This is a genomic window from Pelotomaculum propionicicum (assembly GCF_004369225.1).
Taxonomy (GTDB): Bacteria; Bacillota; Desulfotomaculia; order Desulfotomaculales; family Pelotomaculaceae; genus Pelotomaculum_B; species Pelotomaculum_B propionicicum.
Genome location: NZ_QFFZ01000027.1, coordinates 1 through 48,202, shown reverse-complemented (window position 1 = coordinate 48,202; position 48,202 = coordinate 1). Strand labels below are relative to the sequence as shown.

Below are 48,202 nucleotides of genomic sequence, written 5' to 3'. Positions count from 1 at the left end.
GGTTGATCGCCTCCTATAAGTGACCGCCTTCTTGGTTGCCCAGTTATTACCAGTTGAGTATCTGGGATCAGTTTTTTATTGCCTTTTTTGCTTTCCCAGGACAAAATATTTTCCAGTTTTCTCGAAAATGGTGCTTGACATTTTACCGCTGGGCTTTTATCCTGTCCCACACAATTAATAACCGGTCCTGAAGCTATCTGACCAGGCCCTTTACTGAACAAGCTATCCGGCCGGCTTCGAGCTCATCGAGTTTTTGATAATCGGCCTTCATGGCTTCTGCAATTTTGCGGGCCAGACCCAGCTTGATATAATCCCTCTCGGTATCGATGACCAGGCTTTTGATGCCTTCCGCCGCGATTTTCCGGGCTGCGCGCAGGGCGTCATCAACAGGGTCGCCCCCGGTTAGCGGCACATTGGCCCTACCGTCCGACACCACCACAATAAACGGTATAGCATCGGGGTCCTTAAGCATGACCGCCTTGATCAGCTCATACCCGAGACAAAGGCCGGCCGCAAGAGGCGTCTTGCCTCCCGTTGGCAGGTCCCTCAGCTTTTTCTGCGCCAGGTCAACGCTTCTGGTCACTCCCAGGAGCAATTCCGCCGTATTCTTTCTAAAAGCCAGCATGCCGACCTTGTCTCTTTTCTGATAGACATCATTCAGCAGCGACAGAACAGCCCCCTTCACCGCTTTCATACGTTGGTTGGCGCCCATTGATCCACTGGCGTCGACAATAAAAAGAATGGTGCTGCCGGTTCGACGTTCCCTGACCTTTTCCCGAACATCGGAATTACGGATGGCCAAGGCCAAACCGTTTTTTCCCCTTTCCCTCTGAAATAACGCAGCCGCCCTGATTGTAGCGTCAAAAGCGATATCCCGCAATTTCCCTCTTGGAAAAGTATATCTGACATATCTCCCGTGTTCCGGGCCGGTAATTGTTTTGCTTCTTTTCCCGCTGCCCCTGCGCTTCCTCCTGTCTACCGGTTTGATCTCCAGGGGCTTTATAATAAAAATCTCTCCGGGTTCCTGGATATCATCATCGTTTTCACCTGCAGCCGCGGATTCTTCGTGGTTGTTTTCACCACTGTCCGGTTCACTGTTCCGGGTAGAGGAATCACCCCCACGATCCATATCCCGTCCCTGATTATGATTTTCTTGCTGCTCACTATTTGGTTGGTCCCGGCCTTCTTCCGGACTTTCAGTATCCTTTTCACGTTGACCGGCGTCAGTGCCGTCATCCTGGGGATCTTGCTCCGGCAAACATACACTTGCTGAAGATTTTTGCCTGACCCGGTGGGGCAGCGCAAACCCGGCCGCCTCTTCGATATCTTTGACGGTGAGATAAGTCCGGCCGCAAAGCGCGGCAATAGCCTTGGCTGTTTCCAGGACGGCAAGCTCCGCCCTGTGGCCTGCGCAGTTCTCTTTTTCGGCAATCCGGGCAGCCAGTCTCACTGCGTTTTCACTGACCTGGACCAGATCAACCTTGTCCCGGGCCAGGGCAATTTGTTCCTTGATCTCCACGGCTTTTTCCAGCCACTGCCCAACATATGCCGCCGGGTCTCTTTCATACTTGAGCCGTCTTTTAATGACATCAACCCGCAGGTTTAAATCCTCCAATCCCTTGACCTCTACATAAAGCCCGAACCGGTCAATAAACTGCGGCCGCAGCATCCCCTCCTCGGGATTCATGGTTCCGATGAGTATGAAGCGCGCGGGATGGCTGAAGGATATCCCTTCTCTCTCCACCTTGTTGACCCCGGAAGCCGATACTTCCAGAAGGCAGTTTACGATGTTGTCACTCAACAGATTGACCTCGTCCACATACAGAATGTTGCCGTGGGCCTTCTGCAAAATTCCCGGCTCAAAGACTTTCTTCCCTTCTTTGATCGCCTTTTCCAAGTCCAGGGTCCCCACCAGCCGGTCCTCGGTTACATTGAGCGGGAGTTCCACCACTTTCATCCCCGGCAGTAAAGCCGCCATTCCTCTGACAAGAGTAGATTTCGCGGTCCCCTTCTCGCCGGAAATCAGTACACCGCCAATTAACGGATTAACAGTATTCCACAACAGCGCTTTTTTAACAGGATCTTGTCCTTCCACGGCGGGAAACGGGAAAACAAAGTTACGCCCCATATGATTCCATCCTTGCCATCTTATTGTTGAGCAAACAAAGCCTCGACTTCTTCATAATCGAAAGCTCCTTCTTCGAACGGCTTACGCCGCATACGGTGCGGCAAGGCCAGCATGGCGGCCCTTTTCACATCATCCAGGGAAGCCTTTTCACGACCGTTCAGCGCAGCCAGAGTCAGCGCTGCCTTGATGGTTGTAATATCCGCCCGGTGGCCGTCAACATCCAGCTTGATGGCCACCTGCGCCACCAGCGCCAACAAATCATCACCGATGGCAACTTGCGGCAGCAGCTGCCGCGCCAGCATAATGCGCTGTCCCAACTCTTCCTGCTCTTTCTGGTATTGTTTGACAAAATTCTCGGGATCCTGTTCGTAAGCCAGCCGCCGTTTGATGACTTCCATTCTTTGTTCAGTCTGATGTTCACCGGCCACCATTACTGATAATCCGAAGCGGTCCAGCAGCTGAGGCCGAATGTCACCTTCTTCCGGATTCATGGTGCCCACCAGCACGAATTGCGCCGGATGAGAATACGACACGCCTTCCCGCTCCACAGTATTAAATCCCATGGCGGCCGCATCCAACAGCACATCCACTATGTGGTCATCCAGTAAATTGATTTCGTCGACATATAGAATGTTCCGGTTGGCCTGGGCTAAAATGCCGGGTTCAAATTTTTTTTCACCATGCTTGATAGCATGCTCAATGTCCAGCGTACCGACCACCCGGTCTTCCGTTGCGCTGACCGGAAGCTCGACAACCCTCATTTTTACAATATGCGAAGTCAGCATTTGCCGCTCTTCAACTTTGGCCAGGCAGCCTTCGCACATGTCACTTTTATCCTGCGGATCACACCGGAAAGGACAGCCTCTCACAGCTTCCATAGCCGGCAGCAAATCAGCCAAAGCCCGGACCGCGGTTGATTTGGCCGTGCCTTTTTCACCCTTGATCAGTGCGCCGCCTAGCACAGGATTAATGACATTCAGCATCAGCGCCAGCTTCATATTCTCTTGGCCGACAATTGCTGTAAACGGATAAACAGTTGTTTTTTTCAACCCGCATTATCTCCTTGGCTTAATAAATTAACTTTTATAATATTGATAAATAACCTCGTCCATGCTTTAATGTACTCTTCAAGCTCAGCGCCTTCAATCATCGTCAACGGAACGCCAAACTTACCGGCAGCCAGAGCCAACAATTCGTCGCCGGCTTGCCTGGCTTCCCCTCCGGACAGCAGCCCCCAAAGAAGTTGATCCAGCAAATGAACATATAAAGAGGTGTAGGTCACCAGTTGCTGCTCCCGGTCTGCCTGATGCAAATACTCCAAAAACTGATGTTTCACAATTGGCCGGCCTTTACCCGCCGCATAATCCTGCCACAGCGTCTCTTCGTTTACGCCGAAGCGCTTCAGGCGCCGCAGGACACTGTGCTGCATTAGCGGCGATAAACCTGTCTGCCTTAACAGCGCTTCTTTAACAGCCCGCTTCACCGTAAAGCCGATCAACTCGCCCAGCTTGGAGTGCTTGCCCGCGCTCTCCAAATACAGCTCCGAAGCTGGATTGGCAATGACAATGGTCTGGTCTGTCCCCGAACCTGTCGCCAGTCCGTTGGAATAATTGCTACCGGCCATCAGCTCTTGCAGCGCCGCCGTTTTTGCCTCCGTGCAGGTCACCAGCGCTCTGGCCAGGATGCCGGGAGGCATATCGGCGTCAATCACCAGCATAATGTTGATGGTTCCCGGCTTATGCAGTTTACTTTTATCAACAGGCTGAAAATATTCAGCCGGATCCCCCGCACGCCCGCCGTTGACTTCCACCCCGCCGGTCACGATCGCCGTTACTGTCAGGCTTTCATACTTGCTCATATTGATAGCCGCGTTTTCCATCTGCGCGGCTGTTCCCATACCGGTGACCGTTTCCGGATTAAGCCCGATCTCCTGCGCAACCAACCACATATGTTCTTCATAAGTTGGAGCGCGCAGCATACAATCCGTACCGGTTTCGTCATTGCAGTCATGATTAAAGACAGCTGTCAAATCTTCCCGGTAACCCCCGTTTAACACCGATGTGCTGAGAACTTTGCGCGGCTGTTCAAACTTCACAACAATCCTTTTATCATACCGGTTGACGGCATCGCCGGTTGATAATGTACAGATCAACATCTTACGCCATCTCTCCTCCGCTTTGTTTGAAATATCATTTAAACCGCAATCACCGTAAACTGCGTCGACATAGTGGATTTCCTGTCGTTATCCCAGTCGAAAAGCAGCACAGCCTGTTGTAAACCGCTATAGCTGAACAGAGTCTTCCCGCCGGCGACCACCACACTCTGCGCCTGGCTGAGGTCCAGCTTTTCCTGATTGCCTGTCTGATTACAGACCCAGACAGGCAGGCCGGTGGCCTGGGAACACCTTTCCCAGCAATCGCCCGGACCGTGCTCACCCGGAGGCCAGGCCGCCGATACCACAAGGACTTCGGCTCCCTTATCCTTTAAAGCCCGGGCTTTGTCGACGAACCAGGAATCAGCGCAGACCATAATCCCGGCTTTCATCCCCGGGCAGGAAACCGGTTCCAGTTTATCTCCCTCTGTCACCCAGGCCTCAGGCCCCATCTTATGTGACCGCGTTTTCCGGTGGCGGCCCAGAACACTTCCTTCCGGACCAATAACCAGACAGCTGTTATAATATTTACCTGTCCCGGCATCTTGCTCCGCACACCCAAGAAAGAGCGTCAGCCGGCGCCTGGCAATCAGCCGGCTAACAGGCGCCAGTGACTGTTCCGGTTGTACGGCAATGTTCAGTGTTTCGGTTTTTTCAGCAAAGAAATAGCCTTGCAGCGCCATTTCGGGTGTAATAATCCAGTTCGCCCCCTCTTCCGCGGCCAAAACGACGGCCTGCTGCAAAAGGGCCAAATTGGCCTCCTGCGGTCCACTGCTCAAATTAAAATGCAACAATGCCAGTCTCATTTCATTTTTCCTCCTGTTTCCGATGTTCCTGATACCACTGAATACACACCTGTTTCAGCGCGCATTCCGCTTCATAGGCCTTGCCGGCGCAGCCGGAACCGTACCAGCGGGCAAAACAGCCTCCGCCGCACAGGGGAAAAGCAGGGCATTCCCGGCAAAAGATCATGCTGTTCCGGATCAACGCCGCAACGGCCTGCCGTCTGCCTTCATCAATACCATGCGCTGCATCTCCCAGCCGGAAATCCTCGTCTCCAACCAACGAGGAACAGGCATAAATTCCCCCCTTTGCATCCACAAAGGCCGCCTCTGCGTTCATCGCATGGCAGTGCCCAAAACCCCGCGCCGTTCCCCGTGACAGGGTTTCCACCCGCTCCAGCTGTGAAATCAACATAGTTCTTCCGGTCTGCCCGGCCAGTCTCTCCGCCGTTTGGAGGGCTTCCAGCAGGCCCTGCGCCACCGCCTGGGCCGGGGGCGGCGTCAGCATTCTCCCCCGCCCCTGGCCGCGCAGCAGATCGAACCCGATGCGCCGGACATTCCCCAGATAATAGGCCATCTCCACGACGCCCGCCAGCTGGTTGACATTCTCATTGGCAACGACGCAGGTTATGCCGGTTTCCATCCCCTGGGCGGCCAGATGTCCGGCGCCGCGCAATATCTGAGCGCTGGTTCCCCTTCCGTCCGGAAAGCGGCGCAAACAGTCATTGGCCCCCGGCCTGCCGTCAAGACTGATGCCGACACCCACCCGCGCCTCCCGCAGATACAAAACCATTTCCCTGTCCAGGAGCGAGGCATTGGTCTGCAGCTGCATCACTGCCGGAATCTGCCGCCGGCGCACATAGCGGACGACCTCCCGCAGCAGGTCAAAGGCCAGCAATGGTTCACCGCCGCTAAATTGCAGCACAAAAGGCTCGCCGCCCCCGGCCGCCAGGTTGACCGCCCGCATGGCGGTATCCAGGCTCATCATGTCTTGCGGATGCGCCTGGGCATAACAATACCGGCAGGCAAAGTTGCACCGCCCCGTCAGACTGAGCGACAGCATTCTCAATGGTCTTTTTTTATCTGTCATCACCGGTCACTGCGCTCTTCCAGCTCCCCTTCGATGGAAAGATAAAGTTTTTGCAGTTCTTGCCTGGTCTGCTCATCTGCCTGCCACAAACCGCGCTGGGAAGCTTCCAGCAAGGTTTCCGCAATCCTCTGCAGCGCCCAGGGGTTCACTTCTTTCATCCATTCCTGCATGTCCTTATCAAGGGCATATTTTTCCGCGTACTTTTGGTACATCCAATCTTCCATTACATCACTGGTGGCGTCCCATTGATAACTATGCGCCACGTAATTGGCCAAATCAGCCGCCCCCTTGTACCCGTGCCGCTTCATTCCTTCGATAAACTTGGGATTAACGGCTTCGCCGCGGAATAAGCGTTTGACTTCCTCCTGCACGCTGCGCATCATTACTTTTTTCCGGTCTGAACTGTCGCCGCAATACGAACGCGGCGCCTGTCCCTTCAGACTGCGAACCGCGGCAATCATGCCGCCATGATAAGCATTGTAGTCATCCGAGTTCAACATGCTGATTTCACGGTTGTCTTGATTTTGAATGGTCACGTCGAGACTGCCCATGCGCAGGCTGAAGAGTTCCGGCAAGAAAGTCCCCCTGGCTTTGGCGCCATAGGCATGGCCGCCCCAACGCACATATACCTTGGCCAGATCATCAATGTTCTCCCAGTTTTTTGCTTCCAATACATCGCCTATTCCCGCGCCATAGGTCCCGGGCGGGTCGCCGAAAATGCGGTAGCTCGCCTGTTCCCAGGCTTGATCGCTCTCCATCCCTTCCTGCTCCATCTTCTGTGCGTCTTGCAGCACATGCTTACGCACATAATTAATTTCCGGACCTTCGTCCAAATTGGCCACAAGTTCGACTGCCTTGTCCATCCAGTTAACAGCCATAGGCATGCTGTCACGGAATAGTCCGCTGATACGGGCCGTTACATCAATACGGGGCCGTTTCAGCTCAACTATGGGTATAACCTCCAGGCCCACCACCCGCAGGCTGCCCCGCTGCCATACGGGACGCACGCCCAGGAGATATAAGAATTGGGCTATGCACTGGCCGTGGCTGCGCTCGTTGCTGGTAGCCCAGACCACAATGCCGACGCTTTCAGGATAACGTCCTTCTTCGGCAATATATCGTTCAATAACATCGGCGCCCATCGTCTTGCCGATTTCCCAGGCCGGAGGCGTCGGCAAGGTACGGGGATCGATGCCGTAAAAATTCCGCCCCGTCGGCAAGACATCCGCCATACCGCTGGTGGGAGCGCCTGCCGGCCCCGGTTCCACGTAGTATCCTTCCAGAGCCGCCAGCAAGTTGGTGACTTCTTGTTTTGTTTTTTCCAGGTTTGGCGCTAACGTCCGGCAAATATAGCGGGCCACGCTCAGCAGTTGCTCACGCAAGACCTGGTCTAAATTGCCGGCCCACGGTAAATCCAGCACGGCTTCCGCCTGTTCCGCAGAAAAGTTGCGCCCGGCCAGCAAGAGAATGATTTGGCGGCTGCGCTCACGGATTTCGTCGATCAGAGCTCCACAGGTCTTGCTGCCGTCAGGCAGCATTTTACCGCTCTGCTCCAGCAGTTCATAATAGTCAAATCCGTACATAGCGGCCAGTGTCTGGGTCAACGAAGGCGTTTCCCCGTTGTCCATGCGGGTCAGCGCCAAAAGGTACTCCACCAGATTCTCATCCCGGGGCGGACAGCCCAGCACATGGAGCCCCACCCGGATCTGCATATTCTTAATATCGGTTATATAAGCATGCAGGCGCTGGACATAGTCATCAAAGGGCTGCTCCGGGCACTCGGGAATATCATCCTGCAAATCGGCCTCCCGCGCTTTTTCCCGGATAAGATTAACCATCACCTCCGCATTGTCGGGCTGGTTCTGTTTGAAATGAGCATATTCGTCCAGCAATTTTTCCAGTTCGGCCAGTTCATCATAGGCGCCGGCATTGCTCATCGGCGGGGTCAGATAGCTGATCAGACAGGCGGCGCCGCGCCGTTTAGCCTGGATGCCTTCGCCAATAACGGTGATCCAATAGGGGTATATATTCGGCAAGTCCCCGATGGCTAAATCGGGGTAACATTGGCGCGACAGCCCGGCGCCTTTGCCAGGCAGCCATTCCAGGGAACCATGCGTGCCGACATGGATGACGGCATCCGCCTGCCAAATATCCCGCAACCAGTGATAATAGGCAAGATAATGGTGGGTCGGCGCGCAATCCGGCGAATGATAAATCTTTGCCGGATCTTCGCCAAAACCGCGCGGCGGCTGAACTGTGATAAAGATATTGCCGCTTTGCATGCCGGGCACTAAAAGGTTCCCGTCGTATTGAAACACATCACCCGGGGGCGTACCCCAGTCACGCGCCAGTTGAGCCTGGGTTTCCTCCTCCAAATTGTCAAAGAACCGCCGGTATTGCTGTCCGCTCAGTTTTTCAGCCTGCCCAATCTGCTCTTCTGTGATGTAACGCCGGTCATTGGTGGCGTGCGCCACCAGTTCATTCATAAACGACTGACTATCATCAGGAATGTGGTCGACCCGGTAGCCGCGTTCCACCATTTCAGCCAGCAAAAGGCGGATGCTGTCCGGTGAATCCAACCCGGCCGCGCTGCCGATATTCGAATTGGTGGGAGGATAATTATGAAAGATGATTCCGATCTTTTTCTCACTGTTTGCTTTATGACGCAATTTAGCCCACTTTCCGGCTTTGCGCGCCACCATGTTGATGCGTTCCGGAATCGGCAAGTATACTGCGTCGCCGTCGGGCATATATTCCCTGCCGGCCACAGGCGCAGAATGGATAATGCCGTCAAACTCCGGCATGGTTACGCTGACAGCGATCTCCATCGACATCATGCCTTCAATGGAGTTTTTCCACTGCTCCCGCGGACGCAGCAGTGTATATGCCTGCAGTACCGGCGCCTTTAACCGCTCCAGGGATTTTAGGTCAATCGCCCGCGTCGCCGTAAGGGAGAATTTTATCGTGTTAATCAACACATCAATCACCGGCATGTCCTGTTCATAAAAGAACGTCTGCATTGCTTCAGCCAAACCCGGCACATTCAATTCCGGATCCGCCACACCCTGGCTGAACACCGCCACCGCATTCATACCCTGCTTTTCGATTTCCTCCACCAGGGCGGCCTGATACGCCGTATCCCCCCACACCCACTCGTCACGATAAAACAGAACCCCTGCCGTAGGCCGGTCCGGCCGGCAAAACAAACGGCGGTATTCCGCGCTGTCCGTAAATGCTTTATCCGCTCTGGGGTGGAAGATACCGTTCCATATCAACGGTTGGGGCGGCTGATAATCACATACATCCCGGCAATAGACGCTGCTCAGCCAAAACCAGAGATTCCGGTAGTTTTCAATGCCGCCGTACAACAGGTATTTTTGCAGCGTCTTCCTGTCTTCCGGCGTAATTCCATAACATAATTCCCCGGCGCCGGGATCGGGAATCAGCATGATATATGTAATTTTATTGCTCTGTAAAAAATCGGCCGCTTTTTTGAGAAAATCCGTATTCAGGCCGCTGCCCATCCATGTGAAAACAATAACATCACTTGCCGCAAAAGTCTCTTGCCATTCATCCCCCCAGATAACGGCATCGGTCAAAAACACCGTCCGCCCTTCAGACTGCAAACTCTTCTCCTGGAGTAAATTATCCCGCGCCCGTTCCAGCATTACATACTGGCGTTCCATATTGGTCAGGAATACAATACGTCCCATTTTCTCCCTCTCTTCCTGATTCATTATTGTTTTGCTGTCTCCATAAACAGGATGCCGGGCCCCGCATGTTATTTATCGGCCCCTTGCATTCAGCTTTTCCACCATTGCAACTATGGTGGGAAAATACTTCAGCCTTGCGTCATCGGCTCCGTATAACCTCCGGGCTTCCTGTTTGCTGCGCAGGCAATAGATAATTTTATCACGGGCCAGGAGCTGCTTTATGATCTCTACGTTGCGCCTGTTCAAAGAGCCTATCGGGCACCCGGCATCAATAACGCAATCTGCCTGCTGGCCTAAAATAACTGCCTTATTCAAAGAGGCGGCGCTGATTTCTTCAAAGGGTTTCTCACTGATGACAGTGGCGCCTAAAGCTTTGCCTACGTGATAGTCGATGTCGTTCTCATGAATTACGCCGGTTATAACACTAAAATTAAATTTATTAAGCAGCCGGTAAACAGGCGCGCCGCTGCCGGCGCCGGCCAGGACATAGACCCTCGTACCCCCGCTATTCCTCAGTTCAATGCCGCCCAGGTAATTGCTGAAATTTGCCGACTCTATATCGTAAAGCTCTGCCACCATTTCTTCGCTCAGGATCTCTTCCGGCGCCCCATAAGTAAGTATTCTCCCGTTTTTAACAAGAAGCGCCGTTTCGCAGCTCTTTAAGGCTAAATCAATTTCGTGCAGGGAAAGAATCACGGTAATACCTTTTTCCTTGGTTAGCTGCCGCAAAATTTTCATTACTTCCAGACGGTGTTTTACATCAAGGTGAGAAGTTGGTTCATCCAGGATGATTACTTCAGGCTCCTGTACCAGCGCCCTGGCAAGCAGCACTTTTTGTTTCTCTCCGTCGCTCAATTCATCAAAGTATCTTTCCGCTAAATCATGCGCGTTAACAAGACACAGCGCCTCCCAGGTTTTCTGTATGTCTTCCCCGGACAGACGCCCGAAAAAGTCTGTATAAGGGTATCTGCCCATCGCGGCAACATCGAATACTGTAATCAGGCCCGGGGAAAGACGTTCTGTTAAAACCACCGCCATCGTCCTGGACAATTCTTTTGGTTCCATGCGGTAAAGCAAATTACCCTTAAGAAACACCGAACCTTGCAACGGGGCCAGCAGCCCCGCCAGACAGCGCAAGATGGTCGATTTGCCGGAGCCGTTGGGACCTAAAAGACAAATGAATTGGCCTTTTAACGCTTCCAGGTTAATCCCGCCGACCACCGTCCTGCTGTCATAACCCACCGCCAATTCCTTCGCTTGCAGCACATTCATAAGCTAGTCCTCCTTTTCATAAGTAAAACAATAACGATCGGTGCGCCTATTAAAGAGGAAACGGCACTGATCGGCAGCTCTACAGGAGAAAAGGTAATCCTGGCCAGGAAGTCACATAAAGTAGTAATCAATGCCCCCAATATAATCGTTGCTGGAATGAGAATCTTGTTGTCTGAAGTGCCCAGCGTCAACCGTGCAAGATGAGGGGCGGCGAGACCGATGAAGGCCACGGGCCCTGCGAAAGCCGTTACCAAAGCTGCGAGCGCGCTGGAAATCAGAACAATAAAAATCCGCAGTATCCTAATATTCACTCCCATACTCCGGGCGTAATTCTCTCCCAGCAGCAAAGCATTAAGTGACTTGCAAAAAAGATAAGCAATAACCATGAGGACCCCGCCTGCTATCGCCTGAATTATCACCTCGTCCCAGCCAAAGCCGGAAAAACTGCCCAAAGTCCAAAGGACAAAATTATGTAGATTTTCCTTTTCCGCAAAGGCCACTAAAATACTGCTTACCGCACTGCATATATAACCAATCATTAAACCAATCACTAACAAAGTTACGACTTGTTTTACCTTGCATGATATAGCCACAATCAGGAGCACCACAGCCAGGGCGCCGACAAGGGCGCCTGCGCTCAGCAAATATGACGGGATTGTCCCTATTCCCAGAGTAAACCCTGTCAGCATCAGAACAGCCACAATCAGAGTGGCGCCGGAAGAGACTCCCAGTACATAGGAATCAACAATGGGGTTGCGAAAGAATATCTGCAACAGCAGGCCGCTGACAGCCAGCGCCGCGCCACCCAGTACGGAAGCCAGGGCACGGGGGAAGCGGATATCCCAAACCACCTTATTGTAAACAATGTTCTCCCCATGGCGCAGCAAAACATTAACCAGGTCCTGCAACGGGATCTGAACCGAGCCATATACGATACTTAATATCACAAACAAGATCAGCAACAATCCAAACAGGACAAACAGCAACAATATTTTACCAGTTCTACCGATATGGAATTTAATCAAAAACACCTCCTCGGGGAACCAATCAGGTCCTTTGGCAGTATCATCTGTTTTTCTTGATATTAAGCCGGCGGTAACTTAGTGAACTGTTTTAATTGATAACCCGTAAAAAGATCCGGATGGAAGATAGCAGCCAGGTCTTCGATCACTTCGTCGGTTTTATCCAGTGATTGCCAATACCATGGTTGAAAACCCCATACTTTGCCTTTCATAACTGCCGGCAGATCCGCCAAAACATCCGACTGGCCGGTGATATTGGCAATCGTATTGTGACCGAGATTGATCATTGTGTCATCCATATAAATATCTGCCTCTTTACTCTTGGTGTAATACTCTTCGACAGTAATTGCGCTGCTGCCCGTTCCTTTAATATCTTTAAAGAGATAGTCCCCCCCGGCCATGGCAATCATTTTGGCCACATAAGAATCTATTCCAGCCACATAGGCCTTACCCTGATAAATCAAACCCCACGTAACCTTCGGCCTGGCTTCTTCCTTGGCCACTATCGATGTAATACTTTCGATATTTTTTTCGGAATTATCAAAATAATCAGATGCCTGTTGCTCCTTATTGTAAAAAGAGGCAAAAAACTTGATCCACTCCAGTCTCCCCAAGGGATCATTTTCCAGCCAGCAATTATCTACGGACACCGGAATCTTTAGTTCTTCCAATTTCTGTAGTGTCTGGGCATCAGTAGTACCCCCTGTGCTAATAAAGACAAGGTCCGGCTTTAAGGCTACGATCTTATCATAATCCAAAGGCCCCATCCCGCTGCCGACCAACTGGATTATACCGTTACCCATCCCTGCTTTGATCTGATCCATATACCAACCCTCTATTTCTGTTTTTACTCCAATAATGCTTCCCAATTCGTCCAAGGGCCTCAAGAGGGATGCCTGGGTTGTTGAAGTTAATACTACGCGTTTAATCGGAGTATTTATAACGGGCAGGTTTTCATAGCCGGCCGGCGCTTTTTCCCCCTGGGGGACCAAAAGCAAGGCCCTCTTTTCACCGTCGGTAATTTTCTTGCAGTCACCGGCTAAATTCTCGATCTTAAACCCTGTAGCATATTTAAGCGAAACAGCGCCTGTTTCTGATACTGTTTTCCCCTTATTGCAGCCTGCCAGCAGAACCAGAGATAAAAATAAGGTAAAGATTAAAAAGATCTTTTTCAGTGACTCGAACACGAACCTAAAACCTCCTTTTGCAAGTCGTTCCTGCTTAAAAAAACTCACAATCTACCTATAAAAATTTTTCCACTCTCCACATCAATCTGTTTACCGCAAAATGCATCTGTTGCCTTGCCACCCCGGCATTCCAAAGAAAATATAAAAAAATCAAAAACCCCGTCTACCAAGACGGGATAGCATTTTAGCGGAAAAACTAAAACCCCCTTCCTATCCGCGTAGGCAGTTCTGGTTAAAGGAAATAGCGCAGGTCTCCTGGCTTGGGTTCATTTCTACCTTGCGCCTTCCCAGGTTTCCCCAGTGGCATTTTGCAAAGCAAATCCCCATCACAGTGGCGGGACCGCGCCGGATTCGCACCGGTCTTCCCCTGGTTGTCTCCCGATAAAAATTAACGGGAAACAAAATACTATTTCCATATTTTATTAAAATTTGTTCAACAACTTTAAGCTAAGAAACCTATCCTTCTTAACTTCATAAAAACCATTAATAATCCCCTGGAATCACTTCATGTCCTTCACCTCTACCGCTGACAAAAGTCAATATATTGATTCCAAAGCCGTTCGGTCATGTGGCACGCGCCGCGCAATCCCATGAACGGCCGGTCACTGAGGATCACTTCATCACATACCGGCAGGGCGATATTCTGACAAACTGCAACCGGCGCCGCCTGCTGCCGCAATATGGCTTTCTCGTTGCAGCTGGCCAGCAACAACCCCCCCGCCAATCCTGTCAATTGACGCTCTACCGCCTGACTGTCGCTCTGCCCGTCCAGTATCATATCAATGTAATCCAGCGGCTGATGAGGCAGCCTGCCGTCATGTAAAACTACTGTCAACGGCCCGGTGTCCGCCCACTCCGAGCGCACAGCCCGCGCCATTCCCAACGCCACGGAAGAAGGCGCGGCAACCAGAGTACGGGGAAAACACAATTCTCCCCAAATCTGCTGCATTTCCAAGACAGCCGTCCGCATTTGCCGCTCCAGATCACCCGCTTCCCGTTGTACAGCCTGCAAACTCCGGTCATCCATCCGCACCATTTGTCCCAGTGCTTTCAGCCAATCCAAGGAACCTTCAATGCCGTAAGGCGGCGGCAGCGACAGATAAGGCATGCCGTATTCCTGCTGCAGGTATTGCGCAATTTCCAGGCCCAATTCCTCATGGACGACAATGTTTAGTTCCGCCCGCGTCATTGTTGTGATTTCTTCAATGCCGCTCCCCGCCCCCGGACAGGCCAGGATTTGATACCCGGCCAGCGCCAGTATCCGTTTTAACTCCCGTATATCGTTTGCAGCGTTGTAATAGCCGATGGTACATCCCAACAGGTTCACCGTACGCGGCTGTACTTCACTGCGCCGCTGCGGCGGCATCACGTCCAAATAAGCCCTGGCAGCCGCCCGGTATCCCTCCCAAAAACCTCCCGTCAAGCCCCCGCTGTCGATGCATACTACCGGACAGGGCATATCGGCCCGGCCGGCAATCCCGGCTATATCATCGCCAATCAAACCAATAGCGCAGCTATTTTCTATCAGCAGCACCGGTGGCCGGGAGTTTCGCCGGATGGATTGCAGAATACCCGATAAGCACTCTTCAGTGCCATAAACAACTGCGTTATTGTCCGGCTGGGAGCAATAAAAACGCGCGCCAACCTTGGGGCACGGCTTTTCCAGATATCTCAAGGCGTAAAAATAGCACCAGAGCGGCCCATTCGCCACAATAACGGCATCCGGAATACCTGCAAAAAAAGCTGCCGCGCCGGTTAACGCGCAAGTATCGACCTGTGCGCACACATTGCCCCACTGACTTTCACCACCCATATATGATTCCTCCCCGCCGAGCAGGCCGCTCCGCAAGCCGCGCTAATTTTTGCATCACCAGGACCAGACCGCCTACTCCCACCGGTGACAGCACCGGTAAAAACAACTGCCGCTTTGTATCTTCGGCTAATTCGTGGGTGGTGACGACGAGATCCGCTGTTTCCAGGACAGCGGCGCCCTCTCTTTGATCGAAAACCGGCGCTTCCGTGTTATTCTGCAACTCCCGCCGCATGGCGTCCCGCTGCTGTCCGGTTAGTCCGCGAAGCAAAATGATACCATCCAGCGACACGCCTGTATAAGCAAGCAGTTCAAACACCCAGTCCGGCTGAAAATGCAATAGTGGACGGCCGATACACAGGACAACCCGCGCCGCCCGTATCTTTGCGCGAGACTTCACAACCTGCTGCCGCAAGCGTTGTTCCTGTTCTTTTTCCGCCAGTAAAACCTGGCTTTTCCGCCCTAACAACTTGCCCATGTTTTTAAGCCATGTCTTGGTGCCCTGCCAACCCACCGGACAATCATGATCCAGGAAAGGAACGCCAAACATCTCTTCTAAATCGGATGCAAGCCTGCGCATCCAGGAAAATGCCTCTGCCCTTCCCCCCAACGGCACACAAAGCGCCGAAGCCGGCACCCGTTGAATCTCCTCCAGCGAAGCATATCCTGGAAAATGGCAGTGCGCCTTTAAGCCGAAGTATTGCAAAAGACCCTTCATTTCCTGAACATCCGGCCCGCCCGGACCGCCACGGTCGCCCAGCAAGGTTACCGTGTTTTCCATTGCCGGCCGGGGAAACATAAACCGGTCCGCCAACGCTCTGCCGGTATGATAAAAACCCGCGTAGTATTCACCGTCCAAAAAACCGGAACACGGCACGGACATAACCGGTATCTTCCATTCTTGCCCGGCTTCATAAGCTACCGCCTGAACGTCGTCACCGATCACGCCGGCCACGCAGGAATTGGCGATAACAATGTACGCCGGCTTATATCTCGTAACCACATATCCGATGCATTGCCGCAATTGTTCGGCGCCGCCGAAAATGGAGTGCTCTTCCTTAAGACCGCTTACAACTAACGGCGCCATGTATTGCCTGGGAACGAATTCCCGGCGCGCCACCGAGCGGTAATAGCCCCCTAAATTCATTTCACGGGTTACATGTCCGCATGCTTTCGGACTATGGTAAATAACCACGGCGCCCTCATTGTGCGCCACGGCGCGCCAAACACCGGGCATGCTGCAGCTGCAGCCGCCTTTAATTGTCACCACAGGCCGTTTACTAATCACCATAGGTAAGCGACAACTCCTCCAGTTCCGCCAAGGACATAGGCGTAGGCACAGTCAACGCGGTATTTTCAACAATATAATCCGCCAGTCGCCGGTACACATCAGCTTGCCGTGAATGCGGCGCCAGCTCAATTACTGTTTTACGGCGTATTTCCGCCTGCTGCACCGACCGGTCATGCGGAATGAAAGCAACCAAACGGGTATTCAGTTTTTCCGCAAATTCACACAACAGTTCCCGCTCATTAGCGATGTTTCGGCTGTTGCCGATAATTCCACCGAGACGCGCCCTGCCCCGCCCGGAAAAACGCGCCACCCCTTTGGCGATGTTATTGGCGGCATACAACGACATCAATTCCCCGGAAGAAACAATATAGATGTCGGTTGCATAGCCTTCCCGGATAGGCACGGCAAAACCGCCGCAAACCACATCTCCCAGTACGTCATACAACACAAAGTGTTCGTCCGTAATGGCCTGCAACAACTTTAATTTTTCCAGGGCTACAATGATCCCGCGGCCGGCGCACCCCACTCCCGGTTCCGGTCCGCCGGCTTCCACGCATTTCACCCCGGCAAAACCGGTATGAACTACTTGTTCAGTTGTTACCTCATCCCCGTTTTGCCTGACCATATCCAGCACCGTCTGCGCACATGCCTTGCCTAACAGCAGCCGTGTGGAATCATTTTTCGGATCACAGCCAATCTGACAAACCAAATGTCCTTTTTCCGCCAACGCGGCGGATACATTGGCAGCTGTCGTTGATTTTCCGATGCCGCCTTTCCCGTAAAAAGCAACTTTTTTCATATCCCGTATAGTCCACCATCAAATCTTTTAACCGTTTAACGTTCGATTCCGTCCCTGGCAGGCACACCTTTTTCATAATAATGCTTTATTTCCACCATCTCTGTTACCAGATCCGCCGCGTTTATGACTTCCTTCGGAGCGTACCTGCCGGTGAATATTACTTCCACCCCGTCCGGCTTGGACCTGATCACCTCCAGCATTTCTTCAGTGGTGATGAGGTTGAAGAAATGGGCTGTGTTGATTTCATCAAAAACAACGATATCGTATTCACCGGAAAGCATCGCTTTTTTGGCCCTGGCCAGGCCTTCCCGCGCCATCTGCACGTCCTCCGCCTCCGGCGGGTTTTTCACGTGAATAAATGTGTCTTTGCCGTATTGCTCGATGGTGATGTAGGGTTGGCACATCTCCGCTGATTTCAGCTCGGAGTATTTCTGCCCTTTCATGAACTGGCCCACGTAAGTCTTCATACCCCGCCCCATGGCCCGGAAAGCAAGGCCCAGGGAAGCCGTGGTCTTGCCCTTGCAGTTGCCGGTATAGACCTGGACCCACCCCTTTTTTACATGCTCCTTGTTCATTTAACTGCCTCCTTTTACAGGTTTTTGCCTCTTTTATATTGAAATTTCTTTTAATAAGCCCGGCCTTTTTGGGACAAATACCTCCGGGTACAAAGCAGAACTCCGGCAAACATAACAGCGGCAGCGCCGGCCGGCCACAGCAGTGCGCCATTAGATTTGCTTTCTGCTTTCAATTTTAACAGCAATACTTCGCTGCCGGCACTCTTTTCAATTCCTTTTTTCCCCGCCACGACATAGGCGCCGTCCCGGTTTTGGGCAACAGCGTAACCGCTGTTGGAGCCGGCGCCCTCTATTGTTTTCTCCCAAACAGGGTCACCGTTTTTATTTGTTTTAACCACATAAAGTCCGTAACCGCCCCCGGCGGACTCTTTTTTACCCGTAAGGATATAACCGCCACCTGTCACCTGACCGGCGTCATAAAACGAACTGCCGCGCGTGTCCCCATATGTGTTTTGCCAAAGCTCATTTCCTTCAGGGCCGACTTTTATCAGATAAGCCGCGAATACTCCGCCCAGGTTGACGGTGATTTCCTTCTCCCCGGCGATTAAATATCCGCCGTCGCCGGCTTTCACCAAAGACCAGCCGTAGTCCGAACCTTCGCCGCCGTATGTTTTCTGCCAGGCTATATTCCCGTCGCTGTCCGTCTTCAGGAGATACACATCAAGATTGCCCGCGCCGAAGGACTCCGTGTTCCCCGCGATGAGGTATCCCCCGTCGTTAAGCTGCAGCACGGCGTAGCCGCAGTCGGAAGCTGTCCCGCCGTATGTTTTTTCCCAGATCGTGTTGCCGGCGGCATCTAATTTGACCAGGTAAACGTCGTATATCCCCGCGCCGAAAGACTCCGTCCCCCCGGCAAGTATGAAGCCGCCGTCTCCCGTCTGCCGGACTGACCAGGCATAATCACAGCGCGCCCCGCCGAACACTTTTTCCCATAAAGGCACGCCCTTGCCGTCCGTCCGCACCACGTACACGTCATGGTCGTACGCGTCCCTGGACTTCGTTTCACCCACAACGATGAAACCGCCGCCGCTGACCTCCCTGACGCAGTGGCCGTCACTGTAACCGTTGCCCCGGTAAGTACGGAGCCACAATCTGCTGCCGGCACGGTCATACCTGGCGAGGAAGACGTCGGAGCCTGCCCCGCCTGAATCAACCCAGCCGGTCATAACCAGGCCCCCGTCCCCTGTCTGCTCGACAAAATGGCCCTCTCCCCGTGCAAAGGTGTAAGACCACTCCACCGGAGGGGCGTCAGTCCCGGCGGCCCCCGCCTGCTCAGCGGCAGACACACCCGCCATGGGGCAGAGGAACAATGAGGCCAGCAAGAACAGCAGCATTTTTATTATCTTCAAGTAATTCTTGCCCCCTTATATATTTTCCAGGTACCGGACGTCCATTTTTTTATGAAAGTACCGCAGTATTTTAATACTCTGGCTGCCCAGCGCGGCGCAAAAGAGCAGGTTGCCCGCGGCGCGCAGGGAATCAAAACTGAAACCGGCCACCCAGAGAAGAAAATATGACTTGAAGCACAGCGGGCCGGTAAAAACGCTCCACTGCCAGACGTCCATGACGGCGCCGTAAAGGTAGCCCCAGATAAAACAAAGCACTGTGATAGTTTTATATCCCGCATGGGGAAACAAACGCCTGACCGCCGCCCCGGACATGCCCACCAGACCCCAGCAGATCATCTGCCAGGGCGTCCATGGCCCCTGGCCCATAAAAAAATTGGAAATCAACGGCGTCATCGCGCCTACAAAAAAGCCGGCCCGCGCGCCGAACACGAACCCGGTTATCTCCACCAAAAACATGGTGGGCTGCAGAAAGAGCAGGGCCACGCCGGTCACCGCTCTGCCCGCGGCGCAAAACGCGGCCAGCATGGCGATGAGCGACACCTGCCGCGCGTTCAGGCCGGCTTTTTTCTCCATCCCCAGCATGAGCAAAGCGACAGAGAAAATGCCGGCCATAGTTATGTAAAGGCCCCAGTTGGTTCCCATCACATCTTCACCCCCGGTTTTTCATCCGCGACCGCGCCGCCTGTGACAAGGGGATAGATCCTGTCCCGCGCCTCGCTGAAAGTGAGCACACCGTCACAGATGCCCCGGCACATTTTAGCCAACTGGGGAGAATAAAAGACTGATTTGCCCAGCACCTCGTGCTTCCCGCCGTCGCTGACCACCCTGCCGGAGAACATCATCACCGCCCGGGCGGCGTATTCGGCGGCAAACTCCACATCGTGGGTCACTACGATCACCGTACGGCCTTTTTCCGCCTCCTGCTGCAAAAACCTGCCCATTTCCGCCTTCAGGCGGAAATCAACTCCCCTGGTCGGCTCGTCCAGGATGATCAGACCGGGAGCCGTGACCAGCACCGACGCCAGGGCGACCCTCTGCCTCTCGCCGCTGCTCAGGTCCCGCGGGTTTACCCGGCGGTACCGCGTCAGGTGGAATCTTTCCAGCATTTCATCAACAGCGGATTTATCTTTAAGTCCGAAATTTTTTAAGGTAAAGAGCAGCTCGTCCTCCACCGTGTCCTGGAAGAGGTAGTCGTTGGGGTTCTGGGAGAGGTAGGCGGTGTGCCTTCTGATCTCTTTGAACCCGTTCCTGCCGACGTCTCTCCCCAGGACCTCGACTGTGCCCCGGTCCGGCCTGAGCATGCCGGTTAACTGCCTGAGCATCGTTGACTTGCCCGCGCCGTTTTCACCCAGGATGGCAACAAATTCACCCTCTTTGATATCAATACTTACGTCTTTCAGAACCTCCTGCCCGCCCGGATAAGTGAACCACAGGTTTTTGAGTCTGACCGCGCTTTTTCGTTCAGGCGCGTGCGCGCTGAGGCCGCCTCCATGGCGCAGGACATCTTGTCTCTCCTCACCGGGATTTATATTTCTGATAAAGGAACGCAGCATTTTCCTGCCCTCCTTGACCGTCAGCGGCACGGACGGCACTTCCAGGCCGGCAAAAAACCTGGCCACCGGCGGCACAAAGGGCATGCCTCTCTTTATAGCGCTGCGGGCTACCTTCCGGGCGCTCCCGTCACAGGCAATTCTTCCTTTTTCCATCAATAAAACCCGGTCCGCCAGGTGGTAACACCGCTCCAGCCGCTGCTCGATCATGATCACCGTGAAGCCCATTTCCTCGTTCAGCCGCTTAACCAGGTTCAGAATGTCTTCCGCCGAAACAGGGTCCAACTGGGAAGTTGGCTCGTCCAGGACCAGCACGTGCGGCTGCATGGCCAGGACGGAAGCCAGCGCCAGCTTCTGCTTCTGGCCGCCGGAAAGATTGGCCGTGCAGGCCCCCCTGATCTGCTCCAGGTTCATGAAGCAGACCACCTCGGCCACCCGGCGCTGCATCTCTTTGTTTTCCAGCCCCAGGTTCTCCAGGCCGAAGGCGATTTCCGCCTCGACATGGGTCTGCACAATCTGCTTTTCCGGGTCCTGGAAGACCATGCCCACTTCCCTGGCCAGCTTCCTGCGGTCCATTGCCCTGATGTCCCGCCCCTGAAAATAAACCTTCCCGCCAATCCGTCCCCCGTAAGAATCCGGGATCAAGCCCGCCAGCGCTCTGGCCAGCGAGGACTTGCCAGATCCGGAGCAGCCCGACACCAGGATGAATTCCCCCTCCCCGATCTCCAGGCTGATATCACTCAGCGCGGCTTTTTCAGCTTCGGGATAAAAATAGGTCAGATTTTCGACTTTATAAAGCGGCAATACTTCCACCCCTCGCTCAATATAAGCGGTACAGACAGGTAAAAAAGCACAACAACCAGGGCGGCCGGCGTCGAGCTGTCACTGATCAGGACGTCCGCCACCGGGTAAAAGGAGTAGCGCCCGCACCCGTTCAGCAGCCCCCAGGTCGCGGCAGACAGAGCCAGCAGGCTGCCTCCGATGCTGAGGTAATCCCTGGGCCGCAGCAGGTTCCGGCTGTAAACCGAGCGCCTGCCGCTGCCGTAAGCCCTGGCTTGCATGGATTCGGCTATCTCCATGGAATCCTCCAGGGAGGAAAGCAGCATGACATTGTAAAGTCCGGAGTATTTTTTCACTCTCTCCCACAGGCCGCCCTCGTCGAAATCAACGCCGCGAAACTGCAGCACTTCCTTTATCCGCTTCAGGTCCCTGACCATGGTGGGAAACATCCGCGTGGCCAGGGCCACCAACAGCACCGATTTGCCGGCCGCCCCGGAAAAGAGGTTCAGCATATTGTCCGGGTTGACCATCAGGTTGTAAAGGCAAAATATGCTCATGATCACCAGCAGCCTGAGGCCGGACACGGCTCCAAAATACACGGCCTCCATTGATATGTCCAGCCTGCCCAGAAAAGGCAAAACCGGGCCGTGCCAGATGATCGTTGCGCCGGCCCTGATCACCAGCGGGTTGACGATCATAACGACGAGCATCAAAAAAACTCCCGCCTTAAAAAACCCCTCCCAGGCCTCCATGCCGTCCACTCCCTTGATTAAAAGGACCAGCAGGAGCAGCAGGGACAATAGGTAGATGGGGTTGTCGTAAAGCAGGCTCAGCAAAAGGAGCACAAAAAGGTACGCCAGGACAGCGGCAGGGTGAAAACTCTGCAAGAAAAGCCCTTTGTCCTGGTAAAACAGCTTGTCGAACATAATCCGCCGCCCCTTTACTGTATATTAAATCAGATCATCCCATTGCGGCTGGGGCTGTTCCATGCTGTCGCTGTACCACCAGATCACCTTGTCCCCGGCCTTCACCGGGTGCTTGTCGGCCATATGCATGGGGACGTCGCCGTTCACCGAATACATCCAGCCCGACACGCCGCTGTTGGCCTGCCCGCTGACGGAGGAAACAAAATCAGGCCAGGTCGGCATAGTGGTGTAGGAGAGGCCGGTTGCGTCAAGGGCGCCCAGGGCGGTAATCCCCCATTTATTGTCCTTTTTCACAACAACCTGTCCGGCCTGAAAAAGCTGCCCGCCGTTTTTCCCTACTACGGCAATCCATACCGTGCAGCCGCTCTCAGGCGATACTGCAGGCGACGTAACTGTCGCGGCATCACCCGAAGGGGCAGACGCCGTAACTGCTACGGTATCACCCGAAGGGGCAGACGCAGTACTTTCCCGGGAAGCGACGCTTGACGCGGCGGCCTGTTGCTGTGGCGCCGGATCGCCTTGCTTTGCTTCAGTATCAGGCAGGCCTTTATCCGATTCGGGAGAAATTTGCCCCGCTCCGGCGGCGGGCTGATTCTGGTTTGCCGCGCCGCCCTGTTCTTTGGCATTAATGCCGGTGTTTTCCGCCTGCTTATACTGCTGGTTGGAGCTAAATACTTTGTGCATATAAAGCGCCGGCCCGACCGACACGGCCAGAATGATCAGCAAAGCAATAAAATAAATGAGTTTTCGCTTCATCAAACCACCTCATAAAAATAATGATTCAAAATAAACCGATAGGCAACACAAAGCATTTCTCATACTCTGATCCAACTGCCATGAACTTTTGTATACAAGCTGTTTTTGATAACACCAGGCGGGAGCGGGATGATACCCGCTCCCACGTAAAAACAGGATCTTAATAGCTCAAAATATGTTTATTTTCCTAACTGAGGTAATTTTTGCAGCACCCGGTAAAGCACTACCGCGGCTTCCGCCCGGGTAGTATTGCCCTTCGGCACGAACTGGCCGCTTTCTCGGCCGGCCATTAACCGCTCCCTGGTCATCAGGGCCACGGATGTGCGCGCCCAGGGGAAGACATCGGCGGCATCGCTAAAGCCGGCCAGTAATTGAACCGCATCAGCGTCACTGATGGTCAAGTCCAGGCCGTTCTTTACCATATACCGGGCTATCATGGCCGCCATCTGCTCGCGGGTGATCGGATCGTCCGGCGCAAAGCTGTTTTCAGACGTCCCGTAGACCAGGCCGGCACTGACTACAGCGCCTACCGCGCCCCGGTACCAGGCGCCAGCAGGCACGTCGCTAAAGAGGTCCGTCCCGCCAGGGTTGGCCGTCAGGCCGGCCATACGAGCCAGGATGGCCGCGAATTCGGCCCGGGTGACTGTGGCCTCGACTGCGAATTTATTGTCGCCTATACCGGCCATGTATCCTTTCGCAGCCATGAACTCAATTTCCTTTTGCGCCCAGTGCCCGGTGATATCCTTGAAAGTAATCTTCTCCTCGAAATTATTCTTCTCCTCTGGCGGGGAAACAGTCTCCAGCAAGGCATATTTGCTGAAATGTTCGGTTTTAAAGCTGATAATGCCGCTAGTTGTGTCGTATGTGCCGACCACTTTTTCCCACACCTTGCTGTTTTCATTGTACCGGTAAGCCATGACCTCGCCGGCTGCTGCCGCTTCCCGTAACGACTCAGGCACCGGCAACAGCACCTTGCAGTCAGGAAATTGTTCAATACTTATCTGCTTACCTTTTTTATTTACCACCAGCACGTTTAACTCGTAAACATCGCCTGCCAGTTTAAATTTGTCGGCAAAGGGCTCAACCAGATTTTGAGCATCGCCGCTGCTTACTTTCTGGACTGTCAGCTGCAGTTGGGCTGTACTTGCAGCCATTATCTCCGGAACTTTGAGGCTGTCTGGAGATAGAATAAACTGCACTCCCTGAACGGTAACAGCCAGTGGCTTGCCTGTATTCAATATTTTAGTCAGTTGTTCGTTTGACAGAGCCAGTAAGTTTTGTGCTTTATCAGCCATTAAGGCAACCAGGCCGGTGGATCTGGCTTTTTGAATGGCAGTATTTAAGGCAGTATCGCTCACCGGGTCAGGAAGTTGGACAACGATGATATTCCCGGACACCAGGTCGTTCCAATTGGGAGGCTCCTGGTCCATGCTTGTAGAATAATACCAGATGATCTTGTCGCGATCATTAATACTACAATTTTCAGGACTTGTACTGGCGATTTGCCCGTTAACGGCATACATCCACCCGGCCATCCCGCTGTTAGCCTGTCCACCGATTGAATCCACCAAAATACCCCAAGCCCAGGTGGAGGTATGGTAATCAATACCAGAGGCATCCAGTGCACCCAAAACAGTAAAACCCCATCTATTTGTTTCGGCCACCCTTACATGATTAGAAGGGCCATATAAAAGTTCGCCGTTCATACCCACCACGGCCAGACCCACAGTCTTTGCCGTTCCGCCTACGCCAGAATTTACGGTCACACTGGCTGAAGCCGTGAGCCCGCCATAAACAGCATAGACTTCCGTCTGACCTGCTCTTAGAGCGGTGACCAGGCCGCTACTGTCAACTGAAACAATGCTGCTGTCGGCCGCGGACCACTGCGCATCCAGCGATACGTCAGCAGTCCCGTCCGCATTCTGCCAGAACGCCGATAACTGCACTGTACCGCCTACATTTAAGGTCGTACTGGATGGGTCAAGGTAAAGGCGCCATACAGTATGCTCATCCAGTGAATTATAGGCGCAGAGTGCCCAGGTAGCGCACATAGCGTTTCCTGACGTGCCAAAGCTCCCGTCGTCATTAAGAGCATTGTTCATCAAATAGTCAACAGCACTCTTCCCGCCGCTGCTCTTCCAGGCGGCAGGATCCATACCGCAGGTCTTTAAAGTTACAATCACTTCCGAGGTGTCGATGGTAGGATCGTCCATACCGGCCAAAAAGCTGCCGTCGGCTTGTTGTTGGTCTTTCATCCAGTTTAGACCGTTATTGATCGCATCTTGTATTAAAACATCACTTTTATTGGGATCCAGATAATTAAGAGCCCGCACTGCAGCGGCAGTAGCCATGAAATCAGCGTAATAATTGTTCTCCCATGTGCACCCCCAGCTTCCATAAGCAGGGTCACCAATTGTTTGGTTTTGTGTCCCTAAAATGTAGTCCTTTGCGTAGACTGTATTTATAACACTGATCGAGTCCGCCCTGCCTAAAAGATCATAGGCCGCTAAATTGCTGAAAATGCTGTAGTCTCCCGTATCAAATCCTGTACTGCTCTGTCTGTGTTGCAATATCTGTTCTATCTGGACGGCTAGATCACTTTGACCCAGTGCCTTCATAGCTGCCAGGTCCTGGCCGAGAAGCTTAGCGGAAACTATGGACGGGTCTGAAGCGTTTGATATATCATCATTTGCCGCGTTTATCACCGCATCTTTAAGACAAACCCCGGTATACATCCATGTACTTACATCAACACCTGCTTGGGTTAAAACATAAAGGGCGTAGGAACCCACCCCGGCATCGGAATTATTTATCCCTTTATCGGCATAATCGTTATAGAGAAACTGCACGGCGCTATCTGCCGGTGAACTTGCCGCCTCTGCCGTATTGATATTAACTAGTGATATAAATGATGTTACAATCATTATACCAACAAGCAGCAAGCCCATTTTTTTAATAGTTCTTTTACTATTGCTATACAACTCTCATTCCTCCCCAATTTTAATCTTTTATAAAACTGATCTGCCAGTTCGCATAATCATGATGCCGCATCTGTCCTGAGCACTGGTTTTCCGTCTGAAAGGTCCAGGGGATGTCCGCTGGCAATCCCCTTCAACGCAACTATACCATGGCCTTACCGTCAATCAGTTGTGGCGCGATACCGGATTCAACTAACCTTCCATTTACATTCAACTTAATAAGGTTATCAGCAAAAACCAACGCTACAAAACTTGACCAAAAAGCTTTTTTCAAAGAGCTACCTGACCTTTAGCGCCGCCGCCACACCTGCCGCAAAGAAAATTATGGAGTAAACAACCAGCACCATCAGAGAGAGCGGCATCATACCCTGACCGGAGGCAAGTGCCCGCAGTAAACAACTGGCGTGGGTCAGGGGCAAAACATCAACAATATAGCCGATAACTACCGGCAAGCGATCCGTTGAAAAGAATGTGCCGCACAAAAAAGACATGGGTAAAATTACAAATGTAGAGAAATTGGCCATATCTTCGTGGGAATTGACTACCATGGCGGCCACCGCCCCCAGCGCGGAGAAAAGAAAACAGGTAAGCAGCACCACCAGGAAGAACCAGCCGTTCACGGCCAGGTGCGCTCCGAACAAGAAGGCCAGCGCCAGGATAATCAGGGAAGCGATCAGCCCGCGCACGGTTCCGGCAAGCACCTTGCCCAGCATAAAGGCGCCGGGGCTGATCGGGGCAATCAGGTATTCATCCAGGGTCTTGTGGTAGAGCCGGCTCATGTTAAGGTTAATTCCTACAGCGTTAAAACTGGTATTCATGGCACTCAGGGCAATAATCCCAGGCACGATGAATTCCAGGTAATTGCCTCCGTTCATCTGGATGCTCCGCCCCAGTCCCCAGCCGAAGGCCACCAGGTAAAGCAGGGGGCTGACCAAGCGGGAAGCGAAGAACTTGCTGAAGGTGCGTCTTAAAACTATCATTTCCCGCCAGAATACAGTGTAGAAATCAATCTTCAATCACCTACCTTACGCCCGGTCAATTCGACAAAAACGTCTTCCAAATTAGCTTCCCGGATTACCACGTTCTCCGTCAGACTCCCGGCATATTGCGCGGCCTGCTCCCTACCGGCGAAAAACCGGTATTTTGTGTTGCCGTGATTTAGCACCTCAACGACTATCTCCCCAACCTTTTTTTTAAACTTTGCAGGTGTATCCAGGGCAATCAACCGGCCGTGATCCATTATCCCGACCCGGTGGCAGAGTACTTCCGCCTCTTCAATATAATGGGTAGTCAGCAGGACGGTCATACCTTCACTGTTCATTCTCCTGATTAAATTCCAAATTTTGCGCCGTGCCTGGGGGTCAAGCCCGGCCGTCGGCTCGTCCAGGAATAATACGCCTGGATGGTGCATTAAAGCCCTGGCAATCATCAGCCGTCGTTTCATCCCACCTGAATATTTTCCCGCCAGGTCATTGGACCGCTCAGTCAGTTCCACGTAAGCAAGGAGTTCTTGAATTCTCTGCTGCCGCTGAGCACGGGGCATTTTATGTAACCGCCCGTGCAATTCCAAGTTTTCCCGGGCAGTAAGTTCCAGGTCCAGGTTCATGTGTTGAGGAACCACGCCGATCTCCTTTTTAACCTTTCTCAAATCACGGTTTACCTCATAGCCGTTGATTGACGCACTACCCCCGGAGGGCCTGGTGAGCATGGTCAGCACTCTGACAATCGTTGTTTTACCAGCACCGTTTGGCCCCAGCAAGCCGAAAATCTCTCCCCGTCTAATTTTTAAATCAAGGTCAACTACGGCTTGAATGTTGCCGTACTGTTTGGACAATTGCCTTAGTTCGATCATCTTTACGACGCCTCCCAAACCTGCTGAAAATCTACAATATCAATAATGATGCGGTGGTCGTTATGCTAGAAAACCGTCTTCAGAATCTCAGTAATCTCGTTATATGTCCTTACTATGTTGCCTTCACCGACCTTATCCCGTTTAATAACTACGACAGGAATGTTCAGCGAAAGGGCTGCTGATATTTTGGTATCAGTTCCCCCCGCTCTCCCGCTGTCTTTGGTCACTATTACCTTGGCATTATAGCTCTTAAAAATAATCCTGTTCATTTCTTTAGAAAACGGACCCTGCATGGCTACGATGTCCTTGGGGGCGAGGCCCAAATCCTGGCATTTCCTGACTACTTTATGTTCCGGTAAAATCCTGACCACTATCCTCAGGTCCAGGCCTTTAACATTATCCAGAAATACCTCCAAGTTATTGCTGCCTGTTGTCAGAAAAATAGTCTTACCAAGGCCTGCTGCCTTCTTTGCAGCCTCTTCCCATGAAAAAACAGGGTATATAAGTGAGTTGTCAGGGAGGTTCGTTTCATCCCGCAAGTAGCGAATGCGCAGGATCCCCCTTTGGTTGCACAGCTCCTCCATCAGATTTGAGATCCTGCCGGGAAAAGGGTGGGTAGAATCCACGACAGCCTTAACTGCTTTTTGTTCCAGCAGGCGGAGCAACTCTTTTCGACCCAACTCACCGGTGAAGGCCTCCTGACTGCCGTCATCCATTGCCTGTTTGCAGCCGTATTCAGATGAAGTCAGGGTGATAACCCGGTAACCTTTTTGGGAGAGTCTGGTCACGATCTCTCTTCCTTCATGGGTGCCTGACAACAAAAGAATCATTGCTAAAGAATAACCTCCCAGCCCGTTAAAATAAAAATGCCCTAGCCGGTCAATTAACTAGGGAGACAGCAGTATCACGACCATTCTAACACCTCCCCGAATTGCTTCAGATGCGGTAGTTGGAATAGGCATGATACCGGATCGGGCTCATCATAAACTAAAGTTCAACTCATTTTAGTTTATTCACCATAACAGTATTCAGCTCGGGTATTACCGAGTCAGTATTAAGCTCAGTCTCTCAAGACCAAGCACCTATTCAAAAATATTTACTTTTAATAAAAAACCTCCACACGGTAAATGCGGAGGTTGTTGATACCCTATCAGGCCAAAATAATTGGCTGTTATTCCCTCCCCATCACTCGTGGGTACTGGCGGATAACAAAAATAAGCAGATATCCTGGCTCAAGATCATTGCTCTCTCTGCGCCTTCCCAGTTTTTCCGGTGGCATAATACAGAAGAACTCCCTTATACAGTGGCGGGACCGCGCCGGCTTTTTATCCGGCTTCCCTGCTTATCCTTTTCATATTAGGTTTTTTTAACTTTACTATAAAAAGATAATGAATGTCAATAAGCACCATTTAAAAATATTGAATCAGGTCTATTCATGCAGACTAAGCTGCGGCAGTACAGATTTAAGAAGATCCATTGACGGGCTGGCGGTATTGGTCAAAGAAGCCTTTCATGAAAGAAAACACCCCTTCTTTCTCTTGATGTAAAGGTGTGCTTGTTTTTACTCTTACCCGGTAAGCGCATTTTTTATTTCTTTTACTGCAAGATCTTCATTAACCTTGCTTACATAGCTTATAGGTATTCCTCTTTTTCTTACTTCACTAATAATCCGGTAGTACAGCTTGTGTCCTATGTGCCTTGCAAAGATAAACACATGATCAATACCGTCCAGCAGTCTGACATCGAAATTTTCCGAGGCGATAAACACAAAGTTCGGATATCGCTCTTTGATCTTTTTTTGCCAGCGCTCGAAACCGCCTGCAACCGCCACGTTTACCCTGCTCAAGTCAGGTCCCTGACTCATGCCGGACTCGGGCTGGATATTCTCATTACTCAGGGAAAACATCAGGTTGCGCAGTTCCACAAGCTCTTTCTCTTTTTCCTTTTCTAGAACCAGGCGCCTTTCTAATTCCTTAATCCTTTTCTCCATATCAGCGATCTTCCTGGTGTGCAATTCTTCCAAGTTATCTTTTAGTTCGGCAACCTGTCCGGCCAACTTCTTGGCCTGAGCTTTGTGGTAGTCCCGTTCGCCGGCAACTGCCGCGATAGCCTTTTTGTATGACTCCGTGTCTACCGGCACTAAATCTTTATTCCTCTCGAAGTAATATTCTTTGGCGTCTTTATATGCTTTTATCAGCCCTTTCAGCATAAACCCTGAAACCAAATATTTAGCTGCCTCGGAGGTGTCCTTGCCATCAAATTCTGTTATGTATGCCCCAAGAATCTCTTCGACATCCCGGTTCGATATTTCCAGGTTCTCAAAAATGCGGTTGATGCTCATCTCTTCAGTGTCATTCAGCTTTTCAAAAAAATATATGTGCTTTGTTAATTCCTTGTCCCCGACCTTAAAAACTGAGTTAAGGTTGTTTATATCTCCGTACTTGTCGCGTATTCTCGATTTCAACTCACGGATATTTTTCAATAACGGCCTTTCCATATTCCGCCGGCAAAATACTTTAGTATTATTCTTATTCCTTAACATTAAACGTTCAACCAGCACATAACCGACAGCATTAAACAGGTGATCCCTCTTTATTTCCTTCCCAAGCACATTGGCCATCCAAAGAAGAATGATTGTTTCCGTGTTCACCCTGCCGCTGCTTTTCAGATAGTCCATTCTACCTGCGAAATATTCCTCAATATGAATACACTCATTATTCTCCAGATAGATAAGAATATTGGGCCAAACTTTTTTGATTATACCAAAAAGACGGGTCCATATTTCATTGTCGTTTGTTTTTTCCAGATATAATAAAATACCAAGTGTTTTTTTAGCATACTCCTCCTGCTGCGTGGTCCCTTCTCTTACTATTGGGTGGTGGTAGTACTCCGACGCCTCGGCCAACTTATAGAGCCCGGCACCCATCTCTTTATAAATTTTATCCAGATCATGGTATGTTTTCTTTTCCTGCCCAAAAGCCTCCAACAAAAAGGGCATGAAGTCAATAGTTACCTTGCTTATGAGGACCACCCCCCGGAATTGGATATGAAGCTCAACTTTTAAAACAGCCTCCCTGGAGGCGTCATATAGACGCCTCCAAGAAGAAGCTAACAGTTACAAGAACCGTAAAGCTCTTTTATTATGCGTGAATGCCTGTCTTGGAACCCAAACCGCTGCCATGAGAAACGTGCTCCTCTTTCGTTAATATAGGAAAGTTCTCTACTATGAAGCAGTAAAGCAGGACAAGCGCGCTCCACATACCGATGGTGATTAAGAATTCCCAGATGGTGGGGAAATAATGACCGCCGGCGCTCTTGGCCATACCGGTAAAAACCACGTTCATCCGGTTGAAGACAACACCCGCCACCACCAGGATGGAGGCGGTCAGAACCCCCCACTGCTTGTTGCGGATGCCTGGAACAGCGTACATAAAAATCGGCAGCAGCACAAACACAATCATCTCGGTCAGGAACATGTTGCTCTCATAGGACCCGTCAAAAGCATTGGAGAAAACCCCCCGGTAGTTCAAGTCAACTATTTTCACAATGAAGTAAATAATCATCATCCACAGGGTGACCTTGGTCAGACTGGAGAAAACCGGCTGTTCAGGCTCCCGTCCGTAGGTTCTCGCCGCCAGGGTCCCTTCGATGGTGACCATGGCCGGACCCAGGAAAAAGGCGGACCAGACAAAAAAGAAGGGGATGATCATGGACCACCACAGAGGGTTCAGCCTGTTGACCGCGACAATGTAGAGCGATCCCAGTGACGACTGGTGCAGGGTAGGCAATACAATCCCGATGATCAGCCAGAAAGGCATAGTAGCACTAAGAATTCTCTTTAAAGAAGGACAGTGCACCTTTTCGAAAAAGATATCCCCGAACTCAAGTACCTGTACCGTGGTGTAAAGTGCAATACACCAGAAAACCTCAAACAGCACCGAGTGATAGCCCCAGTAGAAAAATGGCCGCCAGAAATTGTACCACCTCCCGATATCCAGGAAAAGGCCGACCAGTGCAATGATATAACCCAGCAAGGAAGTCAGCAAAGCAGCGCGGGCAACCGGCAGGTATTTATCCTTGTGCAGGACGTGCACAATAAGGGCTGTGCTGAAGCCGCCGCCGGCCAGGGCGATGCCGCAGAGCAGGTCGAAGCCGATCCACAGCCCCCAGGGCCACTGGTCACTCATGTTGGTCACAGAGCCCAGGCCGTAAATAAAACGGTAAAGGCTGGCTATGGCCGCGATAATTACAAATAAAATTAATAATTTCCTAAAACCTGTCACTCTAAAACTCCAGTTCTTATTTTCCATTAAATCTTCGCCTCCAGTCAACTCTTAAGTATTATTTTTTATCAACAGGAGCGTATAGTTCTTCCTCGTTATGGACCGTGGCCCGCCGTTTATTATACCAGTACATGCCGGTCAGCAAGGCGCCCCAGCCAATAAATATACCGGGGGTCCATTTCAGCACCTGCCAGGTGTATTCCGGGATGGGTTTTTCCGGAACGTTGGTCTTAAAGCCAAGCTGCTCAAACGGCACATCCGATATATAGAGCCAGGACGTGCCGCCCGCTTCTTTGGCGCCATATACCTGATTGATGTACAAACCGGGCTTGGCGGCTATACGTTTATTTGCTTCTTGGACGATTTGCTCCCGCTCACCGAAAACAATGGCGCGGGTGGGACAGACACTGGCGCAGGCCGGCATCTGATTGTCTGCCACCCTGGACAGGCACATCTGGCACTTGAGCACCCTGGGAAACGGCTTATCCCACTCAAACCTCAGGATGCCGAATGGGCAGGCAATCATGCAGTAACGGCAGCCCACGCATAACTTTTCATTATAGACTACCGGACCTTCAGGGGTCTTCTGGATAGCCCTGGCAAAGCAGGCGCTGGCACAGGCCGGCTCAACACAGTGAAAACACTGCTGTTTCACAAACCGCCTGACCGTCTTGCCGTCCTTCTGGACGTGGTTGTCCCGCACCACCGTCCACCTGTTCGGAGCAAGTTCATTCTTTCCGGTCTGGCGCGGTTTGGCTCCTCCTTTTGTGTCTGCATCCAGACCATTGTATAAACGGCAGGCGACAACACAGCTTTCACAATCAATGCACCTGGTAATATCGACTAGCACTCCCTTGGCGCTGGCCACTTCACATCATCCTTTCCTTAAAGGCATAAATAAATTGCTTCTGCACAACTTGTCTGTCTGCTTATACCGGTCCTACCCAACCAGGGCAAACAGGCGTTTTAGTTTTTCAGCGCGGGAATGGTATTCCGTATGCAGGAGTTCTTCTGACAGTTCGCTCATCGGGTGTTGCAGGAAATCTTTATAAAGCGCCGCGACTTCCGCATTATCGTGACTCATCCGCTTGGGCCGTGAGGCATCGGCTTTGTAAATCGCGGCAATCCTCTGTTCTCGTACCGCGTCAGTGGGCGGAACGGCTGTACGGGGCTGGCCGCCGCCGGCGATACAGCCGCCCGGACAGGCCATAAATTCAATAAAATGCCAGGGCGCGTTGCCCGCCCGGACTATATCCAGGACCTTACGGCCGTTGGCCAAACCGTGGCAAACGGCTACCCGCAGCGTCCCGACACCAGGTATTTCCGCCGCCGCTTCTTTTACTCCGGTGAGGCCGCGTACAGGTGTCAGGTTTAAGAACAGCGGTGGAGGCTGATTCCCGGTAATAAGGAAGTAGGCGCTGCGCGCGGCAGCTTCCATAACACCGCCGGTGGCGCCGAATATTATCGCCGCGCCGGTCTCTTCGCCCATTAGACTGTCATACTTTTCCTCGGGCAGGGCGGCAAAGTCTATCTTCTTTTGTTTAATCATCCGGGCCAGTTCCCGGGTGGTAAGCACCACGTCCACATCGCGCAAACCTTCGCGTTTCCAGTACTCTGCACTGTCGTTCATTTCCGGCCGCTGTGCTTCAAATTTTTTTGCTGTGCAGGGCATTACAGAGACAGAAACGATACTGGCGGGATCAATTCCCTTTACTTTCGCGTAATAGGTTTTGGCCAAAGCGCCGAACATCTGCTGGGGCGACTTGCAGGAGGACATGTTGGGCAGGAGTTCCGGGTAGAAGTATTCACAAAACTTAATCCACCCCGGCGAGCACGAAGTGAACTGGGGCAGTGGCTTTTTCACCTCGCCTTTGATCCTCTTGATCAATTCTGTGCCTTCTTCCATAATAGTCAGGTCGGCGGTAAAGTTGGTATCCAGGACGGCGTCAAAGCCGAGCTTCTTCAGCGCCGCCACCTGCCGGCCCTCGACCCATGTCCCGGGCGGCAGGCCGAACTCCTCGCCCAGAGCCACCCTGGTGGCAGGCGCTGTCTGGACCAGAACGTACTTGCTTTTATCAGCCAGGGCGTCAAAGACTTTTTGCGTGTCGTCACGTTCGCTGATCGCCCCGGAGGGACAGGCCATGGAACACTGGCCGCAGTGTACGCAGATGGTTTCATCTATTACCGGCAGATCGTAATAACCGTGAACACTTTGGATGTTTTGGCAGGTCTCCAGACACTGGCCGCATAATATGCATTTCTGGTCGTCCCGTACAATGGACGGATTGTCCGCGTCGATGGGAATGCGGCCGCGCACCTGCGCCGGCAAGTTCCCCGCCACATTATACTGGTAAGGCAGCCAGCCCTCCCCGCCGGCATGTTCCCCGCCCTGTCCGGCGCAGCCGCTCAGGGCGCCGGCCAAGCCAACCAGCAATCCTGATCCGGCTGCCATTTTTAAGAAGGTGCGGCGTGTCATCTCCTTCTTATCTGTGCCACAAAGACTATCTTTCATGATCTCTCCCCCAACTAAAAATGATTTTTTACATGGTATAATATGGTATATTGACTATAATATGAAGGCCGCTAGTTATTGCTTATCACCTCCTATCAAAAAAATTGACCTTGCCCATTGGAAAAAGGACAAAGCCCTGCCTTTTCAGCAAAACTTTTCTTCTCCTTTCCGCAATGGGAGGCATGGCAGTTTCCCGTCACACCCTAACGGCCGGAAAACCATACCCTGGCGGCTAAGGTTTAGCCCGGCTCGGAGAACTTTTTGTTTCAAAAAACTATCAAGTATTCCCGTAAAATAAAAAGACCACGTGGCGCCTGTTTCTACAAGCAATTAACCTCCGTGGTCCTGCAAACAATATTCATACCTGATGTAAGCATGCTTTTTATAAATTGTTAGTAAATAGTAAACCTCAGCATATCATTTTTATCGATCAAGCTCAGACCTTCTTAGTCAGTAACTTGATATAACATGAACCAATTCTTAACCAGTAATATTGTAATTCCGATAAGCGTGCATCCATTACATCGCTTCTTGAAACTATTTTATCCACTATTCTTCCAAAGGTCAATTGCTTTGTTAGTATATTTATGACAAATCAGATCTATGTCTCAAAAGGTAAAGCTAAGTTAACTGACCAGGGGGTGCTTTGCATCCGACTGAAAACTAATTGACGGGGTTGTCAAAATATGATATATTTTATCAGTAATGTAAGCCAAGAAGGCTTACGCTGTGTTAAGTTTTCTCTTGTAAAGCGGACCCATGGAGGGACTGAGGTATTTATGATCCCTTCGTGGGTTATTTGTTTCTCTTAGGTAGCTAGCGTGCCGGCATACAAAAGACAAATACATAATCTACTCCAAGTTTAATATTTAGTTGAGGAGATGATATTTGTGCATATGGCAGATGCCCTGATTTCACCCGTTGTGGGTGGAACAATGTGGGTGGCTTCAGCGGGGGTTGCCGCTTATTCCATCAAGAAAATTCAAAGCGACTTAGACCAGAAAAAAATACCGTTAATGGGGGTTATGGGCGCTTTTATTTTTGCCGCCCAAATGATCAACTTCACCATACCCGCCACCGGTTCCAGCGGACATTTGGGAGGAGGGATGCTGCTTTCTGTTTTACTTGGGCCTTACGCGGGGTTCCTCACTATGGCTTCAATCCTGGCGATACAGGCACTGTTTTTTGCCGACGGCGGCCTGCTGGCCTATGGCTGCAATGTTTTCAACCTTGGCTTTTTCACCTGCTTTATCGCTTACCCGCTTATCTACAAACAGATTATGCGCCGGGGTTATACTCCTGCCCGCATGTTCAGCGCAGCCATGCTTTCCGCTGTTATCGGACTGCAGCTTGGCGCGTTCGGGGTGGTCCTGGAAACCTTGTTTTCCGGTAAAACGGAATTGCCCTTCAACACATTTGTGCTGCTGATGCAGCCCATTCACCTGGCCATTGGAGTGGTAGAAGGACTTGTTACGGCCGCTGTTATAGGATTTGTCTGGAAAGCGCGGCCTGAAATTATAGAAAACGCCTCTATAGGTAAAGCTTTGGGTAGTATTTCAATTAAGAAAGTTATGACAGGTCTTGTTGTTGTCGCCTTGTTTACCGGGGGCATTTTATCGTGGTTCGCTTCCTCTCACCCGGACGGCCTGGAATGGTCCATGTTCAAAACTGCCGGGGTTGAAGAGCTTGAGTCTTCAGATGGAATCCACCAGACAGCCGGAGAAATTCAAGAGAAGACCGCTTTTTTGCCGGATTACAACTTCAAAGCCGCAGAAAGCGAAGCGGAACCAAGCGACTCAGAGAGCGAGGAAGCCTGGCCGGCTGTCAGTGCCGGTACAAGTGTCTCAGGGGTAGTCGGAGGCACGCTTACACTGGCGCTTGCCTGTCTTATCGGCCTTGGCATCAGCATTGTCAAAAGACGGGGTAAAGCAAGCGCCGCTTGAATATAAAGCGGGTGGGCTACCCACCCGTTATTATTTTGTACAGGACTTGGTTAAAAATATGGCAGGCATTATACAGTCATTGTATGAAATTCGCTTTCTGGATGAGCTTGCGGAAAAGCGGACAGTTATTCACAACATCCATCCGCTGGCCAAGCTTCTTACCACGCTGATTTACATAGTGGCGGTGGTTTCTTTTGAAAAATATGAAGTAAGCGGGCTCCTGCCGCTCATTTTTTACCCCGTAATTATCATTGGGCTGGCAGAAATCCCGCTGCTGCCCATCTTAAAAAGATTACTGCTGGTTGTTCCTTTTGCTTTAGGCATAGGCGCTCTCAATCCTGTTTTCGATCACAGGATCGTTTTTACGGCCGGCTGGTTTACACTCACAGGAGGCTGGGTTTCCTTTTTTTCTATAGTCATTAAAAGCATTCTGACCGTCCTGGCCGCCCTGACCGTCATCGCCACCACCGGTATGAACAGGATATCGTTTGCGCTGCGCCTGCTCTTTGTGCCACGTGTGCTGGTACTTCAGCTACTGCTCACTTACCGCTATATTTCCGTATTAATGGAGGAAGTCGCCAGGGTTTTACGGGCTTATCACATGCGCGCGCCTTTGCACAAAGGCGTGCGTTATAATGCCTGGGGGTCACTGGCCGGCAACCTTCTGATCAGAACTTTTGAAAGGGCGCAAAACGTGTATCAGGCTATGGTCTTAAGAGGATTCACAGGAGAATACAAGACCGGCGGCGCCCCCCAAATAACTATTACAGACTTGCTGTATTTGACAGTCTGGACGCTGTTTTTTGCAGCGGCGCGCCTTTTTGACATCCCGGCGCTGATTGGTTCGCTGGTTACGGGAGTGGTCAAATGAGTCATCATATTACGGAAGTAAAAGAACTGCACTATGTTTATCCTGACGGGCTGGAAGCTTTAAGCGGCGTTTCATTTCGCATCTACCACGGGGAAAGCGTAGGTCTGGTCGGCGCAAACGGCGCCGGCAAGTCCACCCTGCTGATGCTGCTTGTAGGCGTGCTTTTTCCCTCTAAGGGGGAAGTCATGGTGGGGGAAATGCCGGTGAACAAGAAAACCCTGCCGCTGATCAGGCAAAGGGTTGGGATGGTATTCCAGAATCCGGACGACCAGCTTTTTATGAATACAGTATATGATGATGTGGCTTTCGGCCCGCGCAACTATAACCTCGGTGAGCCGGAGGTGGAAAAACGGGTCATCCAGTCAATTGAAAAGGTGGGCATTGCCCATCTGAAAGACCGTGCTCCGTATAAACTGTCGGGGGGAGAAAAGCGCTCCGCGGCCATCGCCACCATTCTTTCCATGATTCCCGATATACTGGCCATGGACGAGCCGTCGTCAGGCCTTGACCCTAAATCCAGAAGGCGGCTGATCAATCTGCTGAAAGGGTTTTCACACACAAAGATCATTGCTTCACATGATCTGGACATGGTGCTGGAACTTTGTGAAAGAACAATGGTGTTAAAGAATGGCAAGCTAGTGGCAGACGGTCCTACAGCAGAAATTTTAAACGATGCGGTATTATTGGAAAACTGCGGGCTGGAGATCCCACTTGGTTTACAGAACTGCCCTGTCTGCGGGTCAACAAAGTAAAACATTCAATTCCAAATTGAAAGACAGCAAAAATTAAAGTCTCTTTGTATATAATACAAAGAGACTTATCACTCAATAACTACTGCCTTTCAGAGTCCCAGTCACCCTTTGTAATGTAGAACTCTTCCCTGGTCTCGGTGATATCCTTCTTGATCTGCAGCAGCTTTTTGATGTGGTTGTATTCTTCATCCATCAGTTCTTCTATCGCAAATTGTTCCTCCGGCGGGACTGCCTTTTTGAACAGGCCGAAAAATACGATAGAATCTTTTTCAAAGCCCAAAGCTAGATCAATAGCCTCGAGAGGAGTATTGATTTTGCCGGCCAGTTCAGCCGCGTCAATATCACTGGCAAACACATTGCAAACATTTCTAGCCTTTCTTGTTTCTCGACCTTTTGGGACCTTTGTCCCTGCTTGGAGAGGACAGCAGGCGATACTTCTGAATTTTACGCACCACTGTCGACTGGTTGATAGCCAGCGCTTCAGCTACCTTGTAGGTGTTTTTCAGCCGGTTGTAAGCAATGGTAACCAACTGTTTCTCCAGCTCTTCCACAGCTTCTTTCAGAGGACAGATGTCCAGCACATAAACCCGGTTGGGAAACCGGCTTTTGCCATCAAAGATGTATTCAGGGAGGTGTCCGACCGCTATCTGCGCGCCTTCTTTGGTAACCAGCAGCCTTTCCACCAGGTTTTCCAGTTCCCTGACATTGCCCGGCCAGTTGTAGCTCTTTAAAATATCTACGGCCTCACTGGTAAAGCTCTTGTTTTTATCATATTTCGCGTTCAGTTTATCCAAAAAATATTCTATCAGGACAGGAATATCCTCCTGCCTGTAACGCAGGGGCGGTATAATTATGGGAATCACATTCAGCCTGTAATACAGGTCTTCCCTGAAAAAGCCGTCCGCAACCATTCGCTGGATATCCCTGTTCGTGGCGGCGACAAAGCGGATGTCCACATCAACACACTTGTTTCCGCCAACGCGGATCAGTTTTTTATCTTGAATTACCTTTAACAGTTTCACCTGCAGGCTTAAAGGAAGTTCGGTTATTTCATCGAGGAAAACCGTCCCGCCGCTGGCCAGTTCCAGAAATCCCTTTTTCCCTTCTTTAGCTGCCCCGGCAATAGCCCCGCCCTCGTAACCGAACAATTCCGATTCAATTAAATGATCAGGTATTGCTCCGCAATTAACGGTTATATACGGTCCTTCGGACCGTTTGCTCAACTTGTGCAGCCGTAGTGAAACCACACCTTTACCCACGCCGGACTCGCCCATGATCAGCACAGTGGAATCCACCTGGGCCACCTTATCCACCATTTCCAGCACGCGTTTCATCTGCGGGCTCTGGGCTATTAATTCAGCGCTCCTGCTTTTTTCCTCGCTTAATTTTAAGAGCTGACGCCGGTAGCTTTCAACCAGTTGTTCAGTATCCTCCAGCTGTTTCTGGAGATTCAGCAGTTCGGTAATATCCCTGGAGTTGACAACTATCCTGATGATTTCGCCATCATCATTGAAAATAGGGTTGCCGGTGGCAATCAAGTGCTTGCCGCATATAGTTTTCTGTTTAATAGTAACCCGTTTCTTTTCCTCGAACACCAGCCTTGACACAGAGGGGTTGTAGTACCCTTCTCTTTCCAAATCATTGATATTTTTCCCGAGCAGAGTCTCAACCGGAACTCCGTAGTTGGTTTCTCCAGCGGTATTTATTCGTTTGGTGACACCTTTTCCGTCAATCACATATATTTCATCATAGGAAGAATTAAATGTGTCTTCGAGTTCTTTAATCAACTCTTTTTGCTCATTCAACTCATCCCAGTAAAAATCCCAGCCGGTAATGTCAATTAGAAATACAACCGATTTGGCGGGTTTGGCTGCGGCATCCAGGCGCTCCACAACATAAGTTTTTTCACCGGCAGCAATTTTCACCGCATTAGTGGACTTTTTAACTTTGTCCGCTATTGAATTGTCGCTGTCAATGATTTGTCTGGCCAATTTGTTTATGTCTATGATCTGGTCATTGTGATCATAGACAATGATGCCGACTGGCAGTGATTGAAATACTTGGTGCAACAGCAAACAGCCCAACTCCTCCAAATCAAGGATGTCCACAGCTTCTAATATATGTCATACAATTACCTTAATATTAGACAAAATGAGACCTCACACCTTTTTTTGCAAGGTCTCATTTTAATATTTTTTGTTTTTTATTTATTTAATCATCGGCTTGCCCATGGGAAACTTCATACCGGCGCCCTCAAGGATGCCTCCGGCTGCCATGACTATGCCAAACAGACCTGCCACAAAGAATCCCCAGCCGCTGATGGCCGCCAGATTTATTCCCCAGTAGAGCAGGGCCAGGCAGATGATGCCCACGTCGGCGCCTATTACCGAAACCGCGGCGGTCCACGGCGCATACTTCATGAAGATAGGCGTGGTCAGGATCAGGACTATGCCCAGGATCAGCCACTCAAAACCAAGGATACGGGGATCCAGAGCCCATTTGTTGATTGCCGCGAAATAGCCAATGGCATAGTTTAAAGCTGAGGCAAAAGCGAAAAACGAACCGAAATACAGCCAGGTAACACCGCCGGCCAGGTTGCCCAGCTTAAGCTGAGTGACAGCCGCTCCCAGGTAAGGTATGGTGCAGGCCAAAGAAATGGCAGCCATATAAATAAGAGCTTTATCATTGACATACCCGCATAAGAGCGCCCAGGCCATCCAGGTGGCTATAGAATAGGCAATCCAGCCTGCCGCCCCGGCGTCCGCTATTTTAACATTGTTATCAGACATAAGTTGACCTCCTTCTAGTTAGTTGTTTAAAAGGGTAGTTGTTACATATTAGGCCATAACGGCTTTACGTCCCCTCTTGCTTTAGTAAAAAGGGCCTCTATGAAACCGGTATTAAGGTCTCCTTTGGCGAATCTTTCACTGCCTAGAATCAACAGGTTCACAGGAATCGTAGTCTTTATGCCCTCGATTTTAAAATCTGTTAAACCCCTTTTCAGTTGGTCGATAGCCTTAAGACGTGTTGGCCCCCAGGCTATGACTTTAGCCAGCAGGGGATCGTAATAGGGCGGCACCGTACCGCCTTCCTCTAAGGCGTGATCAATACGCAGAGCGCCTTCATCCATTTCGGGGAAATCCAGTTTCTTAATAGTTCCCGGTGAAGGGCAGAATGTAACGGGATCTTCTGCATAAACCCTGGCTTCTATGGCATGGCCCTTCATTTCCACATCTTCCTGCCCGATCTCCAGTCCCTGGCCGGAAGCAATGGTCAGCTGCCTTTGCACTATATCGATCCCTGTCAAAAACTCTGTTACCGGGTGTTCCACCTGCAGCCTGGCGTTTACTTCCATAAAGTAGAAATTGCCGTCCTCCGACCTGAGGTACTCCATCGTGCCCGCTCCCTGATAACCCATCGCCAGCGCCAACTTGCGGGTGTACTCAAATAGTTTTTTCCGCTCCTCCCCGGTTACTACCGGCGAGGGTGATTCTTCTATGATTTTTTGATAACGTCTCTGGATCGAGCACTCTCTCTCACCCAGGCATACGCAGCCGCCCAAACCGTCGGCGAGAAACTGGATTTCAATATGCCTGGGGTTGATAATTTCTTTTTCAATGTAGCATTCAGGGTGGCCAAAAGCTAACATGCCGATTCTGGAAATTCTTTCGAAAGCTTCCTTGACCTGCCCTTCCTCCTTGACCAGCTCGATCCCCTTCCCGCCACCTCCTTTGTCCAGTTTTAGGACGATGGGATACCCGTGTTCGGCGGTAAACCTGTAAATATCATCAACGCCTTCAATTGTGTTGATGGTGCCTGGCACGACCGGCACTCCAGCCTCCGTGGCGATCGAACGGCAGAAGCACTTGGAATCGATGGAATTCAGCACGCTGGTAGGCGGGCCCACCCAGGTCGCGCCGCAGCCGTAAACCGCTTCAGCGAATGAAGCGTTTTCCGACAAAAATCCATATCCCGGGTGGACGGCGTCAGCCCCCGATTCTTTTACCGCGTTGATGATTGACCCGATATTGAGGTAACTCTTAACAGGGTTGGCAGGGCCGATGTTGTATGCCTCATCGGCCTGCTTCAGATAAAACATATTCTTGTCGGCGTCGGAATAAACGACAACCGTTTTGATACCAAGGTCCCTACAGGCTCTCATAACTCTGGTAACTATTTCGCCTCTGTTGGCGATAAGCAGTTTCTTAATCACTATTTCATCTTCCCTCGTATTCTTTATGCCTCCAGAATAATCATGGGGCTGCCTATTTCCATTTCATCCCATTCCTTGACAAGTATGCTTTTTACTACTCCGTCACTTTCAGCAAAAACCTGAATCTCGGTTTTCATACAGTTAATAACCGCGACCTCCTGCCCGGCGGTTACTTTGTCCCCTTCATTGACAACCACACGCGCGACCAGACCCGGCATGTGCGCTTTTACTGTAATTTCCATTTATTTTCCTCCTTTTTTGCTAAGACTGCTAGGAATTGACAAGACTTTTTAGCGGAATCCCCAGCCGCTCGTATTCTTCTTTAATTTTCCTGACTACTTCGGCGGCGTTTGGCGAATCGCCGTGACAGCATACTGTGTCCGCTTCGGCGTCAATCAACTTGCCGCTGATGGTGTTGATTTTTTTATCTACTGCAACCATTACGGCTCTCTGGGCGACTTCCTCCGGCGAGCGGGCTTTCTTGGTGCGCTCCAGTACCCAGTTGCCGTTGTCGTCATAGCTGAGGTCAACTAATATCTCAGCAGACATCTTTAAACCCATTTTCAGACCCATCTGCCAGATCAGCGTACCTCTGGGAATCATCACAAACAATGCGGGGTCAAACATCTTGATGGCGTCAAGGTAAGCCTCAGCGTATTTTTCTTCATCCGACACCATCCGGTAAAGTATGCCGTGCGGCTTTACATGCTGCATTTTCATGCCGTTGATCTTTAAAAAAGCGTCCAGCGCTCCCAACTGGTAAAGTGTATCGCTTTTCAGCTCTTCCGGGGTGATATCCATGCGTCTTCTGCCAAAACCCCTCTTGTCTTCCAAACCAGTGTGCGCCCCAACGGCAACCCCGTATTTTTTGGCCAGTAGGACCGTCTCAAACATCACCAGAGAGTCGCTGGCATGAAAGCCGCAGGCGACGTTAGCCGAGGTAATATATTTCATAACCTCTTCATCATTGCCCAGTTTGTACCTGCCAAAGCTTTCACCCATATCAACGTTAAGGTCCATTTACTTATCACCCCTTTCTCACCATACCGGCATTATTAGGCTAAAGATTTTTCGCTCAGCCATTCCCTTTGCTGTTTGCGGGCTTCCACAGCTTCTTCCTGCGTGCAGAAGACAAATTTAATGAAGTCCCTGCCGGGTGTCCCCTGGCCTATTTTCCACAAGTCAGCGTTAATCACGTGCAGGGCGCTCATATAACCGCCCAGGGTCGGCCCGTCGGCGATAAGAAGGATCGGTGTGTTGCCGCAGATGTTTAGCGAGCCGCGGATAGCGTAGGCGTGGTCAAGCACGTTTGACGGGTGGCTGCCGGCTACTCCCCCGTCCGGCCTGGCAAAGGACAGTTCACTGGCCTCGGCAAGCCGCACGGCGGAACGGTTGGAGTTCAGCTGAACCTTATGTGAATTGGCAAACAGGTAATCCATTCCCTCTTTGGTAAGGTAATCGGGCGAGGTGTTGGGACCGGGTATTGCCCTTAAGACCCATTCTCTGGAATACTCCGGGATGGCTTCCGGCTTAAGTTTTCTTCCTTTAAGGCTGTCCAGGTCTTTTGACGGCTTGCCGAACTTCAGCACATCATCCTTTTGCAGTTTTCTGCCTTCATAGCCGCCGTAACTGCCAAACAGGCAGGTTGACTTGCTTCCCAGCACCAGCGGCACATCAATGCCGCCCGCCACACCGATATACGCCCTGAAGCCAAATTCTGCAAAGTGGGAGAATTTTATTACGTCACCTTTATTAACTTTGATTGACTCCCAAAGAGGAATGGGCTGATTGTTCAGGGTCGGCTTCATATCTGTGCCCGTGACACTAATTACAGCATCTGTCTCAAATTCAGCCTGGAAGTATCCGCCTGCGATCTCTATGCCAGCCTCACCGGGCTGATTGCCCACCAGCACATTGGCCAGGCCAAGGGCAACATTGTCAAAGGCGCCGGAAGAGGACATTCCATTATCCAGGTAGCCTATTCTGCCCGGCCAGTCCTCAACAACAGTCTCAATTCCTCCGTTGATTATTTTCAACATGCGTCTTTCCTCCCTATTTTAATATTGGCTTAAACACGCGGCGCAGCCTTCGTACCGGCTTCCTGCCTGGCCAGAAGCTCTTGGACCTCTTTTTGGACTTCCGGCTTATTATAGAATTCGAGCCAGTCTTTTACCTTGAATTTATCAGTTTTTATATCGTAAACGTAGTCGGTTTCTTCGTGAACATGCTTGTAGATATAGAGAATTTCCTCTTCCGTGACCTCGTGGAATTTGATCCTGTCGCCGGCCTTGAAGAAAGTCGGGCTTTCTTTGAAGAGAGGGTGTTTCTGGGCAAACTGGAAGATGGGAATCGTCCTGCCAAAAAGCTGATAGCCGCCGCCGGTCGGGGTGGGGTAAACATACAGGCACGGGCCGCCAATGCCTACCGTTCCTTCTGGAGTCCAGGTCCTGGGCGGGTTGTATTTAGGCACCACAATGGCGTACCTGGGGTCGAGGGGCCAGAAGAAACCGCCGCCCGGCCAGAAGCCGTTGCCGCTGTTGTACCATTCAGTGGCGCACACCATGTCTTTGATGCCCTGTACTGAACAACCGTTGCACATGGCCATATATTCAATGTTGTAACCGTTAATGACATTGGGAGCGCCTGGCCTTACCTCTTTGACGTATTTTTCAACCGCTTTCTTGGTTTCGCTGTCTTCAAAGGCTATCGGCAGCGAGATGAGGCGTGATTCAAACTCTATGTCTTCAACGTGCTCTAGTTTGTTTTCTTCTTCCTCAATCTCTTCAATCAATTTTTTCACAGAAAGCACTTCAGGGTCAAAGTGGAACATGTTTGTTCTGATGCCAGGCACTGTCTCATAGAGTCCTTTGATGTTTTTGGCCTTCACCGCTCCATTGACCGTCAATACCCGGAAAGAGTCCACCAGGTTAAAACGCGGGATGGAGCCGTATTCCACCTGCAGAAAACCGTCGCCCGCCTGCCGGAATAGGACCTCCGGCCTTGATTCAGCTTCAGGGAGCTTGTCCAGGATGACATCATAATTTTTTTGATCCATACTCTTTATTTAACCTCCTGTCTTATTAATTTCCCAATATAAGTGAACTTTTAAATTATTCTGGATACTCTCCAGAAAAGCCTGCTGCTCCCACTTCCCTTCCCTGGCTTTGATTATGTCCTGATTTTCATCATTTGATGAAAAACAAACCCGTTTGATAAACAATCAACTCTACATCCAGCCGCGTATGGAATAATAATCACGCAGCATGTAGTCCATTTCTTCCTGTGTAAGGGAGGCGCCGGTCTCAGGCAGTTTCTCCCGGTACATACGCTTGGGCAGGTTGTCGCTTGCCCTGTCCAGCCCTTCCCGCAGGTTAAAATCATGGGTCATGGTAATGATCTCGTTGGCCATGCGGCGCAGTTCTTCCACTGAATAGTACCAGCCGGTCAGAGCTTTGATTATGGTCTGCAGTTCATCCCACTGCAGCAGGTCCCTGTAAAAAACACAGTTAATCAACGTGTTAAATATAGTCAGCCTGTCCTCGAACTCTATGTACAGCGCCGCCTTGCCCTCTACCACTGACGGAGAAATCATACCTGCCAGTTCCGGCTTGTAAAAGGTGGCCCGCAGGTGGCAGGCGCCGCGGGCGGAAGTGGCGTAACCCAGGCCGACACCCTTTAACACCCGGGGATCATAGCCCGGAGGTTCCATGCCCTTCACATGTATGGCTGCTTCCTCAAGGTTTAATATCCTGGAAGCCTGTACAATTCCGTCCGACAACACCGCGCCCGGACCTTTCCTGAAAGCGATATCCCCCAATAACCTGGCGGCCCCTTCAGTATCCCCATAAGCGGGAAAATCAGGGTTTACGCCTCTGGCACGGGCTTCCATGGCCAGGGCCACCAGGTTGCCGGCTGAGATTGTGTCCATGCCGTAGCGGTCGCAGAGGTCATTAAGGTAGATGATATCTTCCATGCGGTCAATACAGCACAGCCCGCCAAAGGCGTAAATCGTTTCGTATTCAGGCCCTTCAATGGTCAGTCCGGCCCGCGGCCCGGACTTTACAGTGGTCAGGTCGCCGCAGGCCATAAAGCAGCCGGGACAGGTCTTCGGCTTAACCTCAAAGTTATTTATTAATGCTTCACCGCTGATTTTTTCCCAGCCGTCCAAAACACCCTTCGACCAGTAGCGGGTCGGGAAGGCTTTGGCGCTGTTCAAAAGCGCCACCATCTGGGGTGTGCCGTATTTTTTATAGTTGACCACACCGGGCAGGTCCTTGGAATTAGCAATCAGGTTTTTTACAAAGCTTTTCAGCATTTTTTCATCCGCACAGGCAGGTTTTTGGGCGCCGTGAAACACGACAGCCTTTAAGTTTTTGCTGCCAAAGACCGCCCCTAGCCCGCCCCGGCCGGATGAGCGCCAGTAATTGTTTTCCACACAGGCCAGGCGGACCAGGTTTTCACCGGCTGGGCCTATCACCACAGCCTGCGCGCCTGGTACTCCCACCCGCTCCTTCACTATATCCTCGGTTATGTAAGTTTCTTTACCCCACAGGTCGCCGGCCTGATGAAATTTGACCCTTTGGTCCGATATCTCTAAAAATACCGGCTTTTCCGACCTGCCTTCTAAAATAATGGCGTCATAACCAGTGGCTTTGATTTTCGGCGCAACCTTGCCGCCCGCGTAAGATTCAGCGTATCCCCCGGTCTGGGGGGATTTGCTGTATAAGCCGTGGCGGCTGGAACCAGGCATTACCGTGCCTGTAGCGGGCCCCACCGTGAAGATGATTTTGTTGCCGGCGCCCAGCGGGTCAACACCCTGCGGCACATTTTTCAAAAGCAAATATGTGCCCAAACCTTTACCGCCAAGATACCGCTTTAAAGTTTCAGGCGGGATACTCTCTTCCTGGTGTGTCCTTCCGGTGAGATCCACTCTAAGAAGTTTTCCGTAAAAAGCATGCAGCACAGTTTAAAACCTCCGTTACTTATATATATATAATTTTTGCGAAACAGTATTTCAGTCAGTTAATTAAATAACCGATAAGCTATGAATGCAATATGGCATTAAAAAAATAAAATCTCAAAAATAGACAATATAGATAGTCTGCACTTTTATGTATGATGCGATATTGCATTGTGTGAATGATATGAAACATTAACTTTTTATGGTTATCCTGGGTAAATAAAATGACGCTCAAATGAAGAATAAACCACTATGTTGTCTGCGAGCGCCATTGCTTTTATATTGATTTTTGTTAAGGATTTTATCATTAGTATCCTAAATTGTCAATTACTATTTTCCTTTTTAACCATACGATAATGTAGAACAGCATCTGCATTTGGATGCCTGACAAGCTTACTGATTGCCAACCGCGCATCACTTTTGCGCAAACTCTGCAAACTTAAATAAACCATGAAAATTACTAATAATATATGTAACAGGAGGGATATGTTACCATATGATATTTTAAGATGGTTTTTAATCTATATTAATAACCCAAGTTTGGCGTAAAAATTTTCCAATACCAGGTGTAGCAAGGGTTTGTGCCCCCTTCAAAAAATAAATTCGGGACTACACCCAGGATTCCATCTTTTTTAGAACCTGTCTAACATGCTTTT

Annotated in this window: 39 protein-coding genes and 3 riboswitches; of the genes, 3 read left to right on the top strand and 36 right to left on the bottom strand. The window is 51.0% G+C overall.

Annotated features, from left to right (window positions below; genetic code table 11):
- The 27 genes from Pmgp_RS20095 to Pmgp_RS11975 all read right to left on the bottom strand — a co-directional run.
- Positions 1-221 (bottom strand): hypothetical protein (locus Pmgp_RS20095; RefSeq protein ID WP_205078022.1); only part of this gene is annotated, 221 nt, incomplete at its 3' end.
- Positions 194-2,128, bottom strand: coding sequence for a magnesium chelatase subunit D family protein (locus Pmgp_RS12100; RefSeq protein WP_134214242.1), 1,935 nt, complete (start codon positions 2,126-2,128; stop codon positions 194-196). The genes Pmgp_RS20095 and Pmgp_RS12100, both read right to left, overlap by 28 nt.
- 20 nt (positions 2,129-2,148) lie before the next feature.
- On the bottom strand, positions 2,149-3,177 hold the full coding sequence (locus tag Pmgp_RS12095) for a magnesium chelatase ATPase subunit I (RefSeq protein WP_134214241.1): 1,029 nt from the start codon (positions 3,175-3,177) through the stop codon (positions 2,149-2,151).
- Positions 3,174-4,283: an adenosylcobinamide amidohydrolase gene (locus Pmgp_RS12090; protein WP_134214240.1), complete on the bottom strand. Its 1,110-nt coding sequence runs from the start codon at positions 4,281-4,283 to the stop codon at positions 3,174-3,176. The genes Pmgp_RS12095 and Pmgp_RS12090 overlap by 4 nt, the downstream gene beginning before the upstream one ends.
- Before the next feature lie 38 nt (positions 4,284-4,321).
- Positions 4,322-5,086, bottom strand: coding sequence for a carbon-nitrogen hydrolase family protein (locus tag Pmgp_RS12085; protein WP_134214239.1), 765 nt, complete (start codon positions 5,084-5,086; stop codon positions 4,322-4,324).
- Position 5,087: 1 nt separating this feature from the next.
- The gene (locus tag Pmgp_RS12080) at positions 5,088-6,152 is read right to left on the bottom strand and encodes a radical SAM/SPASM domain-containing protein (protein WP_134214245.1); all 1,065 of its coding nucleotides are present in this window, start codon (positions 6,150-6,152) and stop codon (positions 5,088-5,090) included.
- Positions 6,152-9,865, bottom strand: a complete 3,714-nt coding sequence (gene cobN / locus Pmgp_RS12075) for a cobaltochelatase subunit CobN (RefSeq protein WP_134214238.1) — start codon at positions 9,863-9,865, stop codon at positions 6,152-6,154. The genes Pmgp_RS12080 and cobN overlap by 1 nt, the downstream gene beginning before the upstream one ends.
- A gap of 72 nt (positions 9,866-9,937) precedes the next feature.
- Positions 9,938-11,137: an ABC transporter ATP-binding protein gene (locus tag Pmgp_RS12070; protein ID WP_134214237.1), complete on the bottom strand. Its 1,200-nt coding sequence runs from the start codon at positions 11,135-11,137 to the stop codon at positions 9,938-9,940.
- Positions 11,134-12,162 carry a FecCD family ABC transporter permease gene (locus tag Pmgp_RS12065; protein WP_134214236.1) on the bottom strand — a complete coding sequence of 343 codons (1,029 nt, stop codon included), beginning with the start codon at positions 12,160-12,162 and terminating at the stop codon, positions 11,134-11,136. Before Pmgp_RS12065 ends, Pmgp_RS12070 begins: the two co-directional genes overlap by 4 nt.
- A 59-nt stretch (positions 12,163-12,221) precedes the next feature.
- Positions 12,222-13,346, bottom strand: a complete 1,125-nt coding sequence (locus Pmgp_RS12060) for an ABC transporter substrate-binding protein (RefSeq protein WP_134214235.1) — start codon at positions 13,344-13,346, stop codon at positions 12,222-12,224.
- Positions 13,347-13,574: 228 nt separating this feature from the next.
- A riboswitch (cobalamin riboswitch) is annotated at positions 13,575-13,765 on the bottom strand.
- A gap of 101 nt (positions 13,766-13,866) precedes the next feature.
- Entirely contained in the window at positions 13,867-15,159 is a 1,293-nt protein-coding gene (locus Pmgp_RS12055) for a nitrogenase component 1 (RefSeq protein WP_134214234.1), read from the bottom strand.
- On the bottom strand, positions 15,149-16,447 hold the full coding sequence (locus tag Pmgp_RS12050; protein ID WP_134214233.1) for a nitrogenase component 1: 1,299 nt from the start codon (positions 16,445-16,447) through the stop codon (positions 15,149-15,151). The genes Pmgp_RS12055 and Pmgp_RS12050 overlap by 11 nt, the downstream gene beginning before the upstream one ends.
- A complete protein-coding gene (locus Pmgp_RS12045; RefSeq protein WP_134214232.1) occupies positions 16,437-17,246 on the bottom strand; it encodes a nucleotide-binding protein in 810 nt (269 codons plus the stop codon). The genes Pmgp_RS12050 and Pmgp_RS12045 overlap by 11 nt, the downstream gene beginning before the upstream one ends.
- A gap of 35 nt (positions 17,247-17,281) precedes the next feature.
- Complete coding sequence (locus tag Pmgp_RS12040; RefSeq protein ID WP_134214231.1) at positions 17,282-17,821, bottom strand: cob(I)yrinic acid a,c-diamide adenosyltransferase; 540 nt, start codon at positions 17,819-17,821, stop codon at positions 17,282-17,284.
- A 50-nt stretch (positions 17,822-17,871) separates the two neighbouring features.
- Positions 17,872-19,170: a hypothetical protein gene (locus tag Pmgp_RS12035; RefSeq protein ID WP_134214230.1), complete on the bottom strand. Its 1,299-nt coding sequence runs from the start codon at positions 19,168-19,170 to the stop codon at positions 17,872-17,874.
- Between the two features lie 15 nt (positions 19,171-19,185).
- Complete coding sequence (locus Pmgp_RS12030; protein WP_153189214.1) at positions 19,186-19,812, bottom strand: ECF transporter S component; 627 nt, start codon at positions 19,810-19,812, stop codon at positions 19,186-19,188.
- Positions 19,812-21,524 (bottom strand): ABC transporter ATP-binding protein, encoded by a 1,713-nt coding sequence (locus Pmgp_RS12025; RefSeq protein ID WP_134214228.1) that lies wholly within the window; start codon positions 21,522-21,524, stop codon positions 19,812-19,814. Before Pmgp_RS12025 ends, Pmgp_RS12030 begins: the two co-directional genes overlap by 1 nt.
- Positions 21,497-22,426, bottom strand: coding sequence for an energy-coupling factor transporter transmembrane component T (locus Pmgp_RS12020; RefSeq protein ID WP_134214227.1), 930 nt, complete (start codon positions 22,424-22,426; stop codon positions 21,497-21,499). Before Pmgp_RS12020 ends, Pmgp_RS12025 begins: the two co-directional genes overlap by 28 nt.
- A gap of 24 nt (positions 22,427-22,450) precedes the next feature.
- A complete protein-coding gene (locus Pmgp_RS12015; RefSeq protein WP_134214226.1) occupies positions 22,451-23,182 on the bottom strand; it encodes a DUF4430 domain-containing protein in 732 nt (243 codons plus the stop codon).
- Between the two features lie 179 nt (positions 23,183-23,361).
- On the bottom strand, positions 23,362-26,163 hold the full coding sequence (locus Pmgp_RS12010) for an S-layer homology domain-containing protein (RefSeq protein WP_134214225.1): 2,802 nt from the start codon (positions 26,161-26,163) through the stop codon (positions 23,362-23,364).
- A 275-nt stretch (positions 26,164-26,438) separates the two neighbouring features.
- On the bottom strand, positions 26,439-27,176 hold the full coding sequence (locus tag Pmgp_RS12005) for an ABC transporter permease (protein WP_134214224.1): 738 nt from the start codon (positions 27,174-27,176) through the stop codon (positions 26,439-26,441).
- Positions 27,173-28,012, bottom strand: a complete 840-nt coding sequence (locus Pmgp_RS12000; RefSeq protein ID WP_134214223.1) for an ABC transporter ATP-binding protein — start codon at positions 28,010-28,012, stop codon at positions 27,173-27,175. Before Pmgp_RS12000 ends, Pmgp_RS12005 begins: the two co-directional genes overlap by 4 nt.
- Positions 28,013-28,077: 65 nt before the next feature.
- The gene (gene cobK / locus Pmgp_RS11995) at positions 28,078-28,842 is read right to left on the bottom strand and encodes a precorrin-6A reductase (protein WP_134214222.1); all 765 of its coding nucleotides are present in this window, start codon (positions 28,840-28,842) and stop codon (positions 28,078-28,080) included.
- Positions 28,843-29,212: 370 nt separating this feature from the next.
- Positions 29,213-29,402, bottom strand: a riboswitch (cobalamin riboswitch).
- A gap of 177 nt (positions 29,403-29,579) precedes the next feature.
- Positions 29,580-31,043, bottom strand: coding sequence for a hypothetical protein (locus tag Pmgp_RS11990; protein WP_153189213.1), 1,464 nt, complete (start codon positions 31,041-31,043; stop codon positions 29,580-29,582).
- A gap of 109 nt (positions 31,044-31,152) precedes the next feature.
- Positions 31,153-32,322 (bottom strand): NrfD/PsrC family molybdoenzyme membrane anchor subunit, encoded by a 1,170-nt coding sequence (nrfD, locus tag Pmgp_RS11985; protein ID WP_134214220.1) that lies wholly within the window; start codon positions 32,320-32,322, stop codon positions 31,153-31,155.
- Between the two features lie 31 nt (positions 32,323-32,353).
- Positions 32,354-33,163, bottom strand: coding sequence for a 4Fe-4S dicluster domain-containing protein (locus Pmgp_RS11980; RefSeq protein WP_134214219.1), 810 nt, complete (start codon positions 33,161-33,163; stop codon positions 32,354-32,356).
- A gap of 72 nt (positions 33,164-33,235) precedes the next feature.
- Positions 33,236-34,807 (bottom strand): [FeFe] hydrogenase, group A, encoded by a 1,572-nt coding sequence (locus Pmgp_RS11975; RefSeq protein ID WP_134214218.1) that lies wholly within the window; start codon positions 34,805-34,807, stop codon positions 33,236-33,238.
- A gap of 145 nt (positions 34,808-34,952) precedes the next feature.
- Positions 34,953-35,074: riboswitch (molybdenum cofactor riboswitch) on the bottom strand.
- 623 nt (positions 35,075-35,697) lie between these two features.
- On the opposite strand from Pmgp_RS11975, the gene Pmgp_RS11970 reads away from it, so the two are divergent.
- The 3 genes from Pmgp_RS11970 to Pmgp_RS11960 are packed head-to-tail and all read left to right on the top strand — an operon-like array spanning position 35,698 to position 38,373.
- Positions 35,698-36,750 (top strand): energy-coupling factor ABC transporter permease, encoded by a 1,053-nt coding sequence (locus tag Pmgp_RS11970; RefSeq protein ID WP_134214217.1) that lies wholly within the window; start codon positions 35,698-35,700, stop codon positions 36,748-36,750.
- A 58-nt stretch (positions 36,751-36,808) separates the two neighbouring features.
- The gene (gene cbiQ / locus Pmgp_RS11965; RefSeq protein WP_134214216.1) at positions 36,809-37,621 is read left to right on the top strand and encodes a cobalt ECF transporter T component CbiQ; all 813 of its coding nucleotides are present in this window, start codon (positions 36,809-36,811) and stop codon (positions 37,619-37,621) included.
- Positions 37,618-38,373: an energy-coupling factor ABC transporter ATP-binding protein gene (locus Pmgp_RS11960; RefSeq protein WP_134214215.1), complete on the top strand. Its 756-nt coding sequence runs from the start codon at positions 37,618-37,620 to the stop codon at positions 38,371-38,373. Before cbiQ ends, Pmgp_RS11960 begins: the two co-directional genes overlap by 4 nt.
- Before the next feature lie 79 nt (positions 38,374-38,452).
- Here Pmgp_RS11960 and Pmgp_RS11955 read toward each other — a convergent pair whose 3' ends face one another.
- The 9 genes from Pmgp_RS11955 to Pmgp_RS11915 all read right to left on the bottom strand — a co-directional run bounded on the left by Pmgp_RS11955 (position 38,453) and on the right by Pmgp_RS11915 (position 47,549).
- Positions 38,453-38,728, bottom strand: coding sequence for a ferritin family protein (locus tag Pmgp_RS11955; RefSeq protein WP_134214214.1), 276 nt, complete (start codon positions 38,726-38,728; stop codon positions 38,453-38,455).
- Between the two features lie 13 nt (positions 38,729-38,741).
- Positions 38,742-40,448, bottom strand: coding sequence for a sigma 54-interacting transcriptional regulator (locus Pmgp_RS11950; RefSeq protein WP_243119827.1), 1,707 nt, complete (start codon positions 40,446-40,448; stop codon positions 38,742-38,744).
- A 132-nt stretch (positions 40,449-40,580) separates the two neighbouring features.
- Positions 40,581-41,162, bottom strand: a complete 582-nt coding sequence (locus tag Pmgp_RS11945; RefSeq protein WP_134214213.1) for a hypothetical protein — start codon at positions 41,160-41,162, stop codon at positions 40,581-40,583.
- Between the two features lie 41 nt (positions 41,163-41,203).
- A complete protein-coding gene (locus Pmgp_RS11940) occupies positions 41,204-42,586 on the bottom strand; it encodes an acetyl-CoA carboxylase biotin carboxylase subunit (protein WP_243119826.1) in 1,383 nt (460 codons plus the stop codon).
- A gap of 23 nt (positions 42,587-42,609) precedes the next feature.
- Positions 42,610-42,828, bottom strand: a complete 219-nt coding sequence (locus Pmgp_RS11935) for an acyl-CoA carboxylase biotin carboxyl carrier protein subunit (RefSeq protein ID WP_134214211.1) — start codon at positions 42,826-42,828, stop codon at positions 42,610-42,612.
- 28 nt (positions 42,829-42,856) lie between these two features.
- Positions 42,857-43,606 (bottom strand): 5-oxoprolinase subunit PxpA, encoded by a 750-nt coding sequence (locus Pmgp_RS11930; protein WP_134214210.1) that lies wholly within the window; start codon positions 43,604-43,606, stop codon positions 42,857-42,859.
- 35 nt (positions 43,607-43,641) lie between these two features.
- Positions 43,642-44,625: a 5-oxoprolinase subunit C family protein gene (locus Pmgp_RS11925; protein ID WP_134214209.1), complete on the bottom strand. Its 984-nt coding sequence runs from the start codon at positions 44,623-44,625 to the stop codon at positions 43,642-43,644.
- A 29-nt stretch (positions 44,626-44,654) separates the two neighbouring features.
- On the bottom strand, positions 44,655-45,641 hold the full coding sequence (locus Pmgp_RS11920; protein WP_134214208.1) for a carboxyltransferase domain-containing protein: 987 nt from the start codon (positions 45,639-45,641) through the stop codon (positions 44,655-44,657).
- A 171-nt stretch (positions 45,642-45,812) separates the two neighbouring features.
- The gene (locus tag Pmgp_RS11915) at positions 45,813-47,549 is read right to left on the bottom strand and encodes an aldehyde ferredoxin oxidoreductase family protein (RefSeq protein WP_345789146.1); all 1,737 of its coding nucleotides are present in this window, start codon (positions 47,547-47,549) and stop codon (positions 45,813-45,815) included.
- Positions 47,550-48,202 lie beyond the last annotated feature (653 nt).

Excerpts from the sequence above, each read along its gene's own strand:
- Pmgp_RS12030 (WP_153189214.1), bottom strand. The coding sequence starts at position 19,812 with ATGGGAACCAACTGGGGCCTTTACATAACTATGGCCGGCATTTTCTCT.
- Pmgp_RS12090 (WP_134214240.1), bottom strand. The coding sequence starts at position 4,283 with ATGTTGATCTGTACATTATCAACCGGCGATGCCGTCAACCGGTATGAT.
- nrfD (WP_134214220.1), bottom strand. The coding sequence starts at position 32,322 with ATGGAAAATAAGAACTGGAGTTTTAGAGTGACAGGTTTTAGGAAATTA.
- Pmgp_RS11925 (WP_134214209.1), bottom strand. The coding sequence starts at position 44,625 with ATGTTGAAAATAATCAACGGAGGAATTGAGACTGTTGTTGAGGACTGG.
- Pmgp_RS11935 (WP_134214211.1), bottom strand. The coding sequence starts at position 42,828 with ATGGAAATTACAGTAAAAGCGCACATGCCGGGTCTGGTCGCGCGTGTG.
- Pmgp_RS12040 (WP_134214231.1), bottom strand. The coding sequence starts at position 17,821 with ATGAACAAGGAGCATGTAAAAAAGGGGTGGGTCCAGGTCTATACCGGC.
- Pmgp_RS12055 (WP_134214234.1), bottom strand. The coding sequence starts at position 15,159 with ATGGGTGGTGAAAGTCAGTGGGGCAATGTGTGCGCACAGGTCGATACT.
- Pmgp_RS12080 (WP_134214245.1), bottom strand. The coding sequence starts at position 6,152 with ATGACAGATAAAAAAAGACCATTGAGAATGCTGTCGCTCAGTCTGACG.
- Pmgp_RS12050 (WP_134214233.1), bottom strand. The coding sequence starts at position 16,447 with ATGGTGATTAGTAAACGGCCTGTGGTGACAATTAAAGGCGGCTGCAGC.
- Pmgp_RS11975 (WP_134214218.1), bottom strand. The coding sequence starts at position 34,807 with ATGAAAGATAGTCTTTGTGGCACAGATAAGAAGGAGATGACACGCCGC.
- Pmgp_RS12085 (WP_134214239.1), bottom strand. The coding sequence starts at position 5,086 with ATGAGACTGGCATTGTTGCATTTTAATTTGAGCAGTGGACCGCAGGAG.
- cobN (WP_134214238.1), bottom strand. The coding sequence starts at position 9,865 with ATGGGACGTATTGTATTCCTGACCAATATGGAACGCCAGTATGTAATG.
- Pmgp_RS12100 (WP_134214242.1), bottom strand. The coding sequence starts at position 2,128 with ATGGGGCGTAACTTTGTTTTCCCGTTTCCCGCCGTGGAAGGACAAGAT.
- Pmgp_RS12045 (WP_134214232.1), bottom strand. The coding sequence starts at position 17,246 with ATGAAAAAAGTTGCTTTTTACGGGAAAGGCGGCATCGGAAAATCAACG.
- cobK (WP_134214222.1), bottom strand. The coding sequence starts at position 28,842 with ATGATTCTTTTGTTGTCAGGCACCCATGAAGGAAGAGAGATCGTGACC.
- Pmgp_RS11930 (WP_134214210.1), bottom strand. The coding sequence starts at position 43,606 with ATGGACCTTAACGTTGATATGGGTGAAAGCTTTGGCAGGTACAAACTG.
- Pmgp_RS12070 (WP_134214237.1), bottom strand. The coding sequence starts at position 11,137 with ATGAATGTGCTGCAAGCGAAGGAATTGGCGGTGGGTTATGACAGCAGG.
- Pmgp_RS12015 (WP_134214226.1), bottom strand. The coding sequence starts at position 23,182 with ATGAAGCGAAAACTCATTTATTTTATTGCTTTGCTGATCATTCTGGCC.
- Pmgp_RS11945 (WP_134214213.1), bottom strand. The coding sequence starts at position 41,162 with ATGTCTGATAACAATGTTAAAATAGCGGACGCCGGGGCGGCAGGCTGG.
- cbiQ (WP_134214216.1), top strand. The coding sequence starts at position 36,809 with ATGGCAGGCATTATACAGTCATTGTATGAAATTCGCTTTCTGGATGAG.
- Pmgp_RS12020 (WP_134214227.1), bottom strand. The coding sequence starts at position 22,426 with ATGTTCGACAAGCTGTTTTACCAGGACAAAGGGCTTTTCTTGCAGAGT.
- Pmgp_RS12000 (WP_134214223.1), bottom strand. The coding sequence starts at position 28,012 with ATGATCGAACTAAGGCAATTGTCCAAACAGTACGGCAACATTCAAGCC.
- Pmgp_RS11920 (WP_134214208.1), bottom strand. The coding sequence starts at position 45,641 with ATGGATCAAAAAAATTATGATGTCATCCTGGACAAGCTCCCTGAAGCT.
- Pmgp_RS11960 (WP_134214215.1), top strand. The coding sequence starts at position 37,618 with ATGAGTCATCATATTACGGAAGTAAAAGAACTGCACTATGTTTATCCT.